Origin of the sequence: Klebsiella sp. 10 (genome assembly GCF_018223925.1) — a bacterium.
In the GTDB taxonomy this organism is placed as follows: domain Bacteria; phylum Pseudomonadota; class Gammaproteobacteria; order Enterobacterales; family Enterobacteriaceae; genus Klebsiella; species Klebsiella pneumoniae.
Genome location: NZ_JAGRRB010000019.1, coordinates 110,383 through 168,053 on the forward strand (window position 1 = coordinate 110,383; position 57,671 = coordinate 168,053).

A 57,671-nucleotide genomic window follows, 5' to 3' on the forward strand; every position below is an offset into this window, starting at 1 on the left:
ACCATCTGCGAGCAGCTGACCCGTCGCGACCGCTATGCCCACGTCGAGCGCATCACCAAAGAGACCCAGGTGGATGTGAAAGTGTGGCTGGACCGCGAAGGCGGCAGCAAGATCCACACCGGCGTCGGCTTTTTTGACCATATGCTCGACCAAATCGCCACCCACGGCGGCTTCCGCATGGAGGTTAACGTCGGCGGCGATCTGTACATCGACGATCACCACACGGTGGAGGATACCGGCCTGGCCCTCGGCGAAGCCCTGAAGCTGGCGCTTGGCGACAAACGCGGCATTAACCGCTTCGGCTTCGTGCTGCCGATGGACGAGTGTCTCGCCCGCTGCGCGCTGGATATCTCCGGCCGGCCGCACCTGGAGTATAAGGCGGACTTCACCTATCAGCGCGTCGGCGATCTGAGCACCGAGATGGTGGAACACTTCTTCCGCTCGCTCTCCTACACCATGGCGGTGACCCTGCACCTGAAAACCAAGGGTAAGAACGATCACCACCGCGTGGAGAGCCTGTTCAAAGCCTTTGGCCGTACGCTGCGCCAGGCGATCCGCGTCCAGGGCGATGCCCTGCCGTCTTCCAAAGGGGTGCTGTAATGAATGTGGTGATCCTTGATACCGGCTGCGCCAACCTCAATTCGGTGAAATCGGCGATTGGCCGCCACGGCTATGAGCCGGTGGTCAGCCGCGATCCGGAAGTGGTATTGCGTGCCGATAAACTGTTTCTTCCCGGCGTCGGCACCGCCCAGGCGGCGATGGATCAGCTGCGCGACCGGGAGCTGATCGACCTGATCAAAGCCTGTACCCAGCCGGTGCTGGGGATTTGCCTGGGCATGCAGCTGCTCGGCAAGCGCAGCGAGGAGAACAACGGCGTCGATCTGCTGGGCATTATCGAACAAGAGGTGCCGAAGATGACCGACCACGGTCTGCCATTGCCGCACATGGGCTGGAACCGGGTGTATGCCAAAGCTGGCGATCGGCTGTTCCGCGGCATTGAAGAAGGCGCGTATTTCTACTTCGTGCACAGCTACGCCATGCCGGTCAACCCGTACACCATCGCCCAGTGCAATTACGGCGAGGCGTTCACCGCCGCGGTGCAGAAAGATAACTTCTTTGGCGTGCAGTTTCACCCGGAGCGCTCCGGGAGCGCCGGGGCGCAGCTGCTGAAAAACTTCCTGGAGATGTGATGATTATTCCTGCTTTAGATTTAATCGACGGCACCGTCGTTCGTCTCCATCAGGGCGATTACGGCCAGCAGCGCGACTATGGCAGCGATCCGCTGCCGCGCCTGCAGGCCTATGCCGCTCAGGGAGCGGAAGTCCTGCACCTGGTCGATCTGACCGGGGCGAAGGATCCGGCGAAACGCCAAATCCCGCTGCTGAAATCGCTGGTCGCCGGGGTTGACGTCCCGGTACAGGTTGGCGGCGGTGTGCGGACCGAAGCGGATGTCGCGGCCCTGCTTGAGGCCGGCGTCGCCCGCGTGGTGGTCGGCTCCACCGCGGTGAAATCCCCGGAGGAAGTGAAAGGCTGGTTCAAACGCTTTGGCCCAGAACGGCTGGTGCTCGCCCTCGACGTGCGTATCGACGCCGACGGCAATAAGCAGGTGGCGGTCAGCGGCTGGCAGGAAAACTCCGGCGTGACGCTGGAGGAGCTGGTGGAAAGTTATCTGCCGGTCGGCCTGCAGCACGTGCTGTGCACCGATATCTCCCGCGACGGCACCCTGGCAGGCTCTAACGTCTCGCTGTACGAGGAAGTCTGCGCCCGCTACCCGCAGGTGGCGTTTCAGTCATCCGGCGGCATCGGCGATCTCAATGATATTGCCGCCCTGCGCGGCACCGGGGTGCGCGGCGTGATTGTCGGCCGCGCGCTGCTGGAAGGTAAATTCAACGTAACGGAGGCCATTCAATGCTGGCAAAACGGATAATCCCCTGCCTCGACGTCCGCGACGGCCAGGTAGTGAAAGGCGTGCAGTTCCGTAATCACGAGATCATTGGCGACATCGTCCCGCTGGCCAAGCGCTATGCCGACGAAGGGGCCGACGAACTGGTGTTCTATGATATCACCGCCTCCAGCGACGGTCGGGTGGTCGACAAGAGCTGGGTGTCGCGGGTGGCGGAAGTAATCGATATTCCTTTCTGCGTGGCGGGCGGGATCAAGTCGCTGGAAGACGCGGCGCAGATCCTCTCCTTCGGCGCCGATAAGATCTCGATTAACTCCCCTGCTCTCGCCGACCCGACGCTGATCACCCGCCTTGCCGACCGCTTTGGCGTGCAGTGCATCGTGGTGGGGATTGATACCTGGTTTGACGCAGAGACCGGCAAGTATCACGTCAACCAGTATACCGGCGATGAGAGCCGCACCCGGGTGACGCAGTGGGAAACCCTCGACTGGGTGGAGGAAGTGCAGAAGCGCGGCGCAGGCGAGATCGTTCTCAATATGATGAACCAGGACGGGGTGCGCAACGGTTACGACCTGCAGCAGCTGGCGAAGGTTCGCGCGGTGTGCCACGTCCCGCTGATCGCCTCCGGCGGCGCGGGCACTATGGAACACTTCCTCGAAGCCTTCCGCGACGCCGACGTTGACGGCGCGCTGGCGGCCTCGGTATTCCACAAACAGATTATTAATATTGGCGAACTGAAAGCGTACCTGGCGGCACAGGGCGTGGAGATAAGGGTATGTTGACTGAACAGCTGGACTGGGAAAAAACGGACGGCATGATGCCGGCCATCGTGCAGCACGCCGTATCCGGCGAAGTGCTGATGCACGGCTACATGAACAAGGAGGCGCTGGAGAAAACCGAAGCCACCGGCAAGGTCACCTTTTACTCGCGCACCAAGCAGCGGCTGTGGACCAAGGGTGAAACCTCGGGCCATGTCCTCAATGTAGTGAGCATCACGCCGGACTGTGACAACGATACGCTGCTGGTGCTGGTAAACCCGATCGGGCCGACCTGCCACAAAGGCACCACCAGCTGCTTCGGCGAAACCGGCCACCAGTGGCTGTTCCTTTATCAGCTGGAGCAACTGCTGGCCGAGCGTAAACACGCCGACCCGGAGAGCTCCTACACGGCAAAGCTGTACGCCAGCGGCACCAAGCGTATTGCGCAGAAAGTGGGGGAAGAAGGCGTGGAGACCGCGCTGGCCGCCACCGTGAACGACCGCTTCGAGCTGAAGAATGAGGCGTCTGACCTGATGTATCACCTGCTGGTGCTGCTGCAGGACCAGGGGCTGGATCTCGGGGAAGTGATTGATAATTTAAGAGCACGGCATAGGTAATATAAGACATGGCGGTTATAAAACCGCCATTAATTACTCTTTCTAAATGAACCCTTCACGCAGCCCTCGAAATACTCCCCCAATATCCTTTACAACCTAATATTTGAGATGTGAATTGGATTCACATGACAGATGTAGTTTGTTAGAATGCTGCCGCCTTTAACATCCAATTGGAACGCTAGCGGAGTATATAATGCCAAGTTCAGGCCCATTATGGCAACTAATGAAATATGGGTTAGTTGGGATAGTCAATACACTAATTACGGCAGTTGTAATTTTCCTGCTAATGCATTTGGGTCTTGGCATTTATCTGTCCAATGCGATGGGTTATGTTGTAGGTATTGTTTTCAGCTTCATAGCAAACACAATATTTACATTTACGCAACCAATTAGTATCAATAGACTAATAAAATTTTTATGTGTTTGCTTCATTTGTTATGTGGCAAATATCATTGTCATAAAAATATTCTTCGTTTTTATGCCAGAAAAAATATATTCAGCACAAATCCTTGGGATGTTCACATACACTATCACAGGTTTTATTTTAAACAAGTTCTGGGCGATGAAATGACAACCTCAACTGATATAAAAAGCACTCCTTCTTTAGCTATTGTGGTACCTTGCTATAATGAACAAGAGGCTTTTCCTTTCTGTCTCGAAAAGCTTTCGAATGTACTAAATTCATTGATAGCCAGAAATAAAATTAACAACAATAGTTATCTTTTGTTTGTCGATGATGGTAGTCGTGACAATACTTGGGCACAAATTAAAGATGCCTCGACCGCTTATCACTATGTGCGAGGAATAAAATTATCAAGAAATAAAGGACATCAAATTGCCTTAATGGCAGGGTTACGCTCGGTCGATACAGACGTAACCATTAGCATCGATGCGGATCTACAAGATGATGTAAATTGCATCGAAAAAATGATTGACGCTTACAGCCAGGGATATGACATAGTATACGGCGTAAGATGTAATCGAGACAGTGACACTTTTTTTAAACGTACAACAGCTAATGCATTTTACGCAATAATGTCCCACATGGGTGTAAATCAAACTCCAAATCATGCAGATTATCGATTATTAAGTAATCGTGCGTTGGAGGCTCTTAAACAATATAAAGAGCAAAATATATATTTACGTGGATTAGTGCCTCTTGTGGGATATCCCTCGATCGAGGTGCAATATAGCCGTGAAGAAAGAATTGCAGGTGAATCAAAATATCCAATTAAAAAAATGCTTGCGCTGGCTCTCGAGGGAATTACCTCATTATCAGTTACACCGTTACGAATTATAGCTATGACAGGTTTTATAACTTGCATCATATCTACCATCGCTGCGATTTATGCTTTAATTCAAAAAATAACAGGTACTACAGTTGAGGGATGGACATCAGTCATGATCGCTATATTCTTTCTTGGCGGTGTGCAAATGCTTTCTTTAGGTATTATAGGGGAATATGTCGGGAAAATTTATATAGAGACGAAAAATAGACCTAAATATTTCATTGATGAAAGCGTAGGTAATGATAGCAATGGAAAATAATATGCAAAATCTGATCAATTCTTTAGCAGAGGGAAATAAAAAAAACGTTTACATTTTTTATTTCTTTCTGATTATGTTAACATTTTCACCGGTAATTTTCTTTTCATATGCATTTTCAGACGACTGGTCAACATTCTTTGATGCTATAACAAGAAACGGTTCTTCGTTTCAGTGGGATGTTCAATCTGGTCGTCCCGTTTATGCTGTGTTCCGTTACTATGGACAAATGTTAATTAATGATATTTCTTCATTTTCGTATTTGCGGCTTTTTAATATATTAAGTCTGGTTGTCTTAAGTGGTTTTATTTACAACTTCATAGACAGCAGAAAAATATTTGATAACCCCGTATTCAAAGTAATATTTCCGCTGTTAATTTGCTTACTCCCTGCGTTTCAAGTTTATGCTTCATGGGCAACATGTTTCCCGTTCACTATTTCAGTATTGCTGGCAGGTATTAGTTATAATAAATGTTTCCCACATTCGAAGCAGCGGTCGTCATTGCCAGAAAAATTAGCATCCATTGTTGTTTTATGGGTGGCATTTGCAATATATCAACCGACAGCAATTACATTCTTATTCTTTTTTATGCTTGATAGTTGTATAAAAAAAGAAAGTAGTTTAACTGTGAAAAAAGTTGCGACATGTTTTATCATTTTAGTTATCGGTGTTGCAGGCAGTTTTATAATGTCAAAAGTACTTCCTGTCTGGCTATATGGGGAATCATTATCGAGAGCCGAGTTAACCGCAGATATCGGTGGAAAGATGAAATGGTTCATAAATGAATCACTAATAAACGCTGTAAATAACTATAACATACAACCAGTAAAAATATATTCTTGGTTCTCCTCGCTTGCAATTTTAATCGGCTTATACACTATTTTTGTGGGAAAATCAGGCAGATGGAAAACGTTCATAGTCATAGCGATCGGGATAGGTTCTTACGCTCCAAATTTAGCGACAAAAGAGAATTGGGCAGCATTCCGCTCGTTAGTGGCCTTAGAACTTATTATATCAACTCTATTTCTTATTGGCATAAATAGCCTTGTCAGTAGAATTTTTAAGCAAGCATTTGTCTGGCCTCTTATCGCTTTAACAATTATGATAATAGCTCAGTATAATATTATAAATGGATTTATTATTCCTCAACGCTCTGAAATTCAGGCACTTGCTGCGGAAATAACTAATAAAATACCTAAGAATTACACAGGAAAATTAATGTTCGATCTCACAGATCCTGCTTACAATGCCTTTACAAAAACACAGAGATATGATGAGTTTGGGAATATTTCATTAGCAGCGCCCTGGGCGCTCAAAGGTATGGCTGAAGAGATCAGAATTATGAAAGGATTTAATTTCAAACTATCTAACAACATTATAATTTCTGAGACCAATCGATGTATTGATGATTGTATGGTTATCAAAACGTCAGATGCAATGCGAAGGTCAACGATAAATTATTAGTAATTTCTGTGCCGCCCTCATTTTTTATGGGGGCACTATTACAGTAACCATAAAATACGCTTTTAAATACTAGTCTTTGCTTGAGAGTAGTTTAAGAAACTTTGTTTGAACAGTCTTTAGTTCTTCATTGTAATTTTCGAGAATTTTATTATCTGCTTTAATAGCTAAATTCTCCCTATTCATAGAAGCAATCATTTCGTCCTTTTGTTGAAGCTGCTGTTTTATCTCCTCAACTTCGTTTTGTAAGGTCAAAATATTTCGTTGGGCATCCTCTAATTCATTAAGAACCCGATCTTTTAAAGAAAAAAGATACTCTTCAGCAGACATATCAGCGATTCGTCGATAAGCAGAAAGAATAAACTCATCATAAAAGTCTTCATTATTGATATCAAAACTGCTGATGAATAATTTGACATCTTGAAACAGTTTATTAAAGGCTTCACCCGATAGCGTATTTAAGTGCCACTCAAGGAATACGACAATGTAATTATAAAAATCCCTTTGTCGCTTTTGCATCATGCCATTTTTAAAAAGAAAATCCCTTAGAGCAACAAGAGCATCAAGTGCGCAATGATAGGAAACGGAGCGAGTTGAAGACAATGATGTTTTTCGATTAATCGTATGAGCAATCAATATTTCATCAAGAATAGTTACCTTTTCGGCACTAAGCATAGATGCACACACAAAAAACAGATCATTTGATGTTCTTAAATCTTGGTAGCTCAACGAGTGCTGAATAATAAATTCACGTCGGAATAATTTGTCCCATGGCCACCATATAAATGCCCTGAAAAAGTCTCGCTCAATATCTCCAGGCGAGAAAACTGCTTTTTCAGGTAATAAATCTTTTCGAATTGAATCTGGCATTGGAGCATACTGGAGAGATTGTAGATTAAATGAGCGGCTTCTGCATACAACGATATCTGCCCCTGATAGCTCCGCACAATCAGACATGTGCTTCAACATGTTCGTATCGACATAATCATCATCATCAAGAAATATTATATATTCTCCCTTTGCTTCTGAAAGACCTATATTACGTGATATGCCAGCTCCAATATTTACAGCGTTATCAATAATTCGTATTCTTTCATCGCCGGATGCAATCTCCTTAAGGATATCTAATGTATTATCACTCGAATGATCATTGATTATTATAATTTCAATTTCATACAATGACTGTGAAACAATGTTTTTTAGAGTATCTGCAATATACCCTTCGGCGTTGTAAACAGGAATAACGACCGAAACAATTATATCACTTTTTTCATGAGTCATAAAAATACCATTAGTAGTAAATTGAATTACATTATATAAACATTACTATTATCAATATGAAGGTTTTTCGCAATAATAAATGTGAAACTTACACATCATCGAACTACATCATGATATATTTGCAATGTTTTATCGATAATCATAACACTAGAAAATTTATCTTGTATACGTTTCCTCCCCTTAATACCCATTTCAACGCGTGCTTTAGGATTGCTAAGCAAAAAGGCAAGTTTATCAGCCAGCTCTTCAGGTGAATTGCTTTTAACAATAATTCCATTATCGTTATCAATAATAAGGCTATCACAACCACCAACATCATAAGCAATACAAGCGCGACCCACAGAAGATGCTTCCAGAAGAATTCGCGGAACACCTTCAGAATAAACTGACGGCAAAGCAACGATATTTGATTGCTCAATAAGATCGCAAACGTTATTCGAACGACCTAACCAGTTAATTAATCCTTGCTGATGCCAATTTTCAATGACCTGAAGGGAAATTGCATCTTTATCATTTTCGACCAGAATTCCAGCAACATTCAAAGTAAAGTGAATATTCTTACTGCGTAATATTTTCTTCGCTTCAATTAAGTCGCCCAGTCCTTTACTCCACAACATACGGCTGGCAAACAATACAACAGGGACATCGTGATCCTGTTCAAGAGAATATTTGTATATCTCTGGATTAATGCCTGCACCATCAATAACAATAGTCTGTTGTTCTTCGAGTCCAACCAACTTAGCCAGTTTTTTTCTGTCACGGTCATGTTCAAACATAAATATACAGCGCTTATTACTGGAAATATATTTATATGCAGCAATAGTAAACTGCCGTAATAATTTTAAAGGCATGCTGTCTGAAGAAAATACTCTTCCAAGCCCAACAAAACTTACGATGACCGGCAGATTAAATTTCTTCGCGAGCACACCACCAATCAAACATGGCTTGATAGTGATGCAATGCAAGAGATCCGGTTTTATATTTTTAATAATTTTTTGCACATCATGGTAAGTACGAAAGAAAACTAATGCATTAAAAGATTGAGCATCAAGAGTAACATTATGGCAAATAAAGCCGAATGTTTTGAATTTATTTATTATGTTGTCATCAATAAAATGGCTGATGATGTGAATCTCATAACCTGCATCACGGGAGGCGATGGCACGATCGATCCAGTGTAAATCGAAGTACCAATCCGAATTTATGAAATAACACAGTTTTCTCATTGCTATGCCCACTTAATGATACTTACCACTAATACCTTTTATGCCATGTGAAATTCCACGAAGAATAAATTTCATATAGGAATATTTTTGACGTTGCCATGGCAGGATTAATATATATTTTAGGATGCGTATCGCTATCGCTGAATTGCTATACACGGCATTTTTCTGGAATATTTTCTTCGACAGGATCAAATTACGGCATAGATAGTAAACCTTCCATTCAGGTGCAATAAGTTTGCCCTGAATACTCACATCATGATAAAAAAGCAACTCCGGGCTATACATAATTTGCTCACCAGCTAATGATAGCTGATAGCCAAAGTAAAGATCATCAAAGTAGATAAAGAGCTGTTCATGAATGTGGTCAAGACTGGTCGTGAGCAGATCACGATGTATGACCATCCCTACAAATGAAACCGTTTGTACGAACATAGAACGATTAGCTGCCGGGATAAATTCTCCAGGGTAGCGTAAATAGCGTACAGTGTCGCCAAGGGAGGTTGGTACACGCGAGAACGGCATATTCATCGGACACGGTTTTCCTTGCGGATCTTTCACCAGTCCACTAAATACCCGACATCCCCGCTTTTCCATCTGTGAAAAGGACTTCAACGTGTCTGGATAGGGGTAAGCATCGTCATCGTAGAAAAATACCCAATCACTTGCCAGCTGTTCACAGATATACTGACTACCGGTTTTAAAGCCCCCCGCCCCACCGGTATTCTCGGTGAGGGTTAATACAATGACTCGTGTATCAACAATTGACGAAAGCCAGGCTTGGGTCCCATCCGTGGACCCGTTATTGACAATAACAATATTAGTGAATTCAAGTTTGAGGGTCTCTTCAACGGTTTTTTTCAGTTTACCGAGCCGATTGAATGTCACTATCAATGCCGTATATTTCATCGTACAGAAACCGTAAACACAGGCATTGGCTGATTTTCAGTGAGTGAATTTAAATAGACTTCTGCCGTTTTCAATGCTTCGGCGATGGTCACATCCATATCAAGGTAACGGTAGGTTCCAAGACGACCGACAAAAGTGATATTGGTTTCATTCTCGGCCAGTGACAAATATTTTTCAAGAAGAGCCATTTCTCCCATCTGACGAATAGGATAGTAAGGAATATCATTTTCTTCGCAAGCACGGCTATACTCTTTATAACAAACAGAGCCGTCGTGTTGTTCCCAGGGAGAAAAATATTTATGTTCAGTGATGCGAGTATAGGGGACATCAACAGAACAATAGTTCATCACTGCGCAGCCCTGGTAATCACCCTGATAGGTAAACTTTTTAAAATCTAATGTTCGATAGCCCAGACGGCCATATTGGTAGCCATAAAACGCATCTAATGGACCGCTATAGAATACGTGATCGTAATGAGTTCGCTCTTCAACGATAAATTCCCGCTGTAAGTCAACCTTGATATTCTCATGATTGAGAATGGACTTAATCATCTGCGTATAACCACATTTCGGCATGCCCTGAAATTTGTGGTTAAAATAATTATCATCATAGTTAAAACGAACAGGAAGACGTTTAAGAATAGATGCGGGCAGTTCCGAGGGTTGCATCCCCCACTGTTTAATCGTATATCCTTTAAAAAAGGCCTCATATAACTCTTTACCAATAAAGCGTAACGCTTGCTCTTCAAAAGTTTGTGGATCAGCAATAGTGCTGTCCCCTTTCTCAGCAATGAGCGCTCTGGCCTCATCAGGCGAACAAGTTTTTGAGAAAAACTGATTGATAGTATGCAAATTAATAGGTAGGGAAAATACCTGACCATTAACTGTCGCTTTAACCCGGTTCACATAGGGCATCATCTCTGCATGCTTATTGACATAGTTCCACACTGTTTCATTGTCAGTATGGAAAATATGGGGTCCATAAACATGTACCATCACATTCGTTTCAGAGTCCCGTGCATCATAGGAATTTCCCCCAATATGATCACGCTGATCGATAATGTGGACTTGATGTCCCTTCTCAGCAAGTTGGCGACCGATAACTGCACCAGAGAAGCCAGCACCTACGATCAATATTTTTTTACTTTTCATCTGTTGTCTCTTTTATTATCCAAGAATTGCACGGCGTACTTTGTAATAATATTTAGTCATCATGTTTCTTCTTGAGGTGCCTATTGGTGCATATTTATTAACATAAGGCATCAGTACGTTCTTGATTTTGGTCTGGAACAAGATTTGTTGTTGCGGCTCGCTATGGGTTAAACCAATCGAAGCCGCTAACGACATCTGACGTTTATAGATTTCCATCTCCCATGGAGTGTTAACGATGTTCTCAATAAAGTCGTCATAAAAATCGACTTTTTCGGTATTCCATGGTTTGTTCTCACCCGCATAATGAATCATTTTAGGCTTCTTGCGAGCTGCTAAAAATTTCATATACGTTGCAAACTTAAGATTAGGGAAGAAATCATCCGTGTTGCCATTACCATGATAAACGTTCCACTCTAATGGCAGAAATGTGACTCGAGAGTAGAATACTTTATTCATGATATCCTGGTCGAGGAACCAGTATTTCTTTGCCTTTAATACCCGCATCAATTCAGCAAAAGTATTTTCTTCGACCATTTTTTTGACATTAAAAACAATAATCCCTGCCTGAAAATATTCATCAGGGTTATTCATGTTTAAGGTTTTCTGTAAATATTCGCCTGCCGGCATAACGCCATCATCTGATGCCGACATTGCAGAAAATTTTACAAAACCTTCCATGACGATATCCTTAACCGCAGCAACTAAATTATTGCCCAGAGGGATATCAAGCAGTTGACCCAGGTCAGCCTTTACAACGGTATCCGAATCAATAAATACGACTTTATCGTATCGTCTGAACAGTTGAGGAATAAAAAGACGGGCATACGTTGATGCGCTAAAATGCGCTCGGGTATGCACACCGTTAATTTCAGTGAAGGCATTAACGTCAAAAAAACGAAGAGAAATATTCGGATGAGCAGAGGTTAGATTTACCAACCGCGTTTTATTCAAATAGCTAACTTTGTTTTCGAGTACGACGATATCATAATTTTTATTTTTGTCCGCATGTCGGATAATGGAATTAATTAATGCGCCACCGCTGATTGCGTAATTATCATCGAAACTGATAACCACTGGAACCGCAGAATCAAAAACTGGATTCAGTGCACCATTGAATGTTTCATTGCTGACAAAGGTACGCTGTAATTCTTTTACCTTAAGCTCACCATCTTGTTGCAGCTTAATTATGTAAATATTAAACAGCCGTTCAGCTATATGCCCAATAACGCGTTTTTCCTGGGCATTATAATTGTTCATCGAGATGGCATCTTCGAGATTATCCAGAATGGAAAAGAGCCACTCAGAATAGTCAACAAAAATATCTTTGCGCATAACAAACATATTTGTGTAATAGCCATCACTGGCATCATTAAACGTTTTTATTGCTGTACTATACTCTGGATATAGTTTTTCAACGATGGCAATGGCAGCCTGATAATCTCGAATGTGTAAGTATTCACCCCGTTCATAGTGATCGTAATTATTTTTACTTCCCGCCGCAGTGACAGACCATTTTTTGGGCAGCAAGATATCAATACCTTCGACACACCGTTGAATTGTTTCTTCGTTTAATCCAAAGATCTTCTCATATTCTTCATCAATGCATGGATGGTTCACTACCCCCCAGGTATCCTCAGAAAAAGTTTGTTTTTCAGAAAAATTAAGATGACGGCGATAGTGCATAAAACCGACATAGTCGGCTAGCTCTTCGTTTTTCCAAACCCAATAATGCGCAGTTAGTTCGCAATAAAACGGATTCTTAAAGGAAATATTATCGCCAGTGTCATCTCCTGGGCAACCAATTTCATTATAAGAATTTGCTTTGCCGACATGCAGAGGTTTGATAATTGCAGCATTAAGAAAAGCACTAGGCTTATGGTGGCTGGTATAGATTTTAACGCTATTGTTCATTATATTACCCAATGATTAAGCCATTGCTTGCTTGTACAGTTCAATAATTCGATCTGCAGATCCCACTTCTCTGAGTCTATGATTTTCGATCCAGATGACTCTATCGCAGATTTTTTCAACGTCACTCATATTGTGGCTAACAAACAGTATCGTCACGCCTCTTTTCTTAAAATCTCTGATGGTCTGAATACATTTAGCCTGAAAAGCGATATCACCTACTGCCAGAACTTCATCAATAATTAAAATATCCGGTTCAACCTGACTGATGACCGAAAAACCTAACTTAGCTAGCATTCCGCTTGAATATACTCTGATGGGCTCGTCGATGAATTCTCCCAGTTCCGAAAATTCAATAATACGTTCCATACGTTGTTGGACCTCTTTACGTCGAAGGCCCAGCAGAGTAGCATTCAGGTAAATATTCTCACGCCCGGTAAGTTCCGGATGAAATCCTCCGCCGAGTTCAAGCATCGATGCCACCCGTCCTTCAGTGGTGACGGTTCCCTTAGTTGGCTTAATCACGCCGGCAACCAGGCCAAGCGAGGTACTCTTTCCTGCCCCATTACGTCCAATCAGGGCAACAGCCTCACCTTTGCCAACTGTAAAGGATACGTCTTCGATAGCTAAATATTTCCGCCCCTTCAGCAACTGAAAAGCACGTTTCGGATGGAAAATTAAATCTTTGATTCCTGAGCCAATATGATGGTACAGAGGATACTCTTTTGTAACATGACTGAAGTTAATAACTGGGTGCATTACAAGATCTCTGCAAATCGATATTTTAATTTATTGAAAATAGACAAACCGACAACCGTCAAAATGATTCCCGTAAAATAGAGTATAGAAATATACTCATAATTAAGAGTCCCATTCATGAATAAATCACGCCAACTAAGAATCATACTCGCTAGTGGATTGTAGGTAATTATCCAGCTAAATTTTTCCGGAATCATATCAGACGCATATAAAATCGGCGTACAATAAAACATCAGCATAATCCCCAGACTGACAAAGCGCTCCAGGTCACGGAAAAACAGGTTCAGCGTTGAAAAGATGATTGAAACACCAAAGGTGAAAATCACCTGGCCAATAGCAATGAGAGGTATACCCCAAACCCAGGACAAGGACGGCGTCATGCCATAAACAAAAAGAAAGACAACAATAACCGGGATGGTGCAAAGAAAATGCAACCCTTCCATCATCACATTACTTAGCGGAATCACGGACCGGGGAAAAACTGTCTTCTTGATAATTTGAGCGTTAGCGATGAATGAAAATAATGAGTTAGTGGCCGAACTGGCAAACCATTGCCACGGAAACAAGCCGGTAATGAGGAAAACTGTATAATTTGGAATTTGTACTCTCATTACCAGCTTAAATATAAAATAATAAATCATGGCAAAAAGCAATGGATTTGCTACTGACCATAAATAACCTAGCATGCTGCTCTTATAGCGCACTTTTAGATCTTTATTTGTTATCACAACAAGTAAATCAAATAAATACCCTAAATTGTACTTCATCTTTATACTCATAAATTATTCTGCAAATATCCACTGAATGAGTTAGTCATACCAGGTCTACCTCGCCGATCCTGTCAGGCTCAACAATCGAGAAACTGACTGCTTTGTGCTGCGGGCAAAGTTTATCAGGTCAGCTGCCATTCATCGACTGCAACCATTGATTTGAACGGAAGCGCAAGCAACACCCCAGACATAAACGATAAAAATCCTTTTAATTCAATAAATTAAAAAATCACCTGGTGTTTTCTTCCACGCTACCGCCATTGGCTATCGCAACCAAAATGCGTGATCCACCGAGTTTTTAGCACTCACATCCGTTCAAACCGCACTGCAGATGGCATTACTGTTCAGTACAGCCATGCATCTCGTTACCTTAGCTGCAAAAAGGCTTTACTCTGGCGTTTCCCTTCTCCGTTAGCTATCAGGACTTTCTCATTTCCGCAAGCAGCATGCCTGGCGTAGCACTCCCCTCGCCTGCTCATCACGCCCTTACATGCAAAAGAACCATCTAAGGACAGCATGAAATTCTGAAATAATTTCTTGCATATTAATAACAACTTTTGGTGATGATTTATCAAGCAATACCTAAGTCTGCTAAATAGAACGGCAGCGTATTATAACTCTGCAAGTAAGGAATTAAAGTAAAAATCCGGTGCATGGCTTTTTCAATGTAAAAATGGACACACTTTAGACGATATCATGGCATTATCGCTAAATGAGCTCTCGGCAAACAAACACACCGGGCAAACTAAAGTAACCATCTTTACTCTACGAGACCAGACCGCGTCTAAACCTCGTAATACTCGATAAAACCGAAGCAAACACATAACCCATTGTTTATATTGGTTTTTATATCATTTTCAACTTCTGAATGTCTTAATGTCTTTCGCGAATGATAATTAATTACATGACATTTACTCTCTGACGCCGCTGTTTACAGGTACTTGCATATCTTGTCATGGTAAACCAAGTGATCCCAACCGCAAGCCAGTGTAAAATCGGCACTTATGTAGAACGGGATATCCACACCCCGGAGGAAAAATATGAAGTTTTTGGTCACTGGTGCCGCAGGTTTTATCGGCTTCCATATCGCGCAGCGCCTGCTGAATGAAGGGCATGATGTTGTCGGAATCGACAACATGAACGACTATTATGACGTCAGCCTGAAGCAGGCCCGTCTGGATCGCCTGGCATCTCCGGCATTCCATTTCCAGCAGCTGGATCTGGCCGACCGTGAAGGTATGGCAAAGCTGTTCGCCACAGAGCAATTTGACCGCGTGATCCACCTGGCCGCCCAGGCCGGCGTGCGCTACTCGCTGGAAAACCCGTATGCCTACGCAGACGCTAACCTGATGGGGTACCTGAACATTCTGGAAGGCTGCCGTCATACCAAGGTGAAACACCTGGTGTACGCCTCCTCCAGCTCGGTTTACGGCCTCAACCGTAAAATGCCGTTCTCCACCGAAGATTCCGTCGATCATCCGGTCTCCCTGTATGCTGCCACCAAGAAAGCTAATGAGCTGATGGCGCACACCTATTCCCACCTGTACGGCATCCCGACCACCGGGCTGCGCTTCTTTACAGTGTATGGTCCGTGGGGTCGCCCGGATATGGCGCTGTTCAAGTTCACGAAAGCGATGCTGGAAGGAAAAAGTATCGACGTTTACAACTACGGCAAAATGAAGCGCGACTTCACCTATATCGACGACATCGTCGAGGCGGTGGTTCGGGTGCAGGATGTGATCCCGCAGGCCAATGCCGACTGGACCGTTGAGAGCGGTTCCCCGGCCACCAGTTCCGCGCCGTATCGGGTATATAACATTGGCAACAGCTCACCAGTGGAACTGATGGACTACATCACCGCCCTGGAAGAAGCGCTGGGAATGGAAGCGCAGAAGAATATGATGCCGATCCAGCCGGGAGATGTGCTGGACACCAGCGCAGATACTCAACCGCTGTATGACCTGGTGGGCTTTAAGCCGCAAACGTCAGTGAAGGAAGGCGTGAAGAACTTCGTGGAGTGGTACAAGGATTACTATCAGATCTAATCCCCCTGCCCTGCCGCAATCCTCTGATTGCGGCAACCCCTTCTATGTAACCCTCCGTTGTCCTGACTATGTGTCGACGGAATGCACATTCATTATTTTTTATATAATATTTTGTGCTATAGACGCTATTTTTGCCTTTTTACTCGCCCGCCTGAAACCAGTTTCATCCAGCCTTTTTCAGAAAAGCAAATATCCGCGCGCCAGGCACTCAAACTTTTCTGGTATCCAGACCAATTTGGTTAGCGGAAACAGCATTATATGCTGATTGATAAAAAACATTACTATCTGTAGGAATTTTCCTAAATCCAAGATATGTTAGAGCAAGCCATGCAACAGCATAAAACTGATGTATTGCTTATCAAACTAATAATTCAATCAACATACGCCCTGTGGTAGATATTATGGAAAACCTATTTTTCTTAGTGGTCGCTGCCATACTACTTGCTGTTTCCGTTTATTTCTTAATTTCTTATTTAAAAGACAGAAAGAAAACGAAACTGACGTTTAATAAACGCAAGTGGTAAGGCCCGCTTCATATTGCAATTAGATTAAGATAATATTAAGAGATAAAAAATGATATGACAGAATGACTATTCATTCTGCGTTTTGGCATGGCCTTAAGGCAAGAAAAAATAACGCTACTCGCGCCCTATCCCGCGTTTTTTCATAGGACATAAATAACAAAAGCCTGCGTTGCAGGCTTTGTTTTACCTCCCGGCGCTTATCTCCGGCATCTACATCACAGTGACGGTAGCTCTTCACAAGGTAAGTTTAACTTATCGGACCTGTTTTCAACCCGCAACGGCTTTTGAGCAGGATCGTAATGTCCATCACAATTTATTGAGGTTAATCTGAATGTGCGGAAAATAGGCTCGGGGAAAGAGAAATGAAGGAGGGATAAAGGAACACACTGGCGGCGGCAGGCCGCCAGTGACAGACAGACAGGATTAATCGTTACCAAACAGATCGCGGGTGTATACCTTGTCCACCACATCCGCCAGCTCTTCCGCCATACGGTTAGAGATGATCACATCCGCCTCTTGTTTGAAGGCATCCAGGTCGCGCACGACGCGGGAGTTGAAGAACTCATCTTCCTGCATCACCGGTTCATAGATAATAACCGGAATACCTTTCGCCTTGATGCGCTTCATAATGCCCTGAATAGAAGAGGCGCGGAAGTTGTCCGAACCACTCTTCATGATCAGGCGATACACACCCACCACTTTCGGCTTACGAGCGAGAATAGAATCCGCGATAAAGTCCTTACGGGTACGGTTGGCATCGACGATAGCCGCGATGATATTGTTCGGGACCGATTCGTAGTTCGCCAGCAGCTGCTTGGTATCTTTCGGCAGGCAGTAGCCGCCGTAGCCAAAGGACGGGTTGTTATAATGGTTGCCGATACGCGGATCCAGGCATACCCCTTCGATAATCTGCTTGCTGTTCAGCCCCTGGCTTTCAGCATAGCTGTCGAGCTCGTTGAAATAGGCAACGCGCAGCGCCAGATAGGTGTTAGCGAATAGTTTGATCGCTTCCGCTTCGGTGGAGTCGGTAAACAGGGTTGGGATATCCTGCTTGATCGCGCCTTCTTTCAGCAGATCAGCAAAACGTTCGGCACGCGCAGAGCGCTCACCGATGACGATACGCGACGGGTGCAGGTTGTCGTACAGCGCACGTCCTTCACGCAGGAACTCAGGGGAGAAAATAACATTATCAATCCCTAAACGTTCTTTGATGTCGCGGGTGAACCCCACCGGGATAGTCGATTTAATGATCATCACCGCGTTCGGGTTGATCTCTGTGACATCGCGAATAACCGCTTCCACCGTAGAGGTATTGAAGTAGTTAGTCTTGGGATCGTAATCGGTCGGCGTGGCAATGATCACGTAGTCGGCATTACGATAGGCGTCGTGCTTGTCCGTGGTAGCACGGAAATTTAACGGTTTTTCTGCCAGATATTCCTGAATCTCTTTATCGACAATCGGAGAGATCTTCTGGTTAAGCATATCCACTTTGGCCTGTACGATATCCAGGGCCACCACTTCGTGGTTTTGCGCAATCAGGACACCGTTCGATAAACCAACATAACCTGTACCGGAAATAGTAATTTTCATTCGATCACACTTTAATCAGTTAACTGGACGGCGGCTTAGTAACCACCCTGTAATCAACACTTGTGGCGGTTTTACTCTCTGTCTTAGTACATGTCAAGAAACTGACATGGGATGGTAGAGAACAAGCATCAGAACTCTAATAGGAGGATAAACATTCTTAACAGAAAGTATTTAAATAGAGAGAGTTTTATAGAAAAATCCCGGTTAGTAGATAACCGGGATTTGATTGTCTTTGTAGAAAATTATTCCATCCACTCAGTATGGAATACGCCTTCTTTATCTGTGCGCTTATAGGTATGAGCACCGAAATAGTCACGCTGCGCCTGAATCAGATTAGCGGGCAGAACTGCGGAACGGTAGCTGTCGTAGTAGGCAATTGCGGCAGAGAACGTCGGTACCGGAATACCATTCTGTACGGCATACGCCACGACATCACGCAGCGCCTGCTGATAGTCATCAGCGATCTGTTTGAAGTACGGCGCCAGCAGGAGGTTAGCAATGCCAGCGTTTTGCGCATAAGCATCGGTGATCTTTTGCAGGAACTGCGCACGAATGATGCAGCCAGCGCGGAAAATCTTAGCGATCTCGCCGTAGTTAAGATCCCAGTTGTATTCATCAGAAGCAGCACGCAGCTGGGAGAAGCCCTGAGCATAGGAGACGATTTTACCGAGGTACAACGCGCGACGCACTTTTTCGATAAATTCAGCTTTATCACCGGCCGGCTGGGCCTGCGGACCACTCAGCACTTTCGACGCGGCTACACGCTGGTCTTTAAGCGAAGAAATATAGCGAGCAAATACGGACTCGGTTATCAGAGACAGAGGTTCGCCGAGATCCAGTGAGCTCTGGCTGGTCCACTTACCGGTACCTTTGTTTGCTGCTTCATCAAGAATGACATCAACGAGGTACTTACCTTCTTCATCCTTCTTGGTGAAGATATCTTTGGTAATGTCGATCAGGTAGCTGCTTAGCTCACCTTCGTTCCATTCGGTGAAGGTTTGCGCCAGCTCTTCGTTGGAAAGTGCCAGACCGCCTTTCAAAAGCGCATAAGCTTCAGCAATCAGCTGCATGTCACCATACTCGATGCCGTTATGAACCATCTTCACATAATGGCCAGCACCGTCAGCACCGATATAGGTGACACATGGCTCACCGTCTTCAGCAACCGCAGCAATCTGCTTCAGAATCGGAGCAACTAACTCATAGGCTTCTTTCTGCCCACCAGGCATGATGGAAGGCCCCTTCAGAGCCCCCTCTTCACCACCGGAAACACCGGTACCGATAAAGTTAAAACCTTCGGCAGACAACTCACGATTACGACGGATGGTGTCCTGGAAGAAGGTGTTGCCGCCATCAATGATGATGTCGCCTTTTTCGAGGTAAGGCTTCAGGGAATCGATGGCGCTGTCGGTGCCAGCCCCGGCCTTCACCATCAACAGGATACGACGTGGTGTTTCGAGGGATTCAACAAACTCTTGTACTGTGTAGTAAGGAACCAGTTTCTTGCCTGGGTTTTCGGCAATCACTTCTTCGGTCTTTTCACGGGAGCGGTTGAAAACGGAGACGGTATAACCACGGCTTTCGATGTTAAGCGCAAGGTTACGCCCCATCACAGCCATACCGACAACCCCGATCTGTTGCTTAGCCATCTATAAACTCCTGCTACAAAATATATTTAAAGTAACCTACCGTACTATATGCAAAAATAATATAAATTAAATAATCGTAAACAGCAAGCATAATCAAAAAGCAAACATAAAAGCTTGTAAATTCAGGTCAAAGACATCAGTATATAATCTACAACTTCATTAAACGATGAAAAGTAAATGCCAACCAAATGAATTTAGGCAAATTAAACTTAACGAGCATATATATTATTCGATTTTGGAATGATAGCGTTTTAATGTCTATTTTTCCTAAATTATTTCTCACAAACGTAAAATCTTTTTCAAATAAATTATTTATTTCTTTGTACGGCAAGGTGCTTACAGACAAATTTCTACATCGATCCTTCAAAGCAATAATATATCGATTGTGAATATCTGGATAGTCGATCCCTTTCAATCTGCATAAATCATTTACTTTTGAAATACCATACTTGAAATACTCAAATGAATCAGGTAAATAACGCTTAGTTAAAGAGTTGGCACTATCAGTATTATATTGATAAAGAGAAGAACGAAATGCGGCCACGTTATTTGATACTTCAAGAAAGGAAATGTTAAAACGAAAATCCTCTCCCATATTAATACCTTCTTCAAAAAGCAAGTTGTTTTCTTTAATCAGTTTTGTTTTGTAGATTTTATTCCAACATGGTTGGATCAAACCCGAAGTATATAACATGACGAAATTATTTGAAAGAGAAACATCCCCCTCTAACTTATGATCGTTTATTTTTGAGTAATTACCATTGTTACTTATGAAATTAAATAAAATCAAATCTGGATCATTTAATGATTTAACATCATTTAAAAAAGAATTCAAAACGTCAGAATAAAACCAATCATCACAATCAAAAAAAGCCAAATATAATGAGTCACAACTTATATTATTCAAGCCGACATTTCTTGCAGAAGATACCCCACCATTATTTTTATTTACCAATCTTACATTTGTGCTTTGCAGTGAGCTTATAAAATCCAGAATCAATAACTCAGTTGAATCATTTGAACCATCATTAACTAGTATGACTTCTATAGTTTCAAGGTCTAGCTCTTTTATATTATTAAGTAGATTAGGAACATGCAACTCAGCATTATAAAGAGGGATTATAATTGAAAGCATTTTTAGAACCTATAATTTCGAAAAAAAATATTTCTCACAAGATTTCTGAAAAAAAGATTAAAATCATAATAGGTCCTAATTAAATGTATTTTTTTTAAAAGATAAATAACACCAGCAAAGGTGTTTTTTTGATCTGTAATAATTTTTGATTTCAAAGTGGCGTGCTTAAATTTCGCACTTGACAATTCATTCGTTGATAAAAAAGGGAATAAAGTTTCTTCCATTTTCATTCGTAACATATAGCCGCTGAAGCTTTTATCCGAATTTGTTATACGATGTCCCGAATGTTCATAATGTACTGCCAAAGGTTCATTCAAAACTCCAACTCTAGCTTGATGCTTTAATAACTTTAGCATAAAAATATGATCTTGGAATCTTGGGGTATCATCAAACATCCCTACATCTAATACACAATCCCTTCGAGCTATTATCATTGGAGTTAATGCCACACCTCTTACAATAAAATCCCCTATTCCAGCACATTGCGCAGAATGTATTTTCTCAAGCCGCTTACCATTTTCATCTTCAACAAACATGTCAGATAACGTTACATCATATCCACCATCAACTAAAAACTTTAATTGTCGGCTGATTTTATCCTCCAAAAAATAATCGTCATCATCAAGGAATGCAATAAAGTCACCTTCTGATTTTGAAATACCCGCATTTCTTGATAGAGAGCCGCCAATATTACTTTCATTTTTATAATATTTGACTGCTGGATGATATGAAAAACTGTCAACTATTTTTTTTGTTTCGAGAGAAATATTTTCATCTGAATTATCATCTATAATAATTACTTCAATATCCTCATGCTTCTGAGAAATAACGCTCTCAATGGCTCGTCCTATTAAGGAAGCTCTCCCATAAGTGGGTATAATAACGCTAACTTTTAAACTCATGTAGCCCTCTATATTTCAGAAGATATTAGATTATTTCTTTAGTAAATAGAGACAATCGTATAAACGCCCTAAATTACTTTCAAAGATTTTGTCATCACTTAGGAAACCATGTTGCTGTGAGGCGCTAATCATTATTTTAACGCTTTCATCTATAAACTTTTGATTTAACGATCTATCAATTTTCTCGACTAAAGAAGCCGCATTTATTGCCACTCGATTAGCTAGAAAACTGGCAGGTTTGCGATATAAAGGCCAAAGAGTGTGGGATTTTATTTTTCTTTGAATTTTAAATTGTTTGATCGAGGACTCTACATCACAATTATTATTGTAATATTTTTCGCCATATAAAAATAAACCTTTGCTCCTTACCATTTCTTTTAAGGAACTGCTCCCTAATACTATAGGAGTATATCTTTGTTCAATAGTTGAGGTCCAGTCAAGCCATTTAAATGTATTTATTTGAGGAGATGTTACCATCGGAACCCAAGGGACGCGAAAAGCATCAGCAATAATAGCTGCATGCATAGCATCAGCCAATACTAATTTAGCATTTCTAATCTTATCTAAAACATATTTAGAATCACTTTCAGGGTTTACAAATTCAACACCAGCAAGTTTACAAACTTCTTCCCATTCCCCTGCATGAACAGCATAATGATGTGGGATAAAAATTATCCCTTTCCTTTCCTTCTCAGATAGGGGTGAAAACTCAGGGATTTTATTTAAAAAGGCTGCTCCATCAGTTATAAATTTTTCCGGAGGTAGATTAAGTATATTAGCTGACAATGGGCCACGTACACATAGTATATTCCAATTATCCTTTCCAAAATGTGAGGGAGGAAAACCATATCCTACACCACTTGATAATACGTACCACTTTCTTGCGTGTGGCATATAAGAATCAATAATAGTACCTATACCTGAAAGTCTTGTATTTTCATCGTTATCAAAAAAATTGGGCAGTAATCTATCCCACAACCAACCATTAATATCATCACCAAAATTTCCATTTTTAGACTTATAATAAAATACTTTCAATTTATCACCTTAGTTAATTAACAAGACCAAAGAATTTTTTCTTTTTTGAAGAAAACCATCTTATATTAAAAAAATTTCTGACAAAACGATCAGGTCTTCTAATCAAAACATTTAACGAAAAGAAATTACTCATGACCCCTGAAGTTCCGCTAGTTGAGCCAGGGATACCGATATTATATAGGGCTGCATAAAACGGAATACTTTTAAATTCTTTCTTTTTATCAACCATGTATTTCTTTAAAAATCGATGGCTGCCAAGAAGTTCTTTGATCAATGAAATTGACAATTCCTTTTCTCCATTATTAAATTCGTAAACCAATGAAACTTTCAGAATATTTGAAGTCCCACATTTTGTATCGAATTTTTTTGTCTTAATTAAGACGTTACCACCAGAGTAAAAATAACCTTTATCAATATACCATCCATTTTCATTCTGGTGTTTGTTAACATATAAGGAGATATCTTTATGAATAAAGTCATCATAATCAACAACCATAAAAAAATCGTCATTGTTACATTTTTTAAAAGCTGTATATAAACGCTGTCCTTTATCTTCTCTTATAGCGTCATAATAAGAATGTAATCCAGCAGACTTTTGGACATTCATTTTATTTAGATCTACAGATAAGATAGTGAACTTATTTTCATCAGGTAATGCAGGTAGATCGCAGCCAGTATTACATACTATATAGCAATGCCAATTATTATCGCTTTGGTTATTAATAGATATCAGAGTTGATTGAATATTTTTCTTTATAATATCCCAATTCTTAATATCGATATGATTTTTTACAGGTATCAAAAAGTTTAACATTCTCGCTCCACTATACTATTATTTCTTTAGCCCAGAAAGCATAATAATGATCTCGCGCCTTGCAAGTATGAGAATAGACAATATATAGAAAACAGCACATATAAAAATTTCAAGCACCACAAACAAATATGGATTGATGGATCCTAATAAAACTTTCAAAAGATAAAAGACGCATACAAGAACAGCACCACTCACAAATGGTTTGAATAGATTTCTTAGATAAGAGAAAACTGAAATTGATAGCAGTTTTGTTATATAAAAGATAGTGAAGGGCCAAACTAAAAATGTTTTTATTGTTATCATCGCCATTACAACAGTTGGTCCCTGTGGAGAAAATAAGATAGCTATAAGTATGGTAAGGATCTGCTGTGCGCATTGATATTTTAGGATCCACATTGATTTACCGACACCTTTAATTAAAGATGTTTGCAGAGAACCAATGCATGTTATGAATCCTAATAAACAACTTATTTGTAGTACGGGCACTGCTTCATTCCATTGTGAACCAAAAAATAATGGAATTAATGAAGGAGATAATAGAATTAAGCCAGTGTAAGCTGGAATACCGACAAGTGCTGAAAGGAAGGTTGCTTTGAGAAATGATTCTTTAAGCTTATTTTTATCATCTTGTAATGAAGCATATAATGGATAAGTAACAGAAGAGATACCACCTGATAATATATCAGTAAATATACCGAATACTCTTTTACTAAAAGAGTATAATCCTAAAGTTACTCCAGAACCAAAAAAGCCAATAAATATGTTATCAAAGCTAACGCTTGATATTAACTTTGCGGCAGTTGTCGTAACTCCAATATGTCTTAAATCTTTGTAGCTTTCCCTATCAAATTTTATAATTAGAGGATACGGTGATGAGATCCAAGCAATGATAAAACCTAAAATAGAAGAAGTTAAATAATTTACAATTAAAGCAGATATAGAACCAAAATAGTAAAAAACAGGAAGTGCAACTAATGCAGAAATAATTGATGAGTATAATGTACGTATACCAATCGCCTTAAATTCCATTTGCCTGGCTAAAAGAGCAACCGGGAGAAGAGAGAATGTATCTAATAAGCATTTCAAACCTAAGATTGTATATATATAGTTTAACCGTTTTGGGAAAACCCCAAAATATGTTAACATAAAAATGACCACAGCACTTATCGTAAACAAAATACTTGATGATATTGTGTTTAGAAAAAAAACAGTATTTATATGTTTTTGTTTAAGTTCTTTTATTTGTATTATTGCATCACAAAAGCCATTATAACTTAAGTATATTATAAAGGTTATTATCGAAACTGATAATGTAATCAATCCAAGATCTTCAGCTGTAATAGCTCTTGATGTCACGAAGAAAATTATCAGTCCGCTCAGTGCCGGAAATAACTTGCTAATAATAAACCAGATGAACCCGGTAAAAACCTTTCTACTACTAACTTCTTGATTCGCCATTTTAATTCTACTATATATATAAAGTTAATTAGACGGATAACCATAACCACTTACATCGCCATCAGCATCAATATGTTTTAAATATATTTTAAGATCATCATTAGAATAATATAAAGAATATATTACTGGTGTATAAAGACCTCTCCACATCTCACCAAATACTAATGCTCGCCTTTGTGCATAAACATATTGTAGCGCAAAGTTTAAAATTATAAAAAAGATGATTATTAACTTAGCACCTTTTTTATATGAAATAAAAAACCTTGCCATTATATAAACAAAAATGAAATATAGTAATACCCCATTCATATAACGGCTGAAAGCCGAAAAAGAAACGGTCATTAAAAAACATGTTATTAACATTAAGTTAATGAATTTCTCCAACCTCAACTCGCAATTAGAGATGCAAGTATTATTGGAAAAATAATAAATAACATAGAGAACAAAGAAAAATGTAAATCGGAATATACTCATTATCATGGCATTTCCGGTAGTATCGGCATTAGCAAATTTACCATCTATATAACCGGCTTGCGCGTAATCATTTATATTCCCTAATTGTATAGAATTAAATAATGAAAAAAATACAAAAGTGCCTGCTAGATAAGCTAGCAAACAATAAACAGGCGTGATTTTTTTATTCACACTATAAAACATACTTGCAATCAAAACTGCAACTGGTATTAGCATCGAGAAATGCGTACAAACAGATAATAGCAAAAATAGATAACTTAAGATTACTCGCTCTTTATAAATAATCTTAATCGCTGCATATGTAAAAAGACTTACAGCAAAGCCGAAACGTAGCCCAAGAGCAATACCTACAAAATTAATCATTAAAAAAGAAAGGAGAAAAACAAAAGCTTTTTGCTTATTTTTATATAGTTTATCTTTTATGGCTGTATTTACAGCTGACAGCCCTAAATAAACCGAAAAAGCAGCCTCTAATGCAGGAGCCCAAAAAAACGGAATGTTATTTTTTTTGAAAAACAACAAAACGACATACATCAAAATATCAACATGACCTGTAATAGCATCAATATAGGTTGTATTCTCCGAGTAAGGCAAATAATTAAGAGTATAACGACGATAAAGATCTTGAAGCGGGGGAATAAAATATGTAACTGCAAATGCAAATAAACTTAATGAGACGAATAAATTTTTTTCATGACCACGTTTATAGGTTAATAATGATAAAACGGCACCAATTAAGGGTGAAAAAAAGGTAACTATAAGAGATAAAAGACTCTCCCTTCTCAATTGCATTAGCCATTCTCCATATTTTAGATAAAAGAAACTGTAACTTATTTATTCACTAATGAGCATTTTCCATTGCTCTTTAATCTTTTCCACTGAAAATGGATTGGAGGTATTTTTAATATTTGAACAAAACTTGAAATATATATCATCTTCTTCTGCTAATAAGCATAGTTTTTCCACAAAAACGTCAATATCACCATCTTCTATAAGGAACCCATCTTCACCATGATTTATTATCTCTCTTGGACCTGTTGGACAATCGAATGCTACAACTGGTAATGACCACGACTTAGCTTCCAACAAAACCATAGGTAAACCCTCATACCGTGAGGTCATTGCATAAATACCAGCATTATTATATAGTTCATCGACATTTTTTACTTTACCAAGGAAAAATATTGATCCCTCTAAGTTTTCTTTCTTTACCTGATCTATTAATTGATGCTCACAACTTCCCGTTCCGGCAATATTAAGTATCCAGTCCGGATGTTTTTTATAAAATAAAGACCAAATACTAATTAACCTATCAATTCCTTTTTGATGTTCTAATCTTCCTATCGCCAGTACTATTTTAGGCTTTTCCGTTCTCACGATATTTTTCATATGAACTGGATTAGAAATCTTCAAGTTTTTAATAGCTAAAGAAGTTAATTTTTTTGAATCTCTTTCAGTCAGCACGATAACTTTTTTATAAAAACGTAAGGTGAATATTTTAAGTAATTTAACATACCATGGGAAAGAAGAATATGATACATGTTCACATGCAAATGTATTATTCAAACTTTTAAAACTAAAAAATGAAAGAAACGCATACAGTACAGAAAGTTTTCCCATACTTATGACAAAAACATAGTCTGGATTTATATTCTGAACATGTTTTATAATACTGTAAGTTGAAGCACCAATATCTTCAAGGCTGATAATTCTTTTGACATGTTCAAATTTATAAAACGTATCTCCTTTTCCTTTCAAAGAGAGTATTATTACTTCATTATCTGGGCCATAACAATCAGTCATGAAATTACACACATTTTCAGTTCCCGCGAAAGAAAATGCATTCTCTATAATAATTAGTATTCTCTGCTTCATCTATTTTTCCTTTTAAATAATATTCCATTTACCATATAATAAAGAAAATAATAAAAAACCTTTAAGTAATTATCATTGAAAATATATTTCAAACAATTCACATGCCATATAATGGCCTTTTTCTTATTAGATGAAAGTGAATTCTCGACTGAAATATATGATACTAGATTTTTATTTATAACTTTTGCATCCCCATACAATTTAAAAAGTTCAAATAAAAAAACAAAATCTTCATGTCCTATTTTTTTAAATTGATTTTCACACCTGATGTACAATAATGAAGAAAAACAGACTCTAAACTTTTTCTTCAAAAAATCTTTTTCAGTCAGATACTTTTTTCCCCATGATACAGAGAAAGTTCGTTGAGTAGATTGCTCAATGTAATCATAATCGGTAATAATAAACTTTTCACCTTTAGCTATTTCTTCGACTTGTAATAATAATTTATTCTCATTCCATAAATCATCACTATCAATAAAAGCTATAACAGGTTCAGTACTTAGAGTAATTCCTCGATTTCGACTACCAGCAGCCCCAATATTTTCTTCATTTTCTATAATTGTGATTTTATCATTAAGAAAATAATCTTCAAGAATAATAGAAGTATTATCCACCGAGCAATCATTAATTATGTATAAATGCCAATTTGTATACGTTTGATTAATTACTGATAGGATTGATTTTTTTATTGTATCCTCGCAATTATATGCAGGCATGATAATTGCTATTTTGATCTTCTCATTATTCATATTAATAGGTTATCTCAGTGTTTTTCTAACTACGATACATTATATTAATATTGCCACTTATCATGCCATTTTATTGTTGGCAAATTATTTTCAAATGTCAATGGCAACCAAACATATGTACTATTGTTTAAATTATCAGGGTCCCACCGATCTGCCATAAATATATATTTATCGACCTCTTGTGAGTTAACTTTTAATATATACGTTCCCTGGCTGAAAAAAGTTGTAGTTATATTATTTTTAGAAGAGTCTTTTACTGGTGAACCGGATGATTTCCAATTACCAAAAATGTTGTCTGAAAATGATAAGCGAGCCGAAGACGGTCCAAAACCATTTACGCCAGAGGTAATGAGAAAATATCGATTATCATGTTTTACTAAAGTTGGTGCCTCGTTCATCTCTCCTATCAGGATCCTGATATAACGACCATTAAAATTAGTATAATCATCATTGAGCTCTGCAATTTGTATCGACTTATTGCCATCAGAAGAATAAATTATATACGCTTTATCGTCATCATCGACAAATGCAGTCATATCTCTAAGCAAATTACCTGTTGCAATCCTCGATTCAAATTTCGAGTCAGCATCCATTATATTATTTTTTAAATTATTGGCAGCAACTGCGTACTGAGTACTTATTGGTAGAACACCAGCATTCGGCCATAACTGATTAACTAATTTAAAAGGGCCATTTATTGAGTTTGATATAGCAACACCCGCTTTAGCTGTTCTATATTTACCATTTAACTCTAAATGAAACCACATGATAAATTTTTTAGATTTTCTATTATATATTATCTTAGGTCGTTCAACAGAATACTTCCCTGGCAATCTTGAAAGATCCAAGATTACTCCCTCATTTTTCCAATTATATAAATCCTTAGATGAATATTCATTAACCTTACCTGTATTCTTACGACCAGTATCTCGATACTCTCCTATCCAATAATATAGATCATCGACTTTTATAACTTGACCACCATGCGCATTAATTTTATTTCCATCATCATCAAACCACATTTCCCCAGGGTTGAATGATGTATTATTGCCATAACAACTAATTGACCAAACAGCAAAAAGCAATACATATTTAAGCTTCATAATTTTCTCCATGCAAAATACATGGGTAATTAATTACTCATTAATATTCAAGGAACCACTTTAATAGGCACCATCGCGCTTCAAAACTACACCTACAGTTTTAAACAAAATCGCAATATCATTCCACATAGACCAATTTTTTACATACCATGCATCTAAATAAACGCGTGTATCATAATCGACATCACTTCTACCGCTTACCTGCCATAAACCCGTCATTCCTGGTTTGCTTAAGAGGTAGTAGGCTACCTCATCGTTATAGCGTGCTAACTCGTCAGTTATGATTGGTCTAGGTCCGACTAAGCTCATTTCCCCTCTAAGAACATTAAATAATTGAGGTAGTTCATCTAAGCTTGTACGCCGAAGAAATCTTCCAATAGGTGTGACACGAGGATCATTCTTTAATTTAAACGTAGTATCCCATTCAACCCTCGCCACTGGGTCGTTTTCTAAAAGCTTAGATAGTACTTCTTGTGAATTTATTACCATAGATCGGAATTTGAGACATTTAAACTTATGCCCGTTTTTCCCAACCCTTTCATGACCATAAATAGCTGGACCACCGTCTTTTTTGACTTTTGTTGTAATATAAATTAATAATGGTGATAGAATTAGTATAATAGTCAAGGAACCTGCAATATCAAAGCATCGCTTCATTAATCGTGATGACCATTTTGCTAGATTTTGCTGCACACGGAAAATCATTACCTCATGACTAAATATAAAAGATACATCCGTACTATCCAGCGGCATTCCCCTAAGCGTTGGGATGACCGACACGTATCTATATCCTTTGATCATTAAATCTCTAAGCCAATTATTCCTTATATCACTTTGGTTAGATTCTACCGCCAAAATAAATTGTGTCCTTTTATCTTTAGAAGATAACCATTTTTCATCGCCATAAACTACCGGAAGCCCTTCGATAGTTTTATTTTCATCTGATTTTGTATCACAAATAAACCCTACGATAACCAAGCCTAAATTATGCTCGCTTTTTATTGCTTTGTATGCCTCATACGCATTCTTGCCATTACCTACAATCCATGTATCCCGTTCCCAAAGCCCTAAAGCATTAAGAAGCCGTTTAACTATCATTCGCGCAACAGGCACAAGCAAAAATGTAATGAGCCATGATAATATCCATAAATATCTCGAGAACGCCCATGATGCGAATGCCAGAACAGCTATCTCAATTACGGCAAAGATAACCAAGGTACGTAAAATTTCCTTCAATTCATACCAAAATGTTTTTCTATAAAAATAATGACGTAGTCTAATTGAAAACCAAGAAACACAGCAAAAAGCCAATAAACAATGAAGTACAACCCATCCCCGGTATTGTTCGACAGGAGCTATTTTATCAAAATCATAGAATGCTAAGGATAAAATAAAAATAGCTATGAAAGGCGTTATCGCAAAAGTAATAATATCGGATAAAGCCAGAGCTGAACTAACTATTATATTCCTACCGAAAGGTGACATATTTTCCCTCTCAACTGAACTTCTGTTCTTTAATGTTTTAGTATGGTTTATACTGATTATTTTCTTGATTTGCTAACTTATACTCCTACATTTTTAATAAAATTGTAGTTTGCATCAAGAAAAGTGCGATAAATATCGTCTGCTATTAAAGTCGGCCGAGGAAACTCGGCCAAACCTTATTTATTTTTCATCTTTATAAGAATAACCATAATGGGCATAGCCATAACCATAGTAACTACTTGCTTTTTTTACAACTCCATTTAAGATACATCCTTTTATTGCAACACCACTTTGCTCAAATCGTTTTACGCTAACTTCTAACTCTTTAGTTGTATTTTGTTCAAACCTGGCAACAAGTAAAGTAGTTCCGACATAATTACCTATAATAGCTGCATCGGTAACCGCTAGAATAGGCGGAGTATCAATTATCACCATATCATATGCCTGACTGACCCATTTAATAAGTTCACCAAAACGTCGATGCATCAAAAGTTCAGCTGGATTTGGTGATGCCATACCTCTCGAAATGAAATCAAATCCTTCAGAAACAAGATGCTTAATTGTGTCTTCTAATTTTATTTTCCCCGAAAGATACTCAGACAATCCATTTTCATTTGACTCGTTAAATATTTTATGCGTATAGCCTTTTCTTAGATCGGCATCAATAAATAGTATTTTTTTACCCGTCTGTGCTATTACGCCCCCTAAGTTTGAACTTACAAAAGTTTTTCCTGCGTTTGGACTTGCACCAGAGATCATTAATATATTATTGCGAGCTTCCATCATTGCAAAATGTAGACTCGTTCGAAGTCCTCTTATTGCCTCTATAGCCAGATCTGTTGGGTGACTAGTCGCCAGATAAGTATAATTAGCGTCCTCTTCCTTTTTAAACCTGATTTTACTTGGTTGCTTCGCCCGATTTGATAATACCTCAGCTACAGGTATACTTGCATATACTGTTATTCCTAAATCCTCAAGCTGTTCGGGAGACTCTATTCCTCTACGTAAGAAAGTTCTTAAGAATACAACACCTAGCGATATTGCAAAGCCTGAAATTAGGCCAATCGCTATAATGATTAATTTTTTAGGTTTTACTGGTTTTGGCTGTGTTACAGCATTGTCAATTATTCTGACATTACCTATTGCGCTCGACTTTGCGATATTCAACTCTTGCTGACGATTTAACAATTGCATATAAACAGCTCTGCCTGATTCTACATCACGACTCAACCTCAAAACCTCTTGCTGAGTTTCAGGCATTGTTGATACTCGTTTATTCAGCTTTGCTCTTTCATCTTGTAAAATTTTCCTCTTTTCCATCAAGGCTTTATAGGTAGGATGTTCTTGTGTATATAATTGCGATATTTCAGACTCTTTAAACGTCAACTCATTAAGTTGATTATCAACATTTACTATTTGATCTAAAACCGATTTAGCTTCCAAAGAAAGGTCTACTGAATCTTTTTGCCTTCTGTATGCATTTAATTTATCTTCAGATTCATTTAATTCTGTTCTGACTTTTGGTAATTGTTGATTTAAAAAATCCAAGCTCTTTGCATCTTGAGCTGCTTGGCGTGCAATATTTTGTTCTAAGTAATTGTCACTTATACTATCAATTACTCTTTTAATTAAATCTGGATCACTACCAAGAAGAGATATCGTTAACATCCCGGTATCTTTACCTTGATCTGCGATGAGTAATGAATCCCGTAAATAGTTTATAGCATTTATGCGAGATGTATAAGTTAACAGAAATCTTGTCCCGGGTTCAGCATTGATACTATCGACTTGAATCCTTATCCCATTCTTATCAATGAGCCGACCAATTTCCCCATCAAAATCTATATTTTCACCAGAAATACTATATTGATGATCATTTTTAACTGTCAAAGTAATAAAATTATCATCATACATATTTGGTGAAATAAAAAGTTTATGTACCTGAATAGTATTTTTTGTTTTATTAAAAAGACGCGCTAATCCTTGACCAATGACGGGGAAAAATAATTCTTCGACCTTGACTTGTAAATTTAAATCATCTACGGTCTTACCCAATATCATTCGTGATTGCAGTAGTGTAATTTCAGGTGCTGATTGAGGCTGACTATCAGGAAAGACTTGGCTCAGACTGCTAAGTATCGCGTTACCTTGCTTTTGTTCAACCTGTATCAATGCATCCGCCTGATATATTGGGGTAGCAAGTAAGGCATATATAAGCGCGATAAGCGTAAATAGTGAGGTTACCGCGATTATTAATTTTCTATGGTCGAATATTTCACCGATAACACGCCCCAGATCTAGTTCATCTGAATCATTAATAGGTTTGTTACTTTTTATTGATGACATGCATTATCTTCCCTGCTTAAGGGTTACTAAGTTTAGAAGCCCAGCAATTACCAGCTTCTTCAATTAATTTGTAAACTGAGGCAAATGCCTCGTCGCTTTTACGATAAGGATCTGGTATTTCACGTTGATTCAACCAGTGTCCAAAAAGCATAGTTTTTCCACGAACCTCTGGTGCTATACGCCCAATTTGTTCAATATGAGATTTTTCCATCACCAATATCAAATCGTATTGCCGTCCGATGGAAGCAGTAAATTGCCTTCCTTTATGCCCTTCTAAAGAAATCCCATGTTTTACAGCTATTTTTATCGCACTTTCATCAGCGGCATGATCAATCAAAGCACCTGTCCCTGCAGAGTCTATCCTTTTATTAGGCAAGACTTTACGTAGAAAACGTTCGCCTATTGGTGAGCGACAGATATTTCCCGTGCACACAACTAGAATTGAATCAAACATTAGTTAGGCCATCTCTTAATGTAACGGACAGTTTCAGTCATATCATGTACCCCAGTAATAGTTGGCACAAGCTGTGAAATCACACGGTTCCAACGAACCAGTGGTGCAGTAGTTACATAAACAATATCATATGGTTGCAATTGGAATTCTGTGCCCAGTACCATTGCCGAAGCATCTTGTGCATTAAGTTGATAGATATTTGCAATCTTACCTTGCTTATCACCCCTAAGCTGGCGAATAACGAATACCCCCGTGGCATCACTCATCGCCTGAGACAAACCTTCTGCATTGCCCAGCGCTTCCGCCAGGGTCATGCCGCTGCGGTCCATCTTCATGGTGCTCTGTTTGCCCACTTCCCCCATAACAAACACTTTCAGATCGTCATTACGTGGCACAAATAAAATATCCCCTGGGTACAGCAGATGGTTCTGGGTTAAGTCACCTTTCTGCATTAAGGCATACAGTGAGATTTTACTATCCTTGCCATTATGGGTAAGCACCACGTTTCGCCAGTCTGCGTCTGGTGCCAATCCACCTGCCGCATTGATTGCATCCATGACTGTTAAGGGAATATTGGTAATTGGCTGCTGACCAGATTTTGCAACTTCACCAGTCACATATACTTTTTGAGATCTGAAGGCCGCAACGCTTACATCAACCTGCGGGCTTTCAATATAAGTGGTTAAACGGCTGGCTATATCCTGGCGTACCTGGCTAAGCGTTTTTCCCGCTACCTGCACCTTACCGATATAAGGATAGAAGATGGTCCCATCGGAGTTAACCCAGTTACCGGTGTCGCTGGCGCTACGGTATTGACCTGCAGGCGTTGTGAGTTCCGGATGGTCCCATACGGTAACCATCAGCACGTCACCCACCCCAATACGGTATTCATAACTACGAAGTAAATTATCCAGTTGCGGATTGGGACGAGCAAGAACGGTCTCTGGACGGAGCTGATCGATCAGGCCTGGTGTCATTGGATACACGTTCACTAATTTATCCAGATCGTAGTCGCTGTCTGGAAGCTCAACCACGTTCTTGCGCAGACTGTTTAATCCCTGACCAGGGATGATTGTACAACCCGATAAAAACCCAATCGCCAACGCTAATGCCGAAAATCTAACAATTTTTTTCTTCATAATGTCACATCATCAGTAAATCAAAATTTGCCAATTCCTGAGCAGCTGTCATCGCCGTTGCTTACCTGCCGGCTTGTGGAGAGATAAAAACTGACTGCCTCCTGCAGCACTACCACCCTCTCTCCTCTATTTTCAGCATTCAGCCTTATAAACTAAACGGTATCTCTATCCCTGCGCTGGCACCAACGTCATCGCTGTCGCTGTTGTTAGCGTTGGTGTACCACAATGAAGTATTCAGACGAACAGACTGATACACATCTCCGCTCCAGCCCAGCTGTACACCTTTCAGAGTATCCGCATGAGGGAACGCTTTGTTGATCGACTGATTCTCCGGGTTAACTTTGGCGTAAACCAGGCGCGTACTCCAGCGCTGGTTATCCTCCGTAATAAGCTCAACCTTCCCGGCAATGAGTTGACCATCCCCACCCATCGCATCTCCCAGTGGATACCCTTGTTGGTAATAACCATCTTTATAGATGTGGTGGGTATAGCTGTAATTGGTTCGGCTCATGTTGGTACGCGTGTCATGCGCTTCCACATACCAGTTAACCGCATCTTTGCCCCACCCATGGTGCCCTTCAACACCGCCAAGGAACATATTTGCTGAAGGAAGAAAACCAGACTCATCCTCGCCGATCATCTGCCCGTAGAAGCTCACCGGCCAGCCAAGAGTCGGCTCGAGTTTGAACTTAAAGTCAAAACCGGCCAGTTGGTTCCCTGGTTCATTGGGATCGTTTGCGGCGGTATTATCCTTGCCTGTTAAACCATCCCAGAAGTTACTGAGTGATTCAGGCCGCCCTTCCCCACCCCACTGCATAATGCGTGATGCGCCTAATTCTAAAGACTGGAATGGTGAAAAGGTAAAACGACCGCCGATAATTTTCGTGTGTGGCACAGCGGTATATTGATTCATCTGGCTGGCGGAGATCTGGTACTGCCATGGCCCCACCCAGCGTAACCACCAGGTTTCCGGCGCCGCCTGCTCGGCTCGCTGCATCAGGAAACCGGTCATCGGCCGCATCGCATCCCCGCGGATCAGGCTACCTTCATAGCCCGGTCCCCACCACTGTGGTACCTGACCAAAAGAGAGCCACTGGTTCCAGAACTTCACCGCGCCGTATGCGCCGTTGGCGTTGAAGCGCGATCCGTTGCTGATCCGCTCCCCTCCTTCGACGTTACCCTGCAGGTGGATATCCCACCACTCGCCGCTGTTGTTGAACGCCAGGCCTAACGAGTTATCTGCCGGCTGTGTCTGACCAAACCCCTGCGGAGTGCCCGGCTGATCGGTTGAAGTGTAGCCGGTAACCCGGAAATCCGCTTTTAAGGCAGACAGTCGCTGGTTAATACGAGCCAGCACCACTTGCTCAGAAGAATAGGACGGTTTGGCCTTTTTTAGCGCCCGGGAGATCTCTTCCTGGCTCAGCGGCCAAGTCGACAGGCTCAGATGGATGACCCCACGATCGGAAAGCCAGGCCAGGTCGTTACGCAAGTCGTTGTCATTTACTACTAACCCGGCCGCGTAAGCCTGGGCTCCCAGGGAGGAAAGCAAACCCAACGTCACGGCAATGCGCGCAATTTTTATCATTGTACAAGATCCATTTTCAGCCCCGCTGTCGTATCTCAATGAGAATGAGGGGAATACCAAGATAGAAAGCGCTCGCGGCACCAGCTGACTTCGCTGTGCAACACCGGCGAGGCAAGTACATTTACCCTAAGCTGCTTGTTAGCCTTATAACATCCACTCAGCTCACAATGTAGGCGAATTTTACCCTACAGGCTATCGATGAGACAGGAAAGTTAATCTCCAGGCGATATCAGCAGCCGCTCCTGGCCAACTTCTGAGGATATCCGTAGAAAATTGATAGATATCTATTGAGGGTGATCATCCTGACCGGAACGATTTTACAGCCGTTGAAGAGAACCTCTGTGCAGCAGCAAGCGGCTTCAGCGACGCTACCGCCCCTGGCTTAACAGCTACCAGCGCACTGACTACCTGAACGACTTAATTTTTTATCGACCTGTGGATGAATAATTGGTCAGGCCATTATTTTTGGCGGCGTTAAGTTTACGGGATTTCGGTCACAATTGGGAGTGTTGTTACCGAATATCTGCCAATTAATGCCGCCTGTCGTTCTACTGACAAAAAATAAGCGGGTCACCAATTAAGATTATTCACTGATTTCCAGGGTTAGAAATCTTCCCGGTACTGCTACAACATCACACATGCAGCTAACTGACTGTAAAAAAACGTCTTTTTCCATAGCTCATCATCATGCAAAAATCAGATGATGGCGTTATAGTCAACTACAATTTCTAATAGTTTCCTGTGTCTGGATATTCATTGAATGTGCATCAGGTAACGTCTCAGCGCATTTAAGAAACGTCTGATCAAAGCTATATCCAGGCAAATATTCAATAACAATGTAGTAGCACTTCATTATTTCATAAATATGAATTATCAATTACCGGATATATAGTAGATTATTTTCTTATTTGTCTAATTAACCAGCGAAAACTTAATTTCCCCTGTAAAACAAATGGCGATTACCAGGCCTGCTTGTGCAGATCGGTACGCGTAAAGGGTTTATCCAGCGGCCCCACCGCGGTGGCGATTTGTCCCAGCAGGGACTGAGTCGGCGCTTTGCTGCCGCTATGTAAAAGGATAAGTGGAACCATCACCAGGCATGCGACACCGCCCCATGAGATATTCACGCTTTCCGGATCAGAGGTACGTTTTTGCAACACCAGGAACAAAGCGCTGCCAGCAGCGCCCAGCAGCAGGCCGGCAATCACTTCCGAGACGGAATGCGCATGGATGACCAGCCGCGAATAGCCCACCACGGCGGCCAGAACATAGCCGGTAATAACGGCCGCTTTACGCAGACCGACGGAGAAACGGGCGCTGAGCAGCCACAGGAAGATAGGCCAGAAGGCCGCGGAGAGCGCGGAGTGGCCGCTGAAGCCGGTGTAATCCAGTTCACGAATACCCAGACCCCAGCCCATAAAGGCCAGTTTGGAGGCGCAGACGATAGCGCCGGTGATGCCGAACAGCAAACTCCATTGCCACGCCAGCAACCGCGACGTTTTACGCAGCATCAGGACAATAAACAGCGCCGCTGCGCTGGGCAGCAAAACGGTGCTATCGCCAAAAAATGAGATGAGTTGCCAGTTCATATACCTGTGATCCTTCGATGATGTCCACTGCCGTGCTCAGGGATTATCCGTAATGTCTGTACCAGCTCGCATGCCAATTCATTTCACATTTTTATGCATGCAAGTGAGATGTTTAAAGCGGAAACATGATCGCAGTCAAGTTTTATTTTTGGCTGTCGTTGACCGCTTTCCCTTCGCTTTAGGAATTGTCGCACTAAGTGACTATTCATAAAGCATTATTGCTGCTACTCCGACCATTGCACCACAGAGGCCAGAGACAAACTACCAGAAGTCTCCGAAGCCATACGTTTCTTTACAATCGTTATAACATTCACGTTATGAATAATTTCTGCATAACGTTATGAGCGGCAGGACGAATGTTCACGCCCTGCCCCCCGGCACTACGCTGGCGCTCAGGCCAGCAGTTTTTTAATGCTTTCGCGGAATTTGGTGCCTTCTTTCAGGTTACGCATCCCGTAGGTGACGAAGGCTTGCATGTAGCCCATTTTCTTCCCGCAGTCGTAGCTTTCGCCGGTCATCAGCATCGCGTCGACGGACTGCTTCTTCGCCAGTTCGGCAATGGCGTCGGTCAGCTGGATACGGCCCCATGCGCCCGGCTCGGTACGTTCCAGTTCGGCCCAGATATCCGCCGACAGCACGTAGCGCCCCACCGCCATCAGATCGGAGTCCAGAGTCTGCGGTTCGTCCGGTTTTTCAATAAACTCAACGATACGCGCCACCTGGCCTTCAGCCACCATCGGCTCTTTGGTCTGGATGACGGAGTATTCGGAGAGATCGCCCGGCATGCGTTTCGCCAGCACCTGGCTGCGGCCGGTCTCGTTAAAGCGGGCGATCATAGCGGCGAGGTTATAGCGCAGCGGGTCAGCGGTGCCGCCGTCAAGGATGATATCCGGCAGGACCACCACAAACGGGTTGTCGCCGACTACCGGGCGGGCGCAGAGGATGGAGTGGCCCAGGCCCAGCGGCTGCGCCTGACGCACGTTCATGATGGTCACGCCCGGCGGGCAAATGGCCTGCACTTCCGCCAGCAGCTGGCGCTTCACGCGCTGTTCCAGCAGGGCTTCCAGCTCGTAGGAGGTATCGAAGTGGTTTTCCACCGCGTTCTTCGAGGAGTGCGTCACCAGAACAATCTCTTTGATCCCGGCGGCGACGATTTCGTCAACGATGTACTGAATCATTGGCTTATCAACGATCGGCAGCATCTCCTTTGGAATTGCCTTTGTGGCCGGCAGCATATGCATGCCTAGTCCTGCGACCGGAATAACCGCTTTCAAATTCGCCATATTCATCTTCACCTGTTTGGTTGCAAAACACGCGGTTTTGCAAAATTGTACATGTCACAAATCCATTGGAACTGATAATACACGGATACTGCCCGGGCATCTGCCCGCCAAATTCTTAAATTCACTGTCACGTAAAAGAATACACACAACTCCCTTTTACCAACAGTCAGAAGTGAGAATAATCTTATTTTCGTTCAGGTTATTCAGCGGCTCGTTCCTTTGCGCCGCGCGATGTGGCTGAGAGGCCCGTCTATCGGGGTCTGTTGGCCGCCGGCCCCGCCGCGCCGCGCGTATGCCCGGAAAGAATAGATATAGATAATAAATTTCGCCAGGCAATATATTTCAGCATAAACAGTCGGATATGACGACATATTAGCCTGAATCCGCGGCGGTGAACTGCGATCCGCCCTATTCTGCACTCACTTCATAATATGAATTATGCTGGTTTTGTGAGCGGGCTTCGCGCTTCGCTTCTGCTCTGCGCATCCGCGCTCGCCGTGACGAACCGCGGGAGGAAGCCCTTTTGCCGCCCTCGCTGAAACGCAGCGGAAAAAGTTCTGATATCGGCAAGCTTATTCCATGGTCGCCGCCACGGTGTTATTTTTTCACTGTTCTTTTCCGGAACATAATTCTTATCGGTTCGCTTAATCCGCTGGAAATATATCCATCCACGGCAGGGCGATATCCGCGTCGTTATTGCATTTTAGACTCATCTTATCCATGATCGTGGTAACACATACCGCAGTCGTACAGGTTTTAATACATATGGAATGGATTGCCGATCCGTCAATCTGGGCAGGTCTCGTCACGCTGGTGGTTATCGAACTGGTGTTGGGTATCGATAACCTGGTCTTTATCGCTATCCTCGCCGAGAAACTCCCTCCCGCCCAGCGCGACCGCGCGCGGATTACTGGCCTGATGCTGGCGATGGTCATGCGTCTTCTGCTGCTGGCCTCTATCTCCTGGCTGGTCACCCTGACCAAACCGCTGATTGTTTTTCACGACTTCAGCTTTAGCGCCCGCGATTTGATTATGCTGTTTGGCGGCCTGTTTCTGCTGTTTAAAGCGACCGTCGAGCTTAATGAGCGGCTGGAGGGGAAAGACAGCGATAACCCCACCCAGCGCAAAGGGGCGAAATTCTGGGCCGTCGTGGCGCAGATCGTGGTGCTCGACGCCATCTTCTCGCTTGACTCGGTGATCACCGCCGTCGGCATGGTCGATCACCTGGCGGTGATGATGGCCGCCGTGGTTATCGCCATCAGCCTGATGCTGATGGCCAGCAAGGCGCTGACGCGCTTCGTTAACAGCCACCCGACCATCGTGATCCTCTGTCTGAGCTTCCTGCTGATGATCGGCTTCAGTCTGATTGCTGAAGGCTTCAGCTTTATTATTCCGAAAGGCTATCTATATGCGGCCATTGGCTTCTCGGTCATGATTGAAGCCCTTAACCAGCTGGCGCAGTTTAACCGCCGTCGCTTCCTCTCCGCCAATATGACGCTGCGTCAGCGCACTACCGAAGCGGTGATGAATCTGCTGAGCGGGCAGAAAGAAAAAGCTGAACTGGATGCTGACACGGCGTCGCTGGTCGCCGATCAGGATCAACATCCTCTGTTTAATCCGCAGGAACGACTGATGATTGAGCGGGTGCTGAACCTTAATCAGCGCAGCGTCAGCAGTATTATGACGTCGCGCCATGATATCGAGCGCATCAACCTCAGCGCGCCGGAGGAAGAGATCCGCAGCCTGGTGGAGAAAAATCAGCATACCCGGCTGGTGGTCACCGGCGGGAAGGATAATGAAGATCTGCTGGGTGTGGTGCATGTTATTGACCTGCTCCAGCAGTCCCTGCGTCAGGAGCCGCTGGATCTGCAGGCGCTGGTCCGTCAACCGCTGGTCTTCCCGGAGGGTCTGCCGCTCCTCTCGGCGCTCGAGCAGTTCCGCCAGGCCCGCACCCATTTTGCCTTTGTGGTCGATGAGTTTGGTTCCGTCGAGGGGATTGTGACCCTCAGCGACGTGATGGAGACCATCGCCGGCAATCTGCCCAATGAGGTGGAGGAGATCGATGCCCGGCACGATATTCAGCATCATCAGGACGGCTCATGGACGGTTAACGGCCATATGCCGCTGGAGGATCTGGTGCAGTACGTTCCGCTGCCGCTGGATGATAAACGGGAGTACCACACCGTCGCCGGTCTGCTGATGGAGTATCTGCAGCATGTGCCGCAGGTGGGGGAAACCATTGAGATTGACGGCTATACCCTGCGCACGCTGCAGGTCGACAGCCATCGGGTGCAGAAGGTGCAGATCGTCCCGCCGGTAAAGCAGGATGAGCTGGATTATGAGGTGTAATCGTCAGGCATAAAACGGCCCGGGGTACCCCGGGCCGTAAAATTGATAGCCAGGTATCCTGTTTAATGCCTGATGGCGCTGCGCTTATCAGGCCTACGGAATGGCGAACTAATCGGGGTATGGCACCCTCCATATAATCCAGGCCGGGTCAGGCGTAGCTGCCACAATGCCTGATGGCGCTTCGCTTATCAGGCCTACGGGATGGCGAACTAATCGGGGGATGACACCCACCGTATAATCCAGACCGGGTCAGGCGTAGCTGCCACACTGCCTGATGGCGCTTCGCTTATCAGGCCTACGGGATGGCGAACTAATCGGGGGATGACACCCACCGTATAATCCAGGCCGGGTCAGACGCAGCCGCCACACTGCCTGATGGCGCTTCGCTTATCAGGCCTACGGGATGGCGAACTAATGGGGGTATGACGCCCACCGTATAATCCAGACCGGGCCAGGCGTAGCCGCCACACTGCCTGATGGCGCTTCGCTTATCAGGCCTACGGGATGGCGAACTAATCGGGGTATGACACCCACCGTATAATCCAGACCGGGTCAGGCGCAGCCGCCACCCGGCATCATTGTGACATTACGCTTTGACGATAAACACAGCCCGGAAACTTCCGGGCCGCGGTGGTAGGAATTACAGCTTATCGAGCAGCTTTTTGGCATCGTTGCCGTCTTTGCTGCCTTTATTACGCTCAACCCAGTCGTTGAGGCGCTGCTTCGCTTCATCCTGCAGCTGTTTGCGCAGGATCTGATCGACCTGCAGACTGTAGCTCAGCGACTGCCACTCGCCGTAGATGCGCAGCGGGATAGCGGTCTGTTTCAGACGGTCGATAAGCTTGCCCTCCCCTTTCCAGCCGCCGAGCACACGCACGTTGAAGCGCATATCGCAGTTCTCTTTCTGCAGATCGAGCTGTCCTTCGCCGGTCATCGCCATCACGTCGGACTGCCCCTGCAGGCGGTTCAGCGTCACCAGCCCGTTATCCAGCGTCAGCCGGCTGCTCACGGAATCCAGGCGGGTGGCATTGTCGTAATTTTCCTGCGCCCGCACGTTGGTGCTGCGCTCCACGGCCTGCTGCACCAGCTGCTGGAAGTTCAGCCCTTCGGTGCGGGTATCGGCCATCTGGAGCTGAGCCTGTCCCTGCCAGTGGCGACGGAAATCATCGGCGTCAATGCGCGTTCCGGAAAATTCGCCGCTCAGCGACAGCTTGCCGGTCAGGTTTAAGGAATAGTTAAAGGCTTTGATCAGCGAACCGATCTCCACATTCTGCAGCGCCGGCTGGAACGTCGCCAGCGGCGTGTCGCCGCGGGCATCCAGGGTGCCAGGGAGAGAGAGCTGCCCGCCGTCAAGATTGCCCTGCATTTTGCTGACCGTCAGCAGCCCCTGCTGGTTGCTGATTTCGCTCTGCACCTGGGTGAAGTTCAGACCGCGCCACTGCAGCTGGTCGGCGCTCAGGGCCATTCGGCCGTTGAAGCCGCGCAGGCTCTGGTAATCTTCGCGCTCATCGCTGTCGGCGATCACCGGGCGCAGCGGTCGCGTCTGACTCTGGCCCTGCTGACTGGCGCTACTGTCCGTCGCCGGCGACCTTTGCGCCAGCAGACTATCGAGATCGAGAGTGGTGGCGTGCAAATCCAGCGACCAGTCCGGGCGATCCCCCAGCACCACGCTGCCGCTGCCGGTAACGGTGCTGCGGTTAGCCATCAGATTCAGGTTGTCAAAACGCAGGGTCTTGTCATCTTCCTGCCAGCTGGCCTGCAGACTCCCCTGACCATTAATGCCGTCCGGTGGGAGCTCGGCGCCGCGCAGCTGCCAGCTAAGCTGGGTAAAGTCGGCTTTTAAGGAGTGCGGATAATCGCCGCCCTGCACGGTGGCGGAGAAGTTCAGCGCCAGGTCGCGCTGGTCGCGGTTCACCCGGCCGGAGAAATCCACGGTGGCCCGGTGATTCTCATCCTGCTCCATCTGCAGACGGATATCGCGCACGGTCACCTGCTCGCCGTTCTCATGCTGGAAGAAGAGCACGCTGTCGGCCACCTGCAGCTGACGGACATCGTAGGACCATCCTCGATCCTCCGGGGCCAGCGGCAGGGTGTTATCATGCGGCACCACCGGCGCTGAGCTGTCGCGAACCGCCTCGGTTTTCGGGGTCAGCTGGATCACCGCGCCCTTGAGCATCACCTGCTTCACCTGCAGCTGATGCGAGAGCAGCGGCAGCAGCGCCACGTCGAGGCGCATATTGTCGGCGCGGATCACCGGCTCTTCGGCGCCTCTGGCGGTCAGCGTCATCCGTCCGCTGAGAATGCTGAGCTGCGGCCAGACGTGCCAGCGCAGCGGGCCATCAAGGTCAAGCTGATAACCGCTGCGCTCTGCCACCTCATGCACCATATAGGCGCGAAAATCGTTGGGATTGACCAGCAATACCAACGAGGTAAGCCCGGCGACAATGACCGCCAGCAGGATCATCAGCGTTGTCAGTATTCGTCTCATGGCACCCTCAGCAACACCCCGTTGACGTTATCAATCCTTGTCGATTCGGCTCGCCACCGCGCCCTGCTGGTCGCGATATTTGGCGTCTTCACGGCGGTTATACGGCCGGGCCGCCGGGCCCGATAACGGTTCAAAGCTCAGCGCGCCGATGGGCATCCCCGGGCGCAGCGCCAACGGCAGCTTACCGGAGTTGTAAAACTCAAGCACGATGCAGCCGGACCAGCCTGGATCGATACGGTGCGCGGTAACGTGCACCATCAGCCCCAGGCGCGCCAGCGAGGAGCGTCCGTCCAGCCAGCCTACCAGGTCGGCAGGCAGGGTGACAGACTCGTAGGTCACCGCCAGCGCCAGTTCGCCCGGATGCAGGAAAAAGGCTTCCCCTTCCGGCAGGACGATCTCTTCGCTCATCACGCGGTCCAGCGCGGCGCTGACCTCAGCCTTCGGGCCGCTTAAATCGATAAACGGCGCCGTGTGGCCACGGAAGGTGCGGAATTTATTACCCAGCCGTACATCAACCGTCGCGCCATTAATACGCTCAACGGGCGGACGCGGATTGATGGCGAGTCGCCCTTCATCCAACCAGGCTTCGATATCTCGGTCACACAGACGCATGGGCTTTCTCCTTATAAGGCTGCTTCCCGCACGCTTCGCGGCGGAGAGGGCAACAGGGCTACTCTTTGCACGTTACACAATTCGGCCAGGTTATTCAAAGAACTGACTGATTTTGGCCTTCAGAATATCAATAGCGATGCGGTTTTTGCCGCCGCGCGGCACGATAATGTCGGCATACTGCTTCGACGGTTCAATAAACTGCAGGAACATCGGGCGCACGGTTTTCTGATACTGGGCCATCACCGAGTCCATGGAGCGGCCGCGCTCGTTAACGTCGCGCTTAATACGGCGCATCAGGCAAATATCGAGAGGGGTGTCGACGAAAATAGAGAAGTTGAGCTCGTTACGCAGGCGCGCATCGGTCAGCAGCAGGATCCCTTCAAGGATAATCACCTTCTTCGGCTCGACGTGAATGGTGTTCGGCGTGCGGGTATGCTCGACGTAGCTATAGACCGGCAGTTCAATCGGCTGGCCGCTTTTCAGCATCTGCAAATGCTGGAACAACAGACTGTGGTCCATTGAGCTCGGGTGGTCATAGTTGGTTTTGACGCGCTCTTCCATCGACAGATGGCTTTGATCTTTGTAATAGCTGTCTTCCGGAATGACGCCAATATGTTCGTCGCCAACTTGTTCACGCAATTCGCGATAGAGAGTACTGGCGATAAGACTTTTGCCAGAAGCCGATGCGCCGGCGATGCCTACAATGACGCACTGATGGGACATATCAGTCATAAATTTTTGCGACCTGATTAACCTGGATAGAGATGGAGGGTGGCGGCGGACCGCCAAACGCGGCAATTATAGGGATTTCAGCGTCCCGATACCAGTGGTATGCGCCCCGGGCGGCTATTCCGCCGCCGGCGCCCAGTCATCGGTATACCAGATATGCAACAGCGCGTAGGATCGCATCGGCTGCCAGCGGCGGGCATAGCGGGCGATGGCGGCCGGGGTCATTCCCGGAAAGCGCTGTTTAATCAGGTAATCATTCGGCAAAAAGACATCTTTCGCCTGCCAGCCGCGCAGGGCAAAGTAGTTTGCCGTCCAGCGGCCAATCCCGGGCAGGGTCTGCAGTTGACGCAGCCCGGCGTCAATATCCGCCGGCGCCGTCAGGGGCAGCTCGCCGCTGAGCGCCGCCCGGGCGAGGTGGATCAGCGCCTCCGCGCGTCGCAGCGGCATCCCCAGCGCCTTCAGCGCCTGCGGATCGGCCCGGGACAGGGCCTTTGGCGTCGGGAACAAGACATATCCAGGCGCCTCCGCCAGCGGTTCGCCCCAGCCAGCCGCCACTTTGGCGGTGAGCCGGGCGGCCATCGCCACGCTCACCAGCTGGCCCAGCACCGCGCGCACCGCCTGCTCGAAGGCATCCAGCGCCCCCGGCAGGCGCAGCCCCGGCCGCGCCTGGGCCAGAGAGCCCAACGCCCTGGCGACCTGCCGCGGGTCGCAGGCTAAATCAAACAGCTGGCCAATTCGCGCATAGCAGATCTCCGCCACCGGTTGCAGCCCCGGGGAGAGGGTCACCCGCAGGCCCTGCGCCTCTTCGTCCGGCGCCAGATGAATCAGCCCGCGGTGGCCTTCCACGCCAAAGCTGCGGCTGTAGCCTCCTTCATCAAAGCGCTCGACGCCGGCGACGGCACGCGCCTGCAGAAAACCAACCATCCACGCCCAGTCGTAAGGCGGGGTCCAGGGTAACAGCACCATAAGCTCTCCTTTATATAGCGTTTCAATGATAGTCGCCCTTGACCGTCAGCGCCTTGCTTTTAAATTCCAGTTGTCGGCTTGGCGACGATCCGCTAAAGTCGCCCCCCTTCTTCACCGGCATGGGGATTTTGCAGACGATGTTTATTGGTTTTGACTACGGCACCGCCAACTGTTCGGTGGCCGTGATGCGGGAAAACACCCCTCAGCTGTTGACACTGGAAAACGGCAGCGCGCTGCTGCCCTCGATGCTCTGCGCGCCGACGCGCGAAGCGGTCAGCGAGTGGCTCTATCGCCATCATGATGTCCCCACCCACAGCGACGAAAACCAGGCGCTGCTGCGTCGGGCCATCGCCGCCAACCGCGACGAAGACATCGAGGTGCTGCGCAACAGCGTGCAGTTCGGTCTCGCCTCCCTGCAGCAGTATGTTGAAGATCCAGAAGAGGTCTACTTCGTTAAATCGCCCAAATCCTTCCTCGGCGCCAGCGGGCTGAAGCCGCAGCAGGTGGCCCTGTTTGAAGACCTGGTCTGCGCCATGATGCTGCACATCAAACTGCAGGCCGAAAGCCAGCTGCCCGAGCAGATCGACCAGGCGGTGATTGGCCGACCGATTAACTTCCAGGGCCTCGGCGGCGATGAGGCGAACGCCCAGGCGCAGGGTATCCTTGAGCGGGCCGCCCACCGCGCCGGTTTCCGCGATGTGGTCTTTCAGTTTGAACCGGTGGCCGCCGGGCTCGATTTCGAAGCGACCCTCAGTGAAGAAAAGCGGGTGCTGGTCGTCGATATCGGCGGCGGAACCACCGACTGCTCCCTGCTGCTGATGGGCCCGCAGTGGCGGGAGTGCGCCGACCGACAGCAGAGCCTGCTCGGCCACAGCGGCTGCCGCATCGGCGGTAACGACCTCGACATTGCCCTGGCCTTCAAATGCCTGATGCCCCTCCTCGGCATGGGCGGCGAAACGGAGAAAGGCACCGCGCTGCCGATCCTTCCGTGGTGGAACGCGGTGGCCATCAACGACGTGCCGGCGCAGAGCGATTTCTACAGCACCGCCAACGGCCGTCTGCTTAACGATCTGCTGCGCAGCGCCCGGGATGCCGACAAGGTGGCTCTGCTGCTGAAGGTCTGGCGCCAGCGTCTCAGCTATCGTCTGGTGCGCAGCGCCGAAGAGAGCAAAATCGCCCTCTCCAGCGCCGCCAGCGTCGAAACCGCGCTGCCGTTTATTCAGGACGAGCTGGCCACCGCCATCGCCCAGCAGGGTCTGGAAGCCGCGCTGGATCAACCGTTGACCCGCATTATGGAACAGGTGCAGCTCGCGCTCGACAGCAGCCAGACCACCCCGGACGTGATCTATCTTACCGGCGGCAGCGCCCGCTCGCCGCTGATCAAAAAGGCGCTGACCGCCCAGTTGCCGGGGATTCCGCTGGCCGGTGGCGATGATTTTGGCTCGGTGACCGCCGGGCTGGCCCGCTGGGCGCAGGTAGTTTTCCGCTAGCCCTCGCCCGGCGCTGCCGCGCAGCAGGTCTGTCCTGATCCTGGCGCTGCAGATTACGCTGGAATATTCCTGGTCTCCCACGCAAAATGGCCTGTTCGTCCGGACAGGCCTGTCCACTCTCCCCGCTTCCAGGGGCGTATTATCCATACCGTAGCCAGACGTCTGCGGTCAGTAATCTTTGCATGCCGCAAGGGGGCGTGATTGAAAAGGGTGTCTGCGATCTTCGCGGCGGTCCGGCGTTGCCGGCCGCGGCTCCTGGCAGGCTGGCTGCTCAGCTGTGGATTACTCTTGCTGCTGGTCGCCCCGCAGGCGCAGGCGGCGACGCGCCAGGTGGGGATTGATATTCCGGTTCAGTGGTACGCCGACGACAGCGGCCAGATGACCCTCGATCGTTTTGCCGCCCTGCCCGCAGACCAGCTCGCCACCACCCGGCAGATCCCCTCCTTTGGTTATTCGCGAAAAACCTGGTGGCTGCGCAGCGAACTGCCGGGAACGTGGTTTGCCGGGGAGCCGCGCTGGCTGCAGCTGGGCCCCTCTTTTGTCGACCATCTGACTATTTACTACCGGCCTCTGGGCAGCGATGCCCCCTGGGCACAGCGCACCTTTGGCGACCGCGGCGGCGCCCGCGAGAGCGACCTGCACTACCGCGAAAGCGTGCTGATCCTCCCCCCGCCGCTGACCGCCGCCGGCTATGAGGTGGTCTTTCGCCTGCAGAGCACCAGCACTCTGATCCTGCTGGCCTCGCTCTCTTCGCCGCAGGAATTTGTACAGCGGGCGACCGCCGACACCGCGTTCTGGAGCTTCTATTTCGGCCTGGCCGCCGTCGCCAGCGGCGTGGCGCTGTGGCTGGCGCTGGCCCTGCGCCGGCGTCTGCTGTGGGGCATCTGTCTTTTCTCGCTCAATTATCCGCTGGTGGCCGCCCTGCACGGCTTCCCGGAGTGGTTTTTCGGCCACGCGGCGCTGCCGTTCCAGGACTTCATGATCAGCAGCCTCTCCCTGTTCAGCTATGCTACCGCCCTCTGGCTGCACAGCGAGATTTTTGATTTGAAGAAGAATATGCCGCGGCTTCATCAGCTACTGATCGCCGCGGTGGTGCTCAACCTGGTGCTGCAGGTCAGTATTCCGCTCGGGTTTTACGGCTTCGCGATGCAGATTGAAGGGGTAGTATTCATCATTATCACCCCGGTGCTGCTGTTCACCTCCTGGTGGCTGTGGCGCAAAAAAGCTATCGACCGTACCACCCTGCTGCTGGGTCTGCTGCCGCCGTTCTATGTCGTCGCCGCGGTGCTGGTGCAGTTGTCGATCCATGGGATTATCCCGTTCCATATGGCGATCTATTCCCTCTGGCAGTACGCGCTGATCGTCCACATCATTACGGTGCTGATCATTGCCATCCTGCGGGTGCGTGCTGAAAACCGCCAGCTGGAGCAGAAGCAGCGCCTGGCGCGCGAACTGCAGATTGAGCGTGAAGCCAGCTTCCACCAGCGGCAGTTTATGGGCATGGTGGCGCACGAATTCCGCACCCCGCTGGCGGTGATCCAGGCGGCGCTGGAGAATCTTCGCCTCTCGGCGGCCTCGACCAGCCAGGAGGCGCGCTTCGATCGCATCGGCCGCGCCGCCACCCGCCTGGTGCAGCTCACCGATAACTGCCTTGCCGACGCCCGGCTCGCCTCCCACGATCTGCACGTCGAGCGCCAGCAGACCGCCCTGCTGACGGTAATCAACATGGCCGCCTCGGTAGTGGCTATCTCCCATGATCACTACCTGAACATCCGCCAGCACGGCGCGGTGGAAAGCCCGCAGCTGCAGGCCGATGCCGGCCTGCTGTGCATCGCTATCGCTAATCTGCTGGATAACGCCGTCAAGTATTCGCCCCCCGGTGAAATCGCCATCGATATTCATTCCGATGCCGGGCAAACGGAGCTACGCATTCGCGACCACGGCCCGGGACTCCCCGCCGGACAGGCGGAACTGATCTTTGAGCGCTACCGCCGCGGCGAGCACACATCGCCGGTGCCAGGCGGCACCGGTCTCGGACTGTATGTTGCGCGTCAGATAGTGCAGGCTCATGATGGCAAACTGTGGCTGGCCGAGCATGGCCCGGACGGCTGCACCTTTATTCTCACCCTCCCCACGGTTGCTTAAGAGGAGAACGACGTATGGCTTTACGGCTGGCGATAATTGAAGATAACGCCGATCTGCTGGATGAACTGCTGGCCTGGCTGGGCTATCGCGGCTTCGAGGTGTGGGGGACGCGCAGCGCCGAAGCCTTCTGGCGGCAACTGCACAGCCATCCGGTGGATATCGTGCTGGTTGATATCGGCCTGCCCGGCGAGGATGGCTTCAGCGTACTGAACTATCTGCATGAGCTGGGGCACTACGGTCTGGTGGTGGTCAGCGCCCGCGGTCAGCAACAGGATAAACTGCAGGCGCTGAGCCTTGGGGCCGATGCCTATCTGATCAAACCGGTAAACTTCGCCCATCTTGCCGAGACCCTCACCGCCCTCGGCGCGCGCCTGCGCCAGGACCGTCCGGCGGCTCCGCCTGCGGAGGCGATCGGCACGCCGCCGGCCGTCTCCCCCGGCAGCTGGCGTCTGCAAGAGGATAAACTGATTTCACCCGACGCCCGGACGCTGGAATTAACCCAGCAGGAATATCGCCTGGTGGAGCTCCTGATGCGCAATCGCAACGAAGTGTGCAGCAAACTTGATCTCCATGCCTGCCTGTTTTCCCATGAAAGCGAGCCTGACCTGCACCGGATCGACGTGGTGGTTAGCCGCCTGCGTCACAAGGCACGCCAGCAGGGGATCCACCTGCCCGTTCGCGCAATCTTTGGTAAGGGACTGGCCTTTATTTCCTGAACGACGGGGCGCGTCGGCGGCCGCGCGGGATATAAAAAACTCGTAAGTGTTAATTTTTCTCATTTTCTGAGAGAAATGAGAGGAATGAGACTGACGATGACCTTAAGAACTTTCTTATAGTACTAGCACATCAGGATGATGGCGTAAGATTTTCACGGGACAGAAAAGCATATAACAAAACGTATTAGCCGTTCACGGCAAATTCTGACACCATGCAACACAATCAGGGTAAAAACGATGGCCATGCAAACGTGGTTAGTTTTATTGCTATGCATTTTTTTCTTCAGCATCTCTGTATACAGTTTTATTTCCTATCTGAAAGACAGGAGGCGGCAGAAATTGACTTTTAACGATAAGCGTTCGATGCGTCGTAAATAATTCACTTTAAAATAATAAAAAATTATTGTAGGTACTTTTATATCTTCAACACACCGCATACGCCCGGAGGATTTGTCACAGCATGGCGTTATGTTTTGCGTAAGGAAATAACGCCATGAGAAACATTAATGTCACCATCAACACCCGCAACGCCTTTGTCCGTGAATCGCTGGTGGCCATGGTCAATGACCTCACCCGGGGCGATCTGCGGGCGCGTTTTTCCTGGCGTAACACCGATCTGTCAGCTGAAGATATCATTATCTGCGAAGTGATCCCCGGGGAAATATACCTATGTAATACCCTGATTAAGAACAGAAAAAGAGGAAGCTCGCTGATTATTCTCCATAGCTATGACCAGCTGCCGGAAGATGAGTTCATGATTAATTGCCTGAAAGGGGTCATTTTTGTTTCGCTAAAAACGGCCAGTATTCCGCAATTGCTGACGATCATTAAAAGCGAGCTCCAGCATTGTATGACCCCCACGGCTACCGACGCCGCAGGCCGGGAACTCAGCTGCGCCAGCTGTCCGCATCGCGTGTTATCACGATCGCAGACCGCCGTAGCGCACGGTATTCTCGAAGGGCTGGATATGAGTAAAATCGCCGCGCTGCAGCGTGTGAGTCCCCGCACCGCCGCCTATCATAAGAATAAGATCATGGAAAAATACAGCCTGAATAATAATCATGAATTTTTCCAGTTTATGAATCTTTTACGTGAGCGCTGGTAGGCAAACAGCAGCACAAAAAAATAAGATATTGACCTGGCTATATTGTCGTAAATCCGAAAATAGTCGCAGGATGCTAAAAAATATCCAGCGCTGGCGGACATAACGTTAAACTCTGACGCTTCCTCGGTATAAAGACGTTACCGCCCGTCTTTATATAATAAAAAACACGCTACACGAGGAAAACTGATACTTCGTCACATTGCCCCTGACGTGCCTGTCAGGGGTCTTTTTTCCGTGTGGAATAGCGCCCTCAGTGAAAGGGCGCGGCAGGATCAGGCTTCCGCTTTCTCCACTTCCCAGTCCGGCTGCGCTTCCTCGTCGGTCAGCAACCCTTCATTTTTCGACAGCATCGCGGTGGCGATGCCATTACCCAGCACGTTGATGGCGGAGCGCCCCATGTCGAGGAAATGGTCGATACCCATCAGCAGCAGGATCCCGGCGACCGGTATATTGAAGCTGGGGATCGTCGCCGCCAGCACCACCAGCGCCGAACGCGGCACCCCGGCGATACCTTTCGAGGCCAGCATCAGGGTCAGCATCATGACCGTAATCTCGCTAAAGCTCAGCGGCACGTTATAGGCCTGGGCGATAAACATCGCGGCGAAGGAGCAGTAGACCATCGAGCCAACGAGGTTGAACGAGTAGCCAATCGGCAGGACGAACGAGACGATATTGCGCGAGCAGCCAAACTTCACCAGTCGCTCAAGGGTCTTCGGATAGGCCGCTTCCGAGCTGCTGGTGGTAAAGGCCACCAGCACCGGATCTTTCAGCATGTTCAGCAGGCGGAAAACCTCTTTTTTCAGCACCATATAGCCGACGGCAATCAGCACCGCGCTGGTCAACAGCACCGCCAGGTAGTAGCCGCCGATGAACGAAGCATAGTTGAGCAGGATCCCCAGCCCCTGGGAGGCAATCACCGACGAGATGGCGGCGAAGATGGCCAGCGGCGCAACGTACATCACATAGCCCGTCACCTTCAGCATAATGTGCGACACCACGTTAAGGGCCGCCACCAGCGGAGCATTAAACTTCTCCCCCAGCGACGCGCCGGCGATGCCGAAGAACATCGAGAACACCACGATCTGCAGGATCTCGTTGTTGGCCATCGCCTCGGTGATGCTGGTGGGGATGGTGTGCGACAGGAATCCTTTCAGGCTCATGCCGCTGACCGCCAGGCCGGTATCCACCGCCTCTTTCGGCACCGCCAGGTTTAACCCGGCGCCCGGGTGCTGGAAGGTGACGATCACCAGCCCGACGAGAATGGATAATACCGAGGAGGTGATGAACCAGACCATCGCCTTGCCGCCTACCCGGCCGATGGTCGCCGTCTCGCCGAGGCGCATAATGCCGACCGTCAGGGTGCTGAACACCAACGGCGCGATGACCATTTTGATCAACCGCAGAAACAGATCGGTGAGCAGCGTAATATTGTCCGCCCAGGCGGAGACGGTGGTTGGCGTCGCGTAGGCATGGATAGCCGCGCCGGAGAGGATCCCCATCAGCATAAAAATGACGATGAAGAGCGTGAGTTTGTTTGCGTTTGCCACAGCAATGACCCCTGATTATTTAACACGTTGATTTTTAAGTGCATATTTTATTATTATGAGAATGCACTGATTTATTCACCGCATAAATCTAATTAAAGCCCCCGCGGATACAACTATTTTTTGCTTTTTTAAACTAAAAGTTGATATCACCCCGGATATCGGCCGCGGGAGCGCCCGGCGTCGCGGCGGTTATCCAGACATTTCTCAACCTTCTTTTCATAATTCCTCCATTTTTACGGCCCCTTCCCTCACTAAACTAGTATCATTCAGCGAAACGCTTCAGGATGAGACCGTAAACTAATGAAAGGCAGTAACATACGTCGTTGGGGCGCCGCGCTGGCGGTAGTGATTATCGCCGGGGCCGCCTACTGGTTCTGGCACGATCGCGGGACGAGCGGCAGCGGGGCTCCCGCCGCCGGGCAGGGCCCGCAGGGGCCGGGCGGCGCACGCCATGGCCGCTTTGGCGCCGCGCTGGCGCCGGTGCAGGCGGCCACCGCCACCGAAGAAGCGGTCCCGCGCTATCTCACCGGGCTGGGTACGGTGACGGCGGCCAACACCGTCACCGTCCGCAGCCGGGTCGACGGCCAGCTGCTGAGCCTTCACTTCCAGGAGGGTCAGCAGGTCAAAGCCGGCGACCTGCTGGCGCAGATCGACCCCAGCCAGTTTAAAGTCGCCCTCGCCCAGGCGCAGGGTCAGCTGGCGAAAGATCAGGCCACCCTCGCCAACGCCCGCCGCGATCTCGCTCGTTACCAGCAGCTGGTGAAGACCAACCTCGTCTCCCGCCAGGAGCTCGACACTCAGCAGTCGCTGGTGGTGGAATCCGCCGGCACGGTGAAAGCTGATGAAGCGGCCGTCGCCAGCGCCCAGCTGCAGCTCGACTGGACCCGCATTACCGCGCCAATTGACGGCCGCGTCGGCTTAAAGCAGGTCGATATCGGCAACCAGATCTCCAGCGGGGATACCACCGGGATCGTGGTCCTTACCCAGACGCACCCGATCGACGTGGTCTTTACCCTGCCGGAAAGCAGCATCGCCACGGTGGTGCAGGCGCAGAAAGCGGGCAAAGCGCTCAGCGTCGAAGCCTGGGATCGCACCAATAAGCAGAAAATCAGCGTCGGCGAGCTGCTGAGCCTCGACAACCAGATCGATGCGACCACCGGGACCATCAAGCTGAAGGCGCGCTTTAGCAATCTGGACGACGCGCTGTTCCCCAATCAGTTCGTTAACGCCCGCCTGCTGGTGGACACCCAGCAGAACGCGGTGGTGATCCCTGCCGCCGCGCTGCAGATGGGCAACGAAGGGCATTTCGTATGGGTGCTGAACGATGAGAATAAGGTCAGCAAACACAGCGTGACGCCCGGCATCCAGGACAGCCAGAAAGTAGTCATCAGCGCCGGGCTTTCCGCCGGAGATCGCGTGGTCACCGACGGGATTGACCGCCTGACCGAGGGAGCGAAGGTAGAAGTTGTCACCGCCAGCAGCGGCGAGCAGGCGCAGCCCGCCCCGCGCCAGAGCGGTAAACACGGAGCGCGTTCCTGATGCAGGTGTTACCCCCAGGCCGCACCGGCGGCCCGTCCCGGCTGTTTATTATGCGTCCGGTGGCCACCACTCTGCTGATGGTGGCGATCCTGCTGGCCGGGATCATCGGCTACCGCTTTCTGCCGGTCTCCGCCCTGCCGGAGGTCGATTACCCGACCATTCAGGTAGTCACCCTCTATCCGGGCGCCAGCCCGGACGTGGTGACCTCCGCCATCACCGCCCCGCTGGAGCGCCAGTTCGGCCAGATGTCCGGCCTCAAGCAGATGTCGTCGCAAAGCTCCGGCGGCGCCTCGGTAGTCACGCTGCAGTTCCAGCTGACCCTGCCGCTGGACGTCGCCGAGCAGGAAGTGCAGGCGGCCATTAACGCCGCCACCAACCTGCTGCCGAGCGATCTGCCCAACCCGCCGGTCTACAGCAAGGTGAACCCGGCGGATCCGCCGATCATGACCCTCGCCGTCACCTCCTCCGCCATCCCGATGACCCAGGTTGAGGACATGGTGGAGACCCGGGTGGCGCAGAAGATCTCCCAGGTTTCCGGCGTCGGTCTGGTGACCCTCGCCGGCGGCCAGCGCCCGGCGGTGCGGGTGAAGCTTAACGCCCAGGCCATCGCCGCCCTCGGCCTGACCAGCGAAACCGTGCGCACCGCTATCACCAGCGCCAACGTTAACTCCGCGAAAGGCAGCCTCGACGGTCCGGCCCGCGCGGTGACGCTTTCCGCTAACGATCAGATGCAGTCCGCTGAGGATTATCGCCGGCTGATTATCGCTTATCAGAACGGGGCACCGATCCGGCTCGGCGATGTCGCCAGCGTCGAACAAGGGGCCGAAAACAGCTGGCTCGGGGCGTGGGCCAACCAGCAGCGGGCCATCGTGATGAACGTCCAGCGCCAGCCGGGGGCCAACATCATCGACACCGCCGACAGCATTCGCCAGATGCTGCCGCAGCTCACCGAGAGCCTGCCGAAATCGGTGAAGGTGCAGGTCCTCTCCGACCGGACCACTAACATCCGCGCCTCGGTGCGCGACACCCAGTTTGAGCTGATGCTGGCCATCGCCCTGGTGGTGATGATCATCTATCTGTTCCTGCGCAACGTGCCGGCGACCATTATTCCCGGCGTCGCGGTGCCGCTGTCGCTGGTGGGCACTTTCGCGGTGATGGTGTTCCTCGACTTCTCGATCAACAACCTGACGCTGATGGCCCTGACCATCGCCACCGGCTTCGTGGTGGATGATGCCATCGTGGTGATCGAGAACATCTCGCGCTATATCGAAAAAGGCGAGAAGCCGCTGGCCGCCGCGCTGAAGGGCGCGGGGGAGATCGGCTTCACCATCATCTCCCTCACCTTCTCGCTGATCGCGGTGCTGATCCCGCTGCTGTTTATGGGCGATATCGTCGGCCGCCTGTTCCGCGAATTCGCCGTCACCCTTGCCGTCGCTATTCTTATCTCGGCGGTGGTCTCCCTGACCCTGACGCCGATGATGTGCGCCCGCATGTTAAGCCACGAATCGCTGCGCAAGCAGAACCGATTCTCGCGGGCCAGCGAGCGTTTCTTCGAACGGGTGATCGCCGTCTATGGCCGCTGGCTGAGCCGGGTGCTGAACCATCCGTGGCTGACGCTCGGCGTCGCCCTGAGCACCCTGGCGCTGTCGATTATCCTGTGGGTCTTTATCCCGAAAGGCTTTTTCCCGATCCAGGATAACGGCATTATCCAGGGTACCCTCCAGGCGCCGCAGTCGGTCTCCTTCGCCAGCATGGCCGAGCGCCAGCGGCAGGTGGCCAGCATTATCCTTAAGGATCCGGCGGTGGAGAGTCTGACCTCCTTCGTCGGCGTCGACGGCACCAACCCGGCGCTGAACAGCGCCCGTCTGCAGATCAACCTCAAGCCGCTGGATGAACGCGATGACCGCGTCCAGACGGTGATTAGCCGCCTGCAGCAGGCGGTGGACGGCGTCCCGGGCGTGGCGCTCTACCTGCAGCCGACCCAGGATCTCACCATCGACACTACGGTGAGCCGCACCCAGTACCAGTTCACCCTGCAGGCAAACTCCCTCGAGGCGCTGAGCACCTGGGTACCGCCGCTGCTCAGCCGTCTGCAGGCCCAGCCGCAGCTGGCCGACGTCAGCAGCGACTGGCAGGACAAAGGCCTGGCCGCCTATATCAAGGTGGATCGCGACAGCGCCAGCCGCCTCGGCATCTCAATGGCCGATGTCGATAACGCGCTGTACAACGCCTTCGGCCAGCGGCTGATCTCCACTATTTACACTCAGGCGAATCAGTATCGCGTGGTGCTCGAGCAGGATACCGAGGCGACGCCGGGCCTCGCGGCGCTGGAGAATATCCGTCTCACCAGCAGCGACGGCGGCATCGTGCCGTTGACCGCCATCGCCACGGTGGAGCAGCGCTTTACCCCGCTGTCGGTGAACCACCTCGATCAGTTCCCGGTGACCACCATCTCGTTTAAC

The 57,671-nt window shown here is 47.1% G+C and carries 48 protein-coding genes and 1 pseudogene (2 of these 49 only partly in view); 19 read left to right on the top strand and 30 right to left on the bottom strand.

All coding sequences use genetic code 11. The features are described 5' to 3' along the window. The 8 genes from hisB to KHQ26_RS22160 all read left to right on the top strand — a co-directional run. A protein-coding gene (hisB, locus tag KHQ26_RS22125; protein ID WP_016529437.1) for a bifunctional histidinol-phosphatase/imidazoleglycerol-phosphate dehydratase HisB crosses the window boundary here: on the top strand, positions 1 to 600 show its 3' portion. It extends 468 nt beyond the left edge of the window; only the last 600 of its 1,068 coding nucleotides appear in the window; the start codon falls outside the window, past its left edge; the stop codon is at positions 598 to 600. After that, positions 600 to 1,190, top strand: a complete 591-nt coding sequence (hisH, locus tag KHQ26_RS22130) for an imidazole glycerol phosphate synthase subunit HisH (RefSeq protein ID WP_020804123.1) — start codon at positions 600 to 602, stop codon at positions 1,188 to 1,190. The genes hisB and hisH overlap by 1 nt, the downstream gene beginning before the upstream one ends. Further along, complete coding sequence (hisA, locus tag KHQ26_RS22135) at positions 1,190 to 1,927, top strand: 1-(5-phosphoribosyl)-5-[(5-phosphoribosylamino)methylideneamino]imidazole-4-carboxamide isomerase (RefSeq protein ID WP_004175272.1); 738 nt, start codon at positions 1,190 to 1,192, stop codon at positions 1,925 to 1,927. Before hisH ends, hisA begins: the two co-directional genes overlap by 1 nt. Continuing rightward, on the top strand, positions 1,909 to 2,685 hold the full coding sequence (gene hisF / locus KHQ26_RS22140; RefSeq protein WP_004180497.1) for an imidazole glycerol phosphate synthase subunit HisF: 777 nt from the start codon (positions 1,909 to 1,911) through the stop codon (positions 2,683 to 2,685). Before hisA ends, hisF begins: the two co-directional genes overlap by 19 nt. Further along, positions 2,679 to 3,278 carry a bifunctional phosphoribosyl-AMP cyclohydrolase/phosphoribosyl-ATP diphosphatase HisIE gene (gene hisIE / locus KHQ26_RS22145; RefSeq protein ID WP_004144136.1) on the top strand — a complete coding sequence of 200 codons (600 nt, stop codon included), beginning with the start codon at positions 2,679 to 2,681 and terminating at the stop codon, positions 3,276 to 3,278. Before hisF ends, hisIE begins: the two co-directional genes overlap by 7 nt. A gap of 193 nt (positions 3,279 to 3,471) precedes the next feature. Next, the gene (locus tag KHQ26_RS22150; protein WP_004198893.1) at positions 3,472 to 3,849 is read left to right on the top strand and encodes a GtrA family protein; all 378 of its coding nucleotides are present in this window, start codon (positions 3,472 to 3,474) and stop codon (positions 3,847 to 3,849) included. Beyond that, the gene (locus tag KHQ26_RS22155) at positions 3,846 to 4,826 is read left to right on the top strand and encodes a glycosyltransferase family 2 protein (RefSeq protein ID WP_020804145.1); all 981 of its coding nucleotides are present in this window, start codon (positions 3,846 to 3,848) and stop codon (positions 4,824 to 4,826) included. Before KHQ26_RS22150 ends, KHQ26_RS22155 begins: the two co-directional genes overlap by 4 nt. 1 nt (position 4,827) lies before the next feature. After that, entirely contained in the window at positions 4,828 to 6,288 is a 1,461-nt protein-coding gene (locus tag KHQ26_RS22160; RefSeq protein WP_211777950.1) for a glucosyl transferase GtrII family protein, read from the top strand. A 69-nt stretch (positions 6,289 to 6,357) separates the two neighbouring features. Here KHQ26_RS22160 and KHQ26_RS22165 read toward each other — a convergent pair whose 3' ends face one another. From KHQ26_RS22165 to rfbA, 7 genes are all read right to left on the bottom strand, one after another. After that, positions 6,358 to 7,566, bottom strand: a complete 1,209-nt coding sequence (locus tag KHQ26_RS22165; RefSeq protein WP_020804126.1) for a glycosyltransferase family 2 protein — start codon at positions 7,564 to 7,566, stop codon at positions 6,358 to 6,360. Between the two features lie 95 nt (positions 7,567 to 7,661). Continuing rightward, positions 7,662 to 8,804: a glycosyltransferase family 4 protein gene (locus tag KHQ26_RS22170; protein WP_072201154.1), complete on the bottom strand. Its 1,143-nt coding sequence runs from the start codon at positions 8,802 to 8,804 to the stop codon at positions 7,662 to 7,664. Continuing rightward, on the bottom strand, positions 8,805 to 9,698 hold the full coding sequence (locus KHQ26_RS22175; RefSeq protein WP_020804134.1) for a glycosyltransferase: 894 nt from the start codon (positions 9,696 to 9,698) through the stop codon (positions 8,805 to 8,807). After that, positions 9,695 to 10,849 carry a UDP-galactopyranose mutase gene (rfbD, locus tag KHQ26_RS22180; protein WP_023284018.1) on the bottom strand — a complete coding sequence of 385 codons (1,155 nt, stop codon included), beginning with the start codon at positions 10,847 to 10,849 and terminating at the stop codon, positions 9,695 to 9,697. The genes KHQ26_RS22175 and rfbD overlap by 4 nt, the downstream gene beginning before the upstream one ends. Before the next feature lie 15 nt (positions 10,850 to 10,864). Continuing rightward, a complete protein-coding gene (locus tag KHQ26_RS22185; RefSeq protein WP_020804132.1) occupies positions 10,865 to 12,760 on the bottom strand; it encodes a DUF4422 domain-containing protein in 1,896 nt (631 codons plus the stop codon). Positions 12,761 to 12,775: 15 nt separating this feature from the next. Next, complete coding sequence (rfbB, locus tag KHQ26_RS22190; RefSeq protein WP_002912371.1) at positions 12,776 to 13,516, bottom strand: O-antigen export ABC transporter ATP-binding protein RfbB; 741 nt, start codon at positions 13,514 to 13,516, stop codon at positions 12,776 to 12,778. Next, positions 13,516 to 14,283, bottom strand: coding sequence for an O-antigen export ABC transporter permease RfbA (rfbA, locus tag KHQ26_RS22195; protein WP_002912373.1), 768 nt, complete (start codon positions 14,281 to 14,283; stop codon positions 13,516 to 13,518). The genes rfbB and rfbA overlap by 1 nt, the downstream gene beginning before the upstream one ends. A 1,043-nt stretch (positions 14,284 to 15,326) precedes the next feature. Here rfbA and KHQ26_RS22200 point away from each other — a divergent pair. Together KHQ26_RS22200 and KHQ26_RS22205 are read left to right on the top strand one after the other, a co-directional pair. Then, on the top strand, positions 15,327 to 16,331 hold the full coding sequence (locus KHQ26_RS22200; protein WP_019705197.1) for an NAD-dependent epimerase: 1,005 nt from the start codon (positions 15,327 to 15,329) through the stop codon (positions 16,329 to 16,331). Between the two features lie 401 nt (positions 16,332 to 16,732). After that, positions 16,733 to 16,855 carry a small membrane protein gene (locus KHQ26_RS22205; RefSeq protein ID WP_004144151.1) on the top strand — a complete coding sequence of 41 codons (123 nt, stop codon included), beginning with the start codon at positions 16,733 to 16,735 and terminating at the stop codon, positions 16,853 to 16,855. Positions 16,856 to 17,278: 423 nt separating this feature from the next. Here KHQ26_RS22205 and ugd read toward each other — a convergent pair whose 3' ends face one another. The 16 genes from ugd to KHQ26_RS22285 form a co-directional block, all read right to left on the bottom strand. Then, complete coding sequence (gene ugd / locus KHQ26_RS22210) at positions 17,279 to 18,445, bottom strand: UDP-glucose 6-dehydrogenase (protein WP_020804124.1); 1,167 nt, start codon at positions 18,443 to 18,445, stop codon at positions 17,279 to 17,281. A 242-nt stretch (positions 18,446 to 18,687) separates the two neighbouring features. Then, entirely contained in the window at positions 18,688 to 20,094 is a 1,407-nt protein-coding gene (gene gndA / locus KHQ26_RS22215) for an NADP-dependent phosphogluconate dehydrogenase (protein WP_032410417.1), read from the bottom strand. 148 nt (positions 20,095 to 20,242) lie between these two features. After that, entirely contained in the window at positions 20,243 to 21,229 is a 987-nt protein-coding gene (locus tag KHQ26_RS22220; RefSeq protein ID WP_071994611.1) for a glycosyltransferase family 2 protein, read from the bottom strand. A gap of 2 nt (positions 21,230 to 21,231) precedes the next feature. Next, complete coding sequence (locus tag KHQ26_RS22225) at positions 21,232 to 22,131, bottom strand: glycosyltransferase family 2 protein (RefSeq protein ID WP_032410421.1); 900 nt, start codon at positions 22,129 to 22,131, stop codon at positions 21,232 to 21,234. A gap of 30 nt (positions 22,132 to 22,161) precedes the next feature. Beyond that, complete coding sequence (locus KHQ26_RS22230) at positions 22,162 to 23,169, bottom strand: polysaccharide pyruvyl transferase family protein (protein ID WP_071994612.1); 1,008 nt, start codon at positions 23,167 to 23,169, stop codon at positions 22,162 to 22,164. A gap of 13 nt (positions 23,170 to 23,182) precedes the next feature. Continuing rightward, a complete protein-coding gene (locus tag KHQ26_RS22235) occupies positions 23,183 to 23,983 on the bottom strand; it encodes a hypothetical protein (protein ID WP_032410423.1) in 801 nt (266 codons plus the stop codon). A gap of 18 nt (positions 23,984 to 24,001) precedes the next feature. Then, positions 24,002 to 25,441, bottom strand: coding sequence for an oligosaccharide flippase family protein (locus KHQ26_RS22240; RefSeq protein WP_071889007.1), 1,440 nt, complete (start codon positions 25,439 to 25,441; stop codon positions 24,002 to 24,004). Between the two features lie 24 nt (positions 25,442 to 25,465). Next, positions 25,466 to 26,707 carry an EpsG family protein gene (locus KHQ26_RS22245; protein ID WP_071994613.1) on the bottom strand — a complete coding sequence of 414 codons (1,242 nt, stop codon included), beginning with the start codon at positions 26,705 to 26,707 and terminating at the stop codon, positions 25,466 to 25,468. Between the two features lie 42 nt (positions 26,708 to 26,749). Beyond that, entirely contained in the window at positions 26,750 to 27,790 is a 1,041-nt protein-coding gene (locus KHQ26_RS22250) for a glycosyltransferase family 4 protein (RefSeq protein WP_032410429.1), read from the bottom strand. Continuing rightward, positions 27,787 to 28,539 (bottom strand): glycosyltransferase family 2 protein, encoded by a 753-nt coding sequence (locus KHQ26_RS22255; protein WP_032410431.1) that lies wholly within the window; start codon positions 28,537 to 28,539, stop codon positions 27,787 to 27,789. Before KHQ26_RS22255 ends, KHQ26_RS22250 begins: the two co-directional genes overlap by 4 nt. A gap of 44 nt (positions 28,540 to 28,583) precedes the next feature. After that, positions 28,584 to 29,642 (bottom strand): glycoside hydrolase family 43 protein, encoded by a 1,059-nt coding sequence (locus KHQ26_RS22260; protein ID WP_158414397.1) that lies wholly within the window; start codon positions 29,640 to 29,642, stop codon positions 28,584 to 28,586. 60 nt (positions 29,643 to 29,702) lie between these two features. After that, positions 29,703 to 31,127 (bottom strand): undecaprenyl-phosphate galactose phosphotransferase WbaP, encoded by a 1,425-nt coding sequence (gene wbaP / locus KHQ26_RS22265; RefSeq protein ID WP_032410433.1) that lies wholly within the window; start codon positions 31,125 to 31,127, stop codon positions 29,703 to 29,705. Positions 31,128 to 31,307: 180 nt separating this feature from the next. Then, on the bottom strand, positions 31,308 to 33,473 hold the full coding sequence (locus KHQ26_RS22270) for a polysaccharide biosynthesis tyrosine autokinase (protein WP_211777951.1): 2,166 nt from the start codon (positions 33,471 to 33,473) through the stop codon (positions 31,308 to 31,310). Between the two features lie 16 nt (positions 33,474 to 33,489). Then, entirely contained in the window at positions 33,490 to 33,927 is a 438-nt protein-coding gene (locus tag KHQ26_RS22275) for a protein-tyrosine-phosphatase (RefSeq protein ID WP_049256763.1), read from the bottom strand. Then, a complete protein-coding gene (locus tag KHQ26_RS22280; protein WP_032410437.1) occupies positions 33,927 to 35,066 on the bottom strand; it encodes a polysaccharide export protein in 1,140 nt (379 codons plus the stop codon). Before KHQ26_RS22280 ends, KHQ26_RS22275 begins: the two co-directional genes overlap by 1 nt. Before the next feature lie 145 nt (positions 35,067 to 35,211). Beyond that, entirely contained in the window at positions 35,212 to 36,651 is a 1,440-nt protein-coding gene (locus tag KHQ26_RS22285; RefSeq protein WP_032410439.1) for a capsule assembly Wzi family protein, read from the bottom strand. 286 nt (positions 36,652 to 36,937) lie between these two features. Here KHQ26_RS22285 and KHQ26_RS22290 point away from each other — a divergent pair, with 286 nt between their 5' ends. Further along, positions 36,938 to 37,063, top strand: coding sequence for a hypothetical protein (locus KHQ26_RS22290; RefSeq protein WP_369758881.1), 126 nt, complete (start codon positions 36,938 to 36,940; stop codon positions 37,061 to 37,063). Positions 37,064 to 37,610: 547 nt separating this feature from the next. Here KHQ26_RS22290 and KHQ26_RS22295 read toward each other — a convergent pair. Both KHQ26_RS22295 and galF read right to left on the bottom strand, forming a co-directional pair. Then, complete coding sequence (locus KHQ26_RS22295; protein WP_020324300.1) at positions 37,611 to 38,240, bottom strand: phosphatase PAP2 family protein; 630 nt, start codon at positions 38,238 to 38,240, stop codon at positions 37,611 to 37,613. A gap of 360 nt (positions 38,241 to 38,600) precedes the next feature. Next, positions 38,601 to 39,529, bottom strand: a pseudogene (gene galF / locus KHQ26_RS22300) (GalU regulator GalF). 759 nt (positions 39,530 to 40,288) lie between these two features. Here galF and KHQ26_RS22305 point away from each other — a divergent pair. Next, the gene (locus KHQ26_RS22305; protein ID WP_004151147.1) at positions 40,289 to 41,872 is read left to right on the top strand and encodes a TerC family protein; all 1,584 of its coding nucleotides are present in this window, start codon (positions 40,289 to 40,291) and stop codon (positions 41,870 to 41,872) included. 640 nt (positions 41,873 to 42,512) lie between these two features. On the opposite strand, the gene asmA is transcribed toward KHQ26_RS22305, so the two are convergent. The 4 genes from asmA to alkA form a co-directional block, all read right to left on the bottom strand. Beyond that, entirely contained in the window at positions 42,513 to 44,360 is a 1,848-nt protein-coding gene (gene asmA / locus KHQ26_RS22310) for an outer membrane assembly protein AsmA (protein WP_004180531.1), read from the bottom strand. Between the two features lie 30 nt (positions 44,361 to 44,390). Then, on the bottom strand, positions 44,391 to 44,972 hold the full coding sequence (gene dcd, locus KHQ26_RS22315; RefSeq protein ID WP_004151145.1) for a dCTP deaminase: 582 nt from the start codon (positions 44,970 to 44,972) through the stop codon (positions 44,391 to 44,393). 90 nt (positions 44,973 to 45,062) lie between these two features. Then, positions 45,063 to 45,704, bottom strand: a complete 642-nt coding sequence (gene udk, locus KHQ26_RS22320; RefSeq protein WP_002912442.1) for a uridine kinase — start codon at positions 45,702 to 45,704, stop codon at positions 45,063 to 45,065. A gap of 114 nt (positions 45,705 to 45,818) precedes the next feature. Then, positions 45,819 to 46,667: a DNA-3-methyladenine glycosylase 2 gene (alkA, locus tag KHQ26_RS22325; protein WP_032435943.1), complete on the bottom strand. Its 849-nt coding sequence runs from the start codon at positions 46,665 to 46,667 to the stop codon at positions 45,819 to 45,821. A 137-nt stretch (positions 46,668 to 46,804) separates the two neighbouring features. On the opposite strand from alkA, the gene yegD reads away from it, so the two are divergent. The 5 genes from yegD (at position 46,805) to KHQ26_RS22350 (ending at position 52,123) form a co-directional block, all read left to right on the top strand. Continuing rightward, on the top strand, positions 46,805 to 48,157 hold the full coding sequence (gene yegD, locus KHQ26_RS22330; protein ID WP_211777952.1) for a molecular chaperone: 1,353 nt from the start codon (positions 46,805 to 46,807) through the stop codon (positions 48,155 to 48,157). Between the two features lie 288 nt (positions 48,158 to 48,445). After that, positions 48,446 to 50,302, top strand: coding sequence for a sensor histidine kinase (locus KHQ26_RS22335; protein WP_020804252.1), 1,857 nt, complete (start codon positions 48,446 to 48,448; stop codon positions 50,300 to 50,302). 14 nt (positions 50,303 to 50,316) lie between these two features. Beyond that, a complete protein-coding gene (locus tag KHQ26_RS22340; RefSeq protein WP_004151141.1) occupies positions 50,317 to 51,018 on the top strand; it encodes a response regulator transcription factor in 702 nt (233 codons plus the stop codon). A gap of 237 nt (positions 51,019 to 51,255) precedes the next feature. Continuing rightward, complete coding sequence (locus tag KHQ26_RS22345; protein WP_004180546.1) at positions 51,256 to 51,396, top strand: small membrane protein; 141 nt, start codon at positions 51,256 to 51,258, stop codon at positions 51,394 to 51,396. A gap of 115 nt (positions 51,397 to 51,511) precedes the next feature. Then, positions 51,512 to 52,123: a helix-turn-helix transcriptional regulator gene (locus tag KHQ26_RS22350; RefSeq protein WP_004151140.1), complete on the top strand. Its 612-nt coding sequence runs from the start codon at positions 51,512 to 51,514 to the stop codon at positions 52,121 to 52,123. Positions 52,124 to 52,395: 272 nt separating this feature from the next. Here KHQ26_RS22350 and KHQ26_RS22355 read toward each other — a convergent pair whose 3' ends face one another. Further along, positions 52,396 to 53,670: a dicarboxylate/amino acid:cation symporter gene (locus tag KHQ26_RS22355; protein ID WP_004149053.1), complete on the bottom strand. Its 1,275-nt coding sequence runs from the start codon at positions 53,668 to 53,670 to the stop codon at positions 52,396 to 52,398. Positions 53,671 to 53,970: 300 nt separating this feature from the next. On the opposite strand from KHQ26_RS22355, the gene KHQ26_RS22360 reads away from it, so the two are divergent. Together KHQ26_RS22360 and KHQ26_RS22365 are read left to right on the top strand one after the other, a co-directional pair. Next, positions 53,971 to 55,209 (top strand): MdtA/MuxA family multidrug efflux RND transporter periplasmic adaptor subunit, encoded by a 1,239-nt coding sequence (locus KHQ26_RS22360; RefSeq protein ID WP_004175207.1) that lies wholly within the window; start codon positions 53,971 to 53,973, stop codon positions 55,207 to 55,209. Continuing rightward, positions 55,209 to 57,671: the 5' portion of an MdtB/MuxB family multidrug efflux RND transporter permease subunit gene (locus KHQ26_RS22365; protein WP_004149055.1), read on the top strand. Its footprint extends 660 nt past the window's final position; the window shows 2,463 of its 3,123 coding nt (coding positions 1-2,463); the start codon lies at positions 55,209 to 55,211; its stop codon lies beyond the right edge, outside the window. The genes KHQ26_RS22360 and KHQ26_RS22365 overlap by 1 nt, the downstream gene beginning before the upstream one ends.

Excerpts from the sequence above, each read along its gene's own strand:
- KHQ26_RS22275 (WP_049256763.1), bottom strand. The coding sequence starts at position 33,927 with ATGTTTGATTCAATTCTAGTTGTGTGCACGGGAAATATCTGTCGCTCA.
- hisF (WP_004180497.1), top strand. The coding sequence starts at position 1,909 with ATGCTGGCAAAACGGATAATCCCCTGCCTCGACGTCCGCGACGGCCAG.
- KHQ26_RS22270 (WP_211777951.1), bottom strand. The coding sequence starts at position 33,473 with ATGTCATCAATAAAAAGTAACAAACCTATTAATGATTCAGATGAACTA.
- KHQ26_RS22360 (WP_004175207.1), top strand. The coding sequence starts at position 53,971 with ATGAAAGGCAGTAACATACGTCGTTGGGGCGCCGCGCTGGCGGTAGTG.
- ugd (WP_020804124.1), bottom strand. The coding sequence starts at position 18,445 with ATGAAAATTACTATTTCCGGTACAGGTTATGTTGGTTTATCGAACGGT.
- udk (WP_002912442.1), bottom strand. The coding sequence starts at position 45,704 with ATGACTGATATGTCCCATCAGTGCGTCATTGTAGGCATCGCCGGCGCA.
- asmA (WP_004180531.1), bottom strand. The coding sequence starts at position 44,360 with ATGAGACGAATACTGACAACGCTGATGATCCTGCTGGCGGTCATTGTC.
- KHQ26_RS22285 (WP_032410439.1), bottom strand. The coding sequence starts at position 36,651 with ATGATAAAAATTGCGCGCATTGCCGTGACGTTGGGTTTGCTTTCCTCC.
- hisA (WP_004175272.1), top strand. The coding sequence starts at position 1,190 with ATGATTATTCCTGCTTTAGATTTAATCGACGGCACCGTCGTTCGTCTC.
- alkA (WP_032435943.1), bottom strand. The coding sequence starts at position 46,667 with ATGGTGCTGTTACCCTGGACCCCGCCTTACGACTGGGCGTGGATGGTT.
- KHQ26_RS22155 (WP_020804145.1), top strand. The coding sequence starts at position 3,846 with ATGACAACCTCAACTGATATAAAAAGCACTCCTTCTTTAGCTATTGTG.
- KHQ26_RS22235 (WP_032410423.1), bottom strand. The coding sequence starts at position 23,983 with ATGTTAAACTTTTTGATACCTGTAAAAAATCATATCGATATTAAGAAT.
- KHQ26_RS22260 (WP_158414397.1), bottom strand. The coding sequence starts at position 29,642 with ATGAAGCTTAAATATGTATTGCTTTTTGCTGTTTGGTCAATTAGTTGT.
- KHQ26_RS22280 (WP_032410437.1), bottom strand. The coding sequence starts at position 35,066 with ATGAAGAAAAAAATTGTTAGATTTTCGGCATTAGCGTTGGCGATTGGG.
- rfbD (WP_023284018.1), bottom strand. The coding sequence starts at position 10,849 with ATGAAAAGTAAAAAAATATTGATCGTAGGTGCTGGCTTCTCTGGTGCA.
- KHQ26_RS22240 (WP_071889007.1), bottom strand. The coding sequence starts at position 25,441 with ATGGCGAATCAAGAAGTTAGTAGTAGAAAGGTTTTTACCGGGTTCATC.
- KHQ26_RS22305 (WP_004151147.1), top strand. The coding sequence starts at position 40,289 with ATGGAATGGATTGCCGATCCGTCAATCTGGGCAGGTCTCGTCACGCTG.
- KHQ26_RS22175 (WP_020804134.1), bottom strand. The coding sequence starts at position 9,698 with ATGAAATATACGGCATTGATAGTGACATTCAATCGGCTCGGTAAACTG.
- KHQ26_RS22160 (WP_211777950.1), top strand. The coding sequence starts at position 4,828 with ATGCAAAATCTGATCAATTCTTTAGCAGAGGGAAATAAAAAAAACGTT.
- KHQ26_RS22150 (WP_004198893.1), top strand. The coding sequence starts at position 3,472 with ATGCCAAGTTCAGGCCCATTATGGCAACTAATGAAATATGGGTTAGTT.
- hisH (WP_020804123.1), top strand. The coding sequence starts at position 600 with ATGAATGTGGTGATCCTTGATACCGGCTGCGCCAACCTCAATTCGGTG.
- rfbA (WP_002912373.1), bottom strand. The coding sequence starts at position 14,283 with ATGAAGTACAATTTAGGGTATTTATTTGATTTACTTGTTGTGATAACA.
- hisIE (WP_004144136.1), top strand. The coding sequence starts at position 2,679 with ATGTTGACTGAACAGCTGGACTGGGAAAAAACGGACGGCATGATGCCG.
- yegD (WP_211777952.1), top strand. The coding sequence starts at position 46,805 with ATGTTTATTGGTTTTGACTACGGCACCGCCAACTGTTCGGTGGCCGTG.
- gndA (WP_032410417.1), bottom strand. The coding sequence starts at position 20,094 with ATGGCTAAGCAACAGATCGGGGTTGTCGGTATGGCTGTGATGGGGCGT.
- KHQ26_RS22250 (WP_032410429.1), bottom strand. The coding sequence starts at position 27,790 with ATGAAGCAGAGAATACTAATTATTATAGAGAATGCATTTTCTTTCGCG.
- KHQ26_RS22340 (WP_004151141.1), top strand. The coding sequence starts at position 50,317 with ATGGCTTTACGGCTGGCGATAATTGAAGATAACGCCGATCTGCTGGAT.
- KHQ26_RS22220 (WP_071994611.1), bottom strand. The coding sequence starts at position 21,229 with ATGCTTTCAATTATAATCCCTCTTTATAATGCTGAGTTGCATGTTCCT.
- KHQ26_RS22200 (WP_019705197.1), top strand. The coding sequence starts at position 15,327 with ATGAAGTTTTTGGTCACTGGTGCCGCAGGTTTTATCGGCTTCCATATC.
- KHQ26_RS22165 (WP_020804126.1), bottom strand. The coding sequence starts at position 7,566 with ATGACTCATGAAAAAAGTGATATAATTGTTTCGGTCGTTATTCCTGTT.
- KHQ26_RS22345 (WP_004180546.1), top strand. The coding sequence starts at position 51,256 with ATGGCCATGCAAACGTGGTTAGTTTTATTGCTATGCATTTTTTTCTTC.
- wbaP (WP_032410433.1), bottom strand. The coding sequence starts at position 31,127 with ATGTCACCTTTCGGTAGGAATATAATAGTTAGTTCAGCTCTGGCTTTA.
- KHQ26_RS22185 (WP_020804132.1), bottom strand. The coding sequence starts at position 12,760 with ATGAACAATAGCGTTAAAATCTATACCAGCCACCATAAGCCTAGTGCT.
- KHQ26_RS22205 (WP_004144151.1), top strand. The coding sequence starts at position 16,733 with ATGGAAAACCTATTTTTCTTAGTGGTCGCTGCCATACTACTTGCTGTT.
- KHQ26_RS22295 (WP_020324300.1), bottom strand. The coding sequence starts at position 38,240 with ATGAACTGGCAACTCATCTCATTTTTTGGCGATAGCACCGTTTTGCTG.
- dcd (WP_004151145.1), bottom strand. The coding sequence starts at position 44,972 with ATGCGTCTGTGTGACCGAGATATCGAAGCCTGGTTGGATGAAGGGCGA.
- KHQ26_RS22255 (WP_032410431.1), bottom strand. The coding sequence starts at position 28,539 with ATGAATAATGAGAAGATCAAAATAGCAATTATCATGCCTGCATATAAT.
- rfbB (WP_002912371.1), bottom strand. The coding sequence starts at position 13,516 with ATGCACCCAGTTATTAACTTCAGTCATGTTACAAAAGAGTATCCTCTG.
- KHQ26_RS22225 (WP_032410421.1), bottom strand. The coding sequence starts at position 22,131 with ATGAGTTTAAAAGTTAGCGTTATTATACCCACTTATGGGAGAGCTTCC.
- KHQ26_RS22350 (WP_004151140.1), top strand. The coding sequence starts at position 51,512 with ATGAGAAACATTAATGTCACCATCAACACCCGCAACGCCTTTGTCCGT.
- KHQ26_RS22245 (WP_071994613.1), bottom strand. The coding sequence starts at position 26,707 with ATGCAATTGAGAAGGGAGAGTCTTTTATCTCTTATAGTTACCTTTTTT.